This is a genomic window from Streptomyces sp. SAJ15 (assembly GCF_007595705.1).
Classification (GTDB): Bacteria; Actinomycetota; Actinomycetes; order Streptomycetales; family Streptomycetaceae; genus Streptomyces.
The window spans coordinates 342,721-383,320 of record NZ_NISY01000007.1; the positions used below are offsets into that span (position 1 = coordinate 342,721).

Genomic DNA, 40,600 nt, shown 5'->3' on the forward strand with positions numbered 1-40,600 from the left:
GGCGGGAGTACGGCCGCCAACAGGTTCAGCGAGTCGGTGGTCGAGCGGGTGAAGACCACCTGGTCGTCGGCGCGGCAGCGCAGAAAGTCCGCCACCGTCGTGCGACTGTTCTCGAACAGGTCGGTCGACAGCTGCGAGAGATAGCCCGCTCCCCGGTGCACGCTCCCGTAGTACGGCGCGTACGCCGCCACGTCGTCCCACACCCGCCGCAACGCGGGCGCGCTGGCCGCGTAGTCGAGCGCCGCGTACGTGACCTCGCCGCCGGTCACCAGCGGCACGAGCACGTCCTCGCCCAGCACCGGCAGCGGCGCGCAGTCGGGGTCGGCGCAGGCGTCGGCGCCGGGCGCGGCGGCCGAGACCGAGGGGGCGGGGGTGTCGACGCAGGTGCCGACGGTGGCGGTTTCAGGGCATGCGGACATGGCGGTATCTCCCGGCAGGACAGTGCGGAATGGCTCAGAAAACCCGCGCGGGGCGGCCGAACGGGGCCCGGGGCACGGGGTGTCGCCTCAACGCGCGCGACGGCTGTGCCGCGGCGGCGGAGGGGGAAGAGAACGGGCCGTAGGCCCTAGAGCATTCGCTGAATCACGGAAGAGCTCCCTCGACGACCAGGATCCCTGGCGAGGGATCCGCGCTTGCCGCAGACCTCGCTGCCTGCGACCCGGTCATCACCCGGGGCACCCCGCCACGGACGGAGGGTTGCCGGACAGCGGGCCGGGGCCGTAGTCGCTGTCACTCGTGACCTGACCGCAAGTATGCCAAACGATCGCCCTGACGCAACCGCGGTCCGCATCCCGGACGGCCAGTCCGACCGTCGTCGGGCTGGCCGGACGGGATCGCCGGCCGGCGGGCGCACCGCCGACCTACCTCGGCTGAGGACATGGTGGGGTGGCTTTGCACCCCAACGCCCTCGGCCAGGCGGTACTGACCGTACGCCAGCCCGCGGGACCGGGGGCCGTGGGGCCGGGACCTCCGGCCCCCGGAACAGGCTGCCGCGGTCAGCGGGAGGTGGCGAGCACCCAGCGGTCCAGGGCCGCACGCGCGGCGCCGGAGTCGACGGCCTCGGCGGCGCGCTCGATGCCGTCGGCGATCTGCGCGGTGAGCGGCCGGTCGTCGGGCGCCAGGGCGACGAGCGCGGCGGCGGAGTTGAGCAGCACCGCGTCCCGCACCGGGCCGGTCTCGCCCGCCAGCAGTCGGCGGGCGACGTCCGCGTTGTAGGAGGCGTCGGCGCCGCGCAGGGACTCCACCGGCACCAGGTCGATGCCGACGTCGCGGGGGTCGAAGGTCTCCTCGCGCACGGCGCCGTCCCGGACCACCCACACCCGCGAGGTGGCGGTGACGGTCAGCTCGTCGAGGCCGTCGTCGCCGCGGAAGACCAGCGCGGAGGAGCCGCGCTCGGCGAGCACACCGGCGAGGATGGGCGCCATCCGGGCGTCGGCGACGCCGGTGGCCTGGGCCGTCACCCGCGCCGGATTGGTCAGCGGGCCGAGGAAGTTGAAGGTGGTGGGGATGCCCAGCTCACGCCGGGCGGGGGCGACATGCCGCAGCGCGGGGTGGAACTTCACCGCGAAGCAGAAGGTGATCCCGGCCTCCTCGGCCACCTCGGCCACCCGGCGCGGGGTCAGGTCCAGATTGACCCCGAGCTTCTCCAGGACGTCGGAGGAACCGCTGGCGGAGGACGCGGCGCGGTTGCCGTGCTTGACGACCTTGGCGCCGGTGCCCGCGACGACCAGCGCCGACATGGTGGAGATGTTCACCGTCCTGGCGCGGTCGCCGCCGGTGCCCACGATGTCGACGGTGGGGCCGGGCACCTCGATCAGGTTGGCGTGCGCGTACATGGTCTGGACGAGTCCGGACACCTCGGCGACCGTCTCGCCCTTGGCCCGCAGGGCGACCGCGAAGCCGGCGATCTGGGCGTCGGTCGCCTCGCCCCGCATGATCCGGTCCATCGCCCACGCGGTGTCGCCGGCGCTCAGGTCGGCGCCGCTCAGCAGCGAGTTCAGTACGTCCGGCCAGGTGCGGGCCGTCGCGCTGTCGCCGCCTGCCGGGGTCACAACGTTCATGGTCCACACTCCTGGGTGGTCGGTCTCATCCGCGTCGATCCGCGCGGTCCGCGCCGTTGCGCGCGGCGCCACGCCCTTGACGCACCGCGCGCGTACGCGCGGGTGCGCATGCTCAGCCTATCGGCGCCCGGCGACCGTCCGGCGCGTTGCCCGAGGAGCGGACATCCGCGAGGCCCCGCGGCCCCCACGGTCCGGCCCCGCCCTTCTTCACCGGCGAGCGAGCCTCAAAAAAAGGGGCCGAGGGCCCCGGCACCGCCCTCAAGGGGCGGGCCGAGGCCCTCGGCTGTGGCGTCAGCTGGTCCTGCTCGGAGATCAGTGGTGGCCGTGGCCGCTGGTGATCTCGTGGTACTCCTCGGCGGTCGGCTTCGGGATCTGCGACCCCTCGCCGAAGTAGCTCTTGGAGAGCTTCACGCGGAGCTTCTCCGAGCGCTTGATCTTGCGCTTCACGCCGTTCTCGTCGACCTCGGGGCCGAGCTCGAGCGGCTTGGGCTGCTCGTGCGAGGTGAGGGTGTGCAGCTGCTCCTGCGAGAGCGGCTCGTGGACCTCGATGAACTCGCCGTGCGGCAGGCGCTTGATGATGCCGGTCTCGCGACCGTGCAGCACCTTGTCCTTGTCGCGCCGCTGCAGACCCAGGCAGATCCGCTTGGTCGCGATGAAGGCCAGCACCGGGCCGACGAAGAAGCCGATCCGGACGAACCAGGTGATGGCGTTGATCGACAGGTGGAAGTGGGTGGCCCACAGGTCGTTGCCACCACCGACCAGCATCACGAAGTACGCGGTCAGCCAGGCCACACCGAAGGCGGTGCGGTTCGGCCGGTTCCGCGGCCGGTCCAGCAGGTGGTGCTCGCGCTTGTCACCGGTGATCCAGGCCTCGATGAACGGGTAGACGCCCATCGCCAGGAGCACGATCGGGAAGAGCACGATCGGGATGAAAACGCCCAGGACCAGCGTGTGGCCCCACAGGTTGATCTCCCAGCCCGGCATCACACGGACCAGACCCTCGGCGAAGCCCATGTACCAGTCGGGCTGGGCGCCGGTGGAGACCTGGTCGGGTCGGTACGGACCGATGGCCCAGATCGGGTTGATGGTCGCGATCGCGGAGATCACCGCGATGACACCGAAGACCAGGAAGAAGAAGCCGCCCGCCTTGGCCATGTAGACCGGCATGAAGGGCATGCCGACGACGTTCTTCTCGGTCTTGCCCGGGCCCGGCCACTGGGTGTGCTTGTGGTAGAAGACCAGGATCAGGTGGGCGACCACCAGACCGAGCATGATGCCCGGCAGCAGCAGGATGTGCACCGAGTACAGCCGCGGGATCACGTCCATGCCCGGGAACTCGCCGCCGAACACGAACATCGAGATGTACGTGCCGACCAGCGGGATCGACAGGAACACACCCTGGATGAACCGGATACCGGTACCGGACAGCAGGTCGTCCGGGAGCGAGTAGCCGGTGAAGCCGGTGAACATGCCCAGCACCAGCAGCAGGAAGCCGAAGAGCCAGTTGACCTCACGCGGCTTGCGGAAGGCGCCGGTGAAGAACACCCGCATCATGTGCACCAGCATCGCCGCGAGGAAGATCAGCGCGGCCCAGTGGTGGATCTGACGGATCAGCAGACCACCGCGCACCTCGAAGCTGATGTCGAGGGTCGAGGCGAACGCCTCGGACATCCGCACGCCCTGCATCGGCACGTACGGACCGTGGTAGGTGACCTCTTCCATGCTGGGGTGGAAGAACAGCGTCAGGTACACACCCGTGAGGATGATGATGACGAAGCTGTAGAGCGCGACCTCGCCCAGCATGAACGACCAGTGGTCCGGGAAGACCTTGCGCAGCGCGCCCTTGGCCATCTTGTTGGTGCCGAGCCGGCCGTCCGCCCAGTCGGCGAGACGCTCGCCGCGCGGGGCCTTGCCGCCCTCGCGGCGCGTATCGGTTGACGTGCTCATCCGCGCTCCCAGTAGGCCGGGCCGACGGGCTCCGCGAAGTCACCCATGGCCTCGAGGTAGCCCTCTTTGTTCACCGTGATCTGCAGCTGCGGCAGGGCGTGGCCGGCCGGGCCGAAGATCACCCGACCGCCGTCGGCGAGGTCGAAGGTCGACTGGTGGCAGGGGCACAGCACGTGGTGGGTCTGCTGCTCGTACAGGCTGATCGGGCAGCCGACGTGGGTGCAGATCTTGGAGAACGCGACGATGCCGTCGTGCGACCAGTCCAGCTCCTGCTTGTCCTTGATGTTGTCCGGCTGGATCCGGACGATCATCAGGGCCGCCTTGGCGATCTGGACCTGGAAGTCGTGGTCCTCCTCGCTCATGCCCTCGGGCATGGCGAAGGTGAGGGAGCCCACGGCGATGTCCTCGGGACGCAGCGGCTGCATGGTGTTCTGGTTCATCAGCCGCTTGCCCTTGGCCCACTTGGTGTGCCGGAGCTTGTCCTCCGGCATCGGGCCGAGGTCACGCAGCAGCACCAGGCCGGACAGCGGCACCAGCGCGACCGCGCCGAAGAGCGTGTTGCGGGCCAGCTTGCGGCGACCGAAGCCGGACTCCTCGGCGCCGATCCGGAAGTCCTCGTAGGCCTGGGCCCGGACGTCCTCGTCGGCGCTGACCGGGTGCCGGTCCTGCACCATCTCCACGTCGGACATCAGGGTGCGGCTCCAGTGGACCACACCCGCGCCGATGCAGAAGAGCGCGAGGCCCAGCGTGATGCCCAGCGAGAAGTTGAGCGCGCTGACGTGCCCGATCGGCCAGACGTAGACGATCTTGTCGACCGGGAAGGCCACGTAGGAGGCGATGAACGCGACCGTGGAGAGCATCGAGATCACGAACAGCAGCGCGATCGTACGCTCGGTCCGCGCGGCGGCCTTGGCGTCGATGTCCTGGATGCGGTGCTCGTGCGGCGGCATCCCCGGGTCGGCGAACGGGTTGTCGTGGGTCGCTACCGCGCCCTTGCCCTGCTCTTCGGGCAGGTTCTCAGTGTGTGAAGTGTCTTGGCTACTCATGACTTCTTGGCCTTTGCAGTCCGGGCGGCGACCCAGATGGCGAGGACGATCATGGCGGACATGCCGAAGACCCAGGCGAAGAGGCCCTCGCTGACCGGGCCGAGCCCGCCCAGCTCAAGGCCGCCAGGGGTCTCCGTCTCCTCGCTGTTCACCTTCTGGAGGTAAGCGATGATGTCCCGCTTCTCCTTCTCCGGCATGGTGGTGTCCGGGAAGGAGGGCATGTTCTGCGGGCCCGTCTGCATGGCCTCGTAGATGTGCTTCGGAGACACACCGTCGAGCGGCGGCGCGTACTTGCCGTGGGTCAGCGCGCCACCGTTGCCGGTGAAGTTGTGGCACTGAGCGCAGTTGTTACGGAAGAGCACGCCACCGTTGCCGGTGTCGGCACCCGCGGGGTTGTACTGCTCCTTGGTCGGCGTCTCCGGGCCGGGGCCGAGGGAGGCGATGTACGCGGACAGCTGCTCGATCTGCGCGTCCGTGTAGATGTTCTTCTTCTTCGGCACCTGGGCGCCCGGCTGCTGCGCGGGCATACGGCCGGTGCTGACCTGGAAGTCGACGGCGGCGGAGCCCACGCCTACCAGGGACGGGCCGTCGGACGTGCCCTGACCGCCGGTGCCATGGCAGCTTGCGCAGCCGACGGCGTAGAGCTTCTTGCCCTCCTCGATGGCGAGGGACTGGGAAGTGTCATCGGCCTTCGCCTTGTCCGCGGGCGCGAACGCGGCGTACAGCCCCCCAGTGACCGCCAGCGCGAAGAGTAGGACGACGACCGCCGCCAGCGGATGGCGTCGTCGTGCGGAGAGCTTTTTCACGGATTACCCCGGTGTCAGGATCTTCTGCGTCGATGCTTGAGGACGTTGTTCCGGCGCGGGGCTCGACGCGCGAGCCCCTGGGCACCGGATTACTTGATCATGTAGATCGTGGCGAAGAGGCCGATCCAGACGACATCGACGAAGTGCCAGTAATAGGACACGACGATGGCCGCGGTCGCCTGCTCGTGGGTGAACCTCTTGGCCGCGTACGTCCTGCCCAGGACCAGCAGGAAGGCGATGAGTCCGCCCGTCACGTGCAGTCCGTGGAAGCCGGTGGTCAGGTAGAACACCGAACCGTACGGGTCGGACGAGAGCGAGAGGCCCTCGTGCTTGACCAGCTCGGTGTACTCGAAGACCTGGCCGCCGATGAAGATCGCACCCATCACGAAGGTGATCACGAACCACATACGGAGCTTCTTCACGTCACCGCGCTCGGCGGCGAAGACGCCGAGCTGGCAGGTGAGGGAGGAGAGCACCAGGATCGTGGTGTTGGTGGCCGAGAAGGGGAAGTTGAGGGCCGAAGCCATCTCCTTCCAGTGCTCGGAGCCCGTCACCGATCGCAGGGTGAAGTACATCGCGAAGAGGGCCGCGAAGAACATCAGCTCGGAACTGAGCCAGATGATGGTTCCGACGCTGGTGAGGTTCGGCCGGTTGACCGACGGGTGCGCGTGCCCGGTATCTACTGCTGTTGCTGTCGCCACGACCGACATTATGTCGGTCGCTTATCCAGCCCTCACTCCGGGGGGTGCCGTTCGGTGTGTCAACGGCGTGTGCCCTGCCCGAACGGCCCATCGGCGCATGGGCGGGACCCTGCCCGGGCAGATGGCCGAGGAGTAGCATCCGCGCAACGGTTCCGAACCGAAGCCGTGCCCTGAAGGCCGTCTACGAGCTGGAGGAACAATGCAGCCGACCGCCACGGTCCTGGTCTACAGCGATGACGCGACCGTTCGCGAGCAGGTCCGGCTGGCTGCCGGGCGGCGCCCCGCGGCCGATGTGCCGCCGGTGGAGTTCCTGGAGTGCGCCACCCTCCCCGCGGTGCTGGCGGCCCTGGAGGAGGGCGGCGTCGACGCCTGCGTGCTGGACGGGGAGGCGGTTCCGGCGGGCGGCATGGGGGTGTGCCGGCAGATCAAGGACGAGATCTTCCGCTGCCCTCCGGTGCTGCTGCTCATCGGCCGCGCGCAGGACGCCTGGCTGGCCACCTGGAGCCGCGCGGACGCCGCCGTCACCCATCCGGTGGACCCGGTGATCTTCGCCGAGGCGCTGGCCGGCCTGCTGCGCCGGCGGACCACGCTCGGGGCCGCCTGATCCGGACGCCGGGGCGGCCTGATCCGCGTGTCGGGGCGGCCTGATCCGCGTGTCGGGGCGGCCTGATCCGCGCGTCCCCCGTACGGGTGGCCACCGGCCCGTCGTCACACCCCGGGGCGCAGCCTGGCCGTGTCGGCCGGGCCGCCCGCGTCCCGTCCCGCCGCGCCACCGGTCGCCGGGCCCGCCAGGGCGCTGCCCTCGCTCCACTGTTCCCAGGACATGTTCCAGTCGCCGAAGCCATTGTCGAACGGCGTCATGGTGGCGCCGCCGCTGCCCACGACCTTGACGATGTCGCCCACCCGTACGGTGTTGAAGAACCACTCGGCGTCGGCGGTGCTCATACCGGTGCAGCCATGGCTGACGTTGGCCGCTCCCTGGGCGCCCACCGACCAGGGCGCCGCGTGCACGTACTCGCCGCTCCAGGTGACCCGGGTGGCCCAGTAGACCGGCAGGTCGTAGGAGTCGGAGCTGCCCTCGGGGATGCCGATGCTGGTGCCGCGCATCCGTACGAAGGGTTCCTTGGCCAGGACCACCTTGACGCCGTTGCGGGTCGCGAAGCCGGGCTTGCCGGTGGTGATGGGGATGGTGCGGATGGCGACGCCGTCCCGCAGCACGGTCATGTGATGGGTGCCGGCGTCGGCGATGGCCTCCAGACGCGGCCCGGTGTGCAGCGTCAGCGGCTTGGTGGCGGCGCCGTGCAGCTCGCCGCCGACGCGGACACCGGTCAGCGTGGAGCGCACGGTGATGGTGGCGCGGCCGGGCCAGTACTCGCGCGGCCGGTAGTGCAGCGTCCGACCGTCCACCCAGTGCCACAGGCCCTGCACCGCGGGGCGCGACTCCACCTTCAGTCCGCGCTCCACGACGGCCCGCGCGGAGGGGTCCTCCACCTGCCGGCTCAGCCGGGCGGTGATGGGCTGGCCGACCCCGTAGGTGCCCGCCTCCGGGCCGAAGGTCACGCGCAACTGCTTGCCGGCCGGGGCGGTGTCGAAGCCGATCACCCGCCGGCCGGGCCTGCCGTCCTCGTTCTCGGTGCTCACGCGCAGCGTGTAGTGGGCCCCTGCGGCGAGCGGAGCGGTCGAGCGCCATCTGGTGCCGTCGGCGCTCAGTTCGCCGCGTACGTACCGTCCTGCGGCGTCCGTGGCCGTCACATCCGTGATGCGGCTGCCGTCCCCCTTGGCGGTCACTTCCAGGGGCTTGTCCGGATCGGCCTTCCGGTCGCCCCCCACCCCGCTGAAGGAGATCTGTCCCGTGGCGTCGTACGGGGTGGCGGAGAGCGCCTGCCCGGAGGGGCCGCCGCAGGCGGCGCCGCCGGCCGCGACCAGTCCGACCAGCAGCGCGCACCCGGCGCGAAGTGATGCCGTACGCGAACGAGGACGGTGACTCATGGTCACAAAGTATGCAAATCCATCCCTTCTGGCGCGTGGAGTACCGCCGAACGGGCTATCGGGCCGCCGTGGACGGCGACGGAGACGCCGAGGGCTTCGGTCAGCACGAGGGCCCCGGACGGGACGAGGGGTCCGGACGGGACGAGGGGTCCGGAAACGCCGAGGGGCCCGGACACCTGTGAAGGTGTCCGGGCCCCTGGCCCGAGGACGGGTGCCGCGCCGACCGTGGGCCGGCGCGGCCTACGCCCTACTGGTTCGCGTTCTCGCCGCGGTAGTACTCGAAGACCCAGCCGAAGAGACCAATCATGATCATCGGGGCCGAGAAGTAGAGCAGCCACCAGCCGAAGACGACGCCCATGAAGGCGAGCGCGCCACCGACCGCCAGCGACAGCGGCTGCCAGCTGTGCGGGGAGAAGAAGCCCAGCTCACCGGCGTCGTCGGCGACCTCGGCGTCCTTACGGTCCTGCGCCCCGGTGTCCACCCGGCGAGCCGTGAAGGCCAGGTAGTAACCGATCATGATGCAGAGACCGAAGGCCAGGAACAGCGCGGTGGTGCCGGCAGGCTCCTTCGACCAGACGCCGTAGACCACGGCCATCACGAGGACGAAGACGGAGAGCCAGATGAACATCCGGCCTTGGACCTTCACTTGCCGGCCTCCTTGCCGCCCGCGAGGGCCTTGTCATCGTCGCCCGCCCCGAGGTTCTCCAGCTGGTCGAGCGCCGCGATCTCCGGGTGGTGCAGGTCGAACGCCGGGGATTCGGAGCGGATCCGCGGCAGGGTGAGGAAGTTGTGCCGCGGCGGCGGGCAGGAGGTGGCCCACTCGAGCGAACGGCCGTAACCCCACGGGTCGTCGACCTCGATCTTCTTGCCGTACTTGGCGGTCTTCCAGACGTTGTAGAAGAACGGCAGGATCGACAGGCCCAGCAGGAAGGAGCTGACGGTCGAGATCATGTTCAGCGTGGTGAAGCCGTCGGCGGCCAGGTAGTCCGCGTAACGGCGGGCCATGCCCTCGGCGCCCAGCCAGTGCTGCACCAGGAAGGTGCCGTGGAAGCCGATGAACAGCGTCCAGAACGTGATCTTGCCCAGCCGCTCGTCCAGCATCTTCCCGGTGAACTTCGGCCACCAGAAGTGGAAGCCGGCGAACATCGCGAAGACCACGGTTCCGAAGATCACGTAGTGGAAGTGCGCCACCACGAAGTACGAGTCCGAGACGTGGAAGTCCATCGGCGGCGAGGCCAGGATGACACCGGTCAGACCACCGAAGGTGAAGGTGATCAGGAAGCCGACCGCCCACAGCATGGGCGTCTCGAAGCTCAGGCTTCCCTTCCACATCGTGCCGATCCAGTTGAAGAACTTGATACCGGTCGGAACCGCGATCAGGAACGTCATGAAGGAGAAGAACGGCAGCAACACGCCGCCCGTGACGTACATGTGGTGGGCCCACACGGTCACCGACAGACCCGCGATCGAGATGGTCGCCGCGATGAGGCTGATGTAACCGAACATCGGCTTACGCGAGAACACCGGGATGATCTCGGAGATGATGCCGAAGAACGGCAGCGCGATGATGTACACCTCGGGGTGGCCGAAGAACCAGAAGAGGTGCTGCCACAGCAGGGCACCGCCGTTGGCGGCGTCGAAGATGTGGGCGCCGAACTTGCGGTCCGCCTCCAGCGCGAAGAGCGCGGCGGCCAGCACCGGGAAGGCCAGCAGCACCAGCACACCGGTGAGCAGAACCGAGGATGGTGCCGAAGCCCGAGAAGGCCAGACCCATGATCCACATGTCGGCGCCGACGCCCGGCGAGCGGACCGCGTCCGACAGCGGGGAGTAGGCGAACCAGCCGAAGTCGGCCGCACCCTGCGGGGTGAGGAAGCCGCCGACCGCGATCAGCGAGCCGAACAGGTAGAGCCAGTAGGCGAACATGTTCAGCCGCGGGAACGCCACATCGGGCGCGCCGATCTGCAGCGGCATGATCCAGTTCGCGAAACCGGCGAACAGCGGGGTGGCGAACATCAGCAGCATGATCGTGCCATGCATGGTGAACGCCTGGTTGAACTGCTCGTTCGACATGATCTGCGTGCCGGGACGGGCCAGCTCGGCGCGCATGAAGAGCGCCATCACGCCGCCGATGCAGAAGAACGCGAACGACGTGACCAGGTAGAGCGTGCCGATCGTCTTGTGGTCCGTGGTGGTCAGCCACTTGACGACGACATTCCCGGGCTGCTTACGGCGCACCGGCAACTCTTCCTCGTAGGAGGCGGTTGCGTCGGCACCCTGAGATTCGTTGAGGATGCTCACTTTTGCTTGGTCTCCGCGTTCTTGGCGGGTTCCGTCTGCTCGATGCCGGACGGGATGAAGCCGGTCTGGCCCTTCTTCTTCAGGTCCTGGAGGTGCTCGCGGTACTCCTTGGGCGAGACGACCTTGACGTTGAAGAGCATGCGGGAGTGGTCCACGCCGCAGAGTTCGGCGCACTTGCCCATGAAGGTGCCCTCCTTGTTGGGGGTCACCTGGAAGCGGTTGGTGTGGCCCGGGATCACGTCCTGCTTCATCAGGAACGGGATCACCCAGAAGGAGTGGATCACGTCACGCGAGGTCAGGATGAACTCGACGGTCTCGCCCTTGGGCAGCCACAGCGTCGGACCGGGGCTCGGGTTGCCCGGGGTCTTCTCGCCCGGGGTGCCGACCTCGTAGACGCCGTCCACGCCCGCGGGCAGGGTGGCCATCATCCGGTCCGGAATGTTGGAGATGTTCTCCGGCGGGGTGTTCGCCTTGGGGAGCTTCTGGCCCTCCTTGGCTTCCTTGTACGTGTAGCCCGTGGACTTGTTGCCGTCCACGTTCTCCAGGTAGTTGAAGCCCCAGCTCCACTGGAAGCCCACGACGTTGACGACGTGGTCGGGCTTCTTGTCGACCTTGAGGAGCTCGTTCTCATCGCGCGCGGTGAAGTAGAAGAGCACCGAGACGATGATGATCGGGACCACGGTGTACAGCGCCTCGATCGGCATGTTGTACCGGGTCTGCGGAGGAACCTCGACCTTGGTCCGGCTGCGCCGGTGGAAGATGACGCTCCACAGGATCAGGCCCCAGACCAGAACGCCCGTGGCGAGCGCAGCCGCCCACGAGCCCTGCCACAGGGAGAGGATCCGCGGCGCCTCTTCGGTGACGGGGTCGGGCATCCCGAGGTTGGGGAAGTCCTTAGATGTGCAACCGGTGGCGGTCGCCAGGACCATGCCCGCGGCCAGCGCCTGCAGCAGCTTCCGCCGCACCGGGCGCCGCGACGAGCGGTCGGAGCCGTTGGGACTCACGTAGCGCCTTCCCGAGAGTCTCGCCCGCGCGGCCGGCTGCGGCCGTCTCGCTGGTCGGTCGCCGGCCCGGTGCGGGCAGGGGTTTGGATGTTTATGCGGACCAAACCCTACTGGACGCCTTTTAGGGCCGCGCGGGGAGGGTGCCCAACGCGCCGGACCAGTCCCCGAAGGGGTGGAAGCACCGCCTCCGCGGGCGCTCGCGCCACGGACGGCCCAGCGCTGACGGTGCGTCGCCGCGGCCCGCGACGGGGGCAGCGCCGACGATAGCGGACGGCCGGGCACGGCGGGCGGGACGCGCGGAAGGAAGGAGGAGTTAGGTTGCCTACGTGCCCTACTTCGACGCCGCCTCCTCCGCGCCCCTGCACCCGGTCGCCCGCCAGGCGCTGCTCGCCGCCCTCGACGAGGGCTGGGCGGACCCGGCCCGGCTCTACCGCGAGGGGCGCCGGGCCCGGCTGCTGCTGGACGCCGCGCGGGAGACGGCCGCCGAGGCGGTCGGCTGTCGCCCGGACGAGCTCGTCTTCACCCCTTCGGGTACCCGGGCCCTGCACGACGGCATCGCCGGCGCGCTCGCCGGGCGGCGGCGGACCGGCCGCCATCTCGTCGTGTCCGCGGTGGAGCACTCCGCGGTGCTGCACGCCGCCGACGCGCACGAGGCCGCCGGCGGGACCGTGGCCCGGGTGGCGGTGGACCGCGCCGGCCGGGTCGCGCCCGGCACCTTCGCGGCGGCCCTGCGGGACGCCCCCGGGCCGGTGGCGCTCGCCTGTCTCCAGTCCGCCAACCACGAGGTCGGCACGGTGCAGCCGGTGGCCGAGGTCGCCGAGGAGTGCCGGGAGGCGGGCGTCCCGCTGCTCGTGGACGCCGCCCAGTCGCTGGCCTGGGGCCCGGTCGACGCCCCATGGTCGCTGCTGACCGGCAGCGCCCACAAGTGGGGCGGCCCGGCCGGCGTCGGGCTGCTCGCCGTCCGCAAGGGCGTGCGCTTCGCGGCCTTCGGCCCGGCCGACGAGCGCGAGTCCGGGCGCGCGCCCGGCTTCGAGAACCTCCCCGCCATCGTCGCCGCCGCGGCCTCCCTGCGAGCCGTGCGACAGGAGGCCGCCGCCGACGCGGAGCGGCTGCGCGCGCTGGTCGACCGGATCCGGGCCCGCGTGCCCGAGCTGGTGCCCGACGTGGAGATCGTCGGCGACCCCGAGCGGCGCCTGCCCCACCTGGTCACCTTCTCCTGCCTCTACGTCGACGGCGAGGCGGTCCTGCACGAGCTCGACCGCGCGGGATTCTCCGTCTCCTCCGGCTCCTCCTGCACCAGCAGCACCCTCACGCCCAGCCATGTGCTGCGCGCGATGGGCGTGCTCTCCGAGGGCAACATCCGCGTTTCACTGCCGCTGGGCACGGCGGACCAGGACGTCGAGCGGTTCCTGGCGGTGCTGCCGGGAGTGGTCGCGGGGGTGCGGGAGCGGTTGGGCGCGCCCGCGGCTGCGCCTGCGGCGGGCGGGGCCGGGCCGATGGAGGCGCCGGAGGCCGCGGCGGACGAGTTCGTGGTCGATTCGCTCGGCAAGCGGTGCCCGATCCCCGTCATCGAACTGGCCAAGGTGATCGACGACGTGCCGGTCGGCGGTGTGGTGGTCGTCCTCTCCGACGACGACGCCGCCCGCCTCGACATCCCCGCCTGGTGCGCCATGCGCGGCCACGACTATCTCGGTGAGACGGCCGCCGAACGGGGAACGGCGTATCGAGTCCGCCGGGTCTGACCCCTCCCCCGGCGCGCGTGCGCGTGCGCGTGGGCACCCCCTCGGTCCGCCAACCGCTGAGGCGGCTTCGGCACCGCCGGGCCGCCGCGGTCTCGCCTGATCGAGGGAGGCGGGTGTGGCGAGGGGCGGGCCCCCGCGGGCCCGCCCCTCTTGCTTTCGTGTGCCCGGGGTCAGGACAGGCGGGCCTGGACCTCGGCGGCGGCCTCGTGGCCGTACGCCTTGGCGAAGCGGTCCATGAAGTGGCCGCGACGGAGCTCGTACTCCTGGGTGCCCAGGGTCTCGATGACGAGGGTGGCGAGCATGCAGCCGATCTGGGCGGCGCGCTCGAGGGAGAGGTCCCAGGAGAGGCCGGCGAGGAAGCCGGCGCGGAAGGCGTCGCCGACACCGGTCGGGTCGACCTTGGCCTCCTCCTCCGGGCAGCCCACCACGATCGGCTCCTCGCCGACGCGCTCGATCCGCACGCCCTGCGCGCCCAGCGTGGTCACGCGGGTGCCGACCTTGGCCAGGATCTCGTCCTCGGTCCAACCGGTCTTGGCCTCGGTGAGCGCCTTCTCGTACTCGTTGGTGAAGAGGAACCGCGCGCCCTCGATCAGCCGACGGATGTCGTCGCCGTCCATGCGCGCCAGCTGCTGGGAGGGGTCCGCGGCGAAGGGGATGCCCCGGGAGCGGCACTCCTCGGTGTGGCGGACCATGGCCTCCGGGTCGTCCGCGCCGATGAGGACCAGGTCCAGCCCGCCGACGCGGTCGGCGACCGGCTGGAGCTCGATCAGTCGGGCCTCGCTCATCGCGCCGGTGTAGAAGGACGCGATCTGGTTGTGGTCGGTGTCCGTGGTGCAGACGAAGCGCGCGGTGTGCAGCACCTCGGAGATGCGGACGGAGGACGTGTCCACCCCGTGCCGCTCCAGCCAGGCGCGGTACTCGGCGAAGTCGGAGCCGGCGGCGCCGACCATGACCGGGCGCAGACCGAGCACGCCCATGCCGAAACAGATGTTGGGGGCGACGCCGCCGCGGCGGACGTCGAGGGTGTCCACGAGGAAGGACAGGGAGACCGTATGCAGCTGGTCGGCGACCAGCTGATCGGCGAAACGGCCGGGGAAGGTCATCAGGTGGTCGGTGGCGATGGAGCCGGTGACTGCGATACGCACGGCGTGTCTGCTCCTGTGGGCTACGGAAAAAAGGGACGCTCTACGCTACCGGGTCCCAGGCCCCGCGTTCGAATGGCCGAAACTACCTGATAGTAGATCTTTTCCCCCGGGGATACCGTGCATACGGTGCCACTCAAGGGCCCACGTCGGCGTGGGTCCCCCAGACCGGGAGTCGAGATGCCCAAGCGAGCCACCCCCGCCCCGCCCTCGATCGCCGCCGAGCCGGAGTCGTTGGACCAGCTGCGAGGCGACTGTGCGCGGATGGCTCCGCACTGGCGGAACGCCGTGCGGCGGTCCCCGGCGCCGCCCGTCGCCCTGTCCCGGATCCGCGGGGTGACGGTGCCCTCGAAGTCCGCGCATCTGCTGGACGGTATGTCCGAATACGGCGACTGACCACCCGTCCGCGCGCCGGACGCCCGAGGCCCGTCGAGACACCACGGGAACCGCACGCTCCTTCGCACCGTCCCACCGGCGTCCCCCTTGCGGGGGACAGAGCCGTACACATTCAGCGGAGTGCGAAGGAGCGGAACGGTGAGCACCAGCACCGAGGACACCCCGGAGACCCCGGAGACCCCCGATTCCCCCGACGGCGCCAGCTCGAAGCCGCGCCGGCGCTCGCCGCTGGTCATCGCCTCGGTGGCGGCGGCGGTGCTGCTCGCCGGGGGCGGCGGGGCGTACTGGGCGTCGACCGCGGGCGGCGACGACGATTCCGACGACCGGGGGGCGTCGCGGGGGGACTCCCCGAAGCCGCTGCCGCTCGACGGGTTCGCCCCCGGGGAGCGGCCCCCGAACGGGGGCGAGCAGGCGAAGCCGGGCATCGCGGTCGGCGAGCCCAACCCGTACGGCGTCGTCTTCCGGGCCCGGGGCGAGCTTCCCCGAGGGCCCGAGACCGCGCCGGTCTATCTGCCCTCGGGCAAGGTCACCAAGGAGGAGGTGGCGCGGCTGGCGAAGGCGCTGGACGTGCCGGGCGCCCCGCGCTCCGATCACGGGGTGTGGCGGGTCGGGGGCACCCCGGACGCCTCGGGCCCGGAGCTCGAGGTGAGCCAGAAGGGGGCGGGCGCCTGGTCGTACTCCCGCTACGGCTCGCCCGGCGACTCCTCCTGCCTCGGCCAGAGCAGCTGCCCCTCCTACCGTGGCGGTGACAAGAAGACCGACTCCGGGGACGCCGGCGGCGAGGACGAGCCGGTGTCCGAGGAGCGGGCCAGGAAGGCGGCCGAGCCGGTGCTGGAGGCGCTGGAGCTGGACGACGCCCGGATCGACGCGGGCGAGGTCCACGGCGCTCTCAGGGTGGTGAACGCCGACCCGGTGCTGGGTGGACTGCCCACCCACAACTGGCGGACCAGCCTGGAGGTGGCCGCGGACGGCCAGTTGGCGGCCGCCCGCGGGCTGCTGGCGCCGCTGGACAAGGGTGACGACTACCCGCTGGTGGACGCCTCGGAGGCGCTGGAGCAGCTCAACAAGGCCCGCTGGGGAGGCCACGTCCCGGGCGAGATCGGCGACTGCGCGACCGCGGTGCCCGCGGACAAGGACGGCACGACCGGAAAGGGCGACAAGGCCGACAAGAGCACCACGGACGACGACAAGGGCGGGGAGGGCGGCCAGGAGGGCGTCGCGCCCTGCGAGCCCGCGCCGGGCGGCAAGCCGGAGACGGCGCGCGTCGACAAGGCGACGGTGGGGCTGTCGGCGCAGTCCGTGGCCGGGCGGCCGGCTCTGGTGCCCTCGTGGCTGTTCACCGTGGAGTCCCCGGGCGCGCACGGCCAGAAGCGGTCCATGGTCTACGGCCAGCCGGCCGTCGAGCCCGCGTTCCTCACCTCGCCCCGCGGCGGCACCGACGAGGCGCGCGACCCCCGTGGCTCGGAGCCGGGGGCGCCGGGGCACTCCCCGTCCCGTGAGCCGGGGGCGGATGTGTCGCCGCGGGTCAACGCCTACGACGTCGACGGCAAGAAGCTCACCCTGCGCTTCTGGGGCGGGGTCTGCACCCGCTACTCGGCGTCCGCGGACGAGGCGTCCGGGCAGGTGAAGGTGGAGATCATCGGCAAGCCGACGCACCCGGGCCGTCCCTGCATCACACTCGCGGAGGAGGCCGAGGTGACGGTCGAGCTCGACCGGGCGCTGGGCGACCGCAAGGTGGTCGACGCCTCGAACGGCAAGGCGGTCCCGCGCGACTAGCCGCGGCCCGTGGGCGCGATACGGCCTGTGACGCTCGTTACGCCGCGTGGCGCTCGTACGGCGCCACGCGGCGCGCATACGGCGATGGCGGTGGTCCCGGTCGGGACCACCGCCATCGCCGCTGTCCTACGGCTCCGCGACGCGGCCGGCTCGCCGATACGCGGGTACGCCGGGCTTAGCTGAAGGAGTCGCCGCAGGCGCAGGAGCCCGTGGCGTTCGGGTTGTCGATCGTGAAGCCCTGCTTCTCGATGGTGTCCACGAAGTCGATGGAGGCACCGCCCAGGTACGGGGCGCTCATCCGGTCGGTGACGACCTTCACACCGCCGAAGTCCTTGACCACGTCGCCGTCGAGCGAACGCTCGTCGAAGAAGAGCTGGTAGCGCAGGCCGGAGCAGCCGCCGGGCTGGACGGCGACGCGCAGCGCGAGGTCCTCACGGCCTTCCTGCTCCAGCAGGCTCTTGACCTTCGACGCGGCGGCGTCGGTCAGGATGATGCCCTCGGCATTGGTGGTCTCGTCCTGAACGGTCATCTGCTTCTCTCCCGGGTTGTACGGACTGCTTGCCGTCGGCTCCAACCGGCGGCGCCCCGGATTCATTCCGGGAACGGCGATTTTCTCTCGCCATTCATGCTCGCACATCGCCGGGCGACCAGGAATGCGCCGCAGGAATGCGTCACATCGACGCGATGGCCATCGTCAAAGTGACACGAAGCAGTTATGATAGATAGCGTCATTTTGACGACAACCCTGGAAAGCCAACCCAGGGCCCTCCCAGCAGACGAAGAAAGAAGGGTGCGTGTCGTGACCACCGCCCAATCCCTGGATGTGCAGCCGACGCCGCTCGCCCTGCTCCTCCTGGGCCGCGAGGCCGACCCCCGCAGCGAGCGCGGCGTGGAGTGCCCCGGCGACCTGCCGGCGGCCTCCGACCCGGACCTGGTGGAGCGGGCCCGCGCGGCCAAGGCCAAGCTCGGCGAGAAGGTCTTCGTCCTCGGCCACCACTACCAGCGCGACGAGGTGATCGAGTTCGCCGACGTCACCGGCGACTCCTTCAAGCTCGCCCGCGACGCGGCCGCCCGGCCGGACGCCGAGTACATCGTCTTCTGCGGTGTGCACTTCATGGCCGAGTCGGCCGACATCCTGACCGGCGACCGCCAGCAGGTGATCCTCCCCGACCTGGCCGCCGGCTGCTCCATGGCCGACATGGCCACGGCCGAGCAGGTCGCCGAGTGCTGGGACGTGCTCACCGAGGCGGGCGTGGCGGAGGTCACCGTCCCCGTCTCGTACATGAACTCCTCGGCCGACATCAAGGCGTTCACCGGCAAGCACGGCGGCACCATCTGCACCTCCTCCAACGCCAAGCGGGCCCTGGACTGGGCCTTCGAGCAGGGCGAGAAGGTGCTGTTCCTGCCCGACCAGCACCTGGGGCGCAACACCGCGGTCCGCGACATGGGCATGTCCCTCGACGACTGCGTGGTCTACAACCCGCACAAGCCCAACGGCGGGCTCACCGCCGAGCAGCTGCGCGACGCCAAGATGATCCTGTGGCGCGGGCACTGCTCCGTGCACGGCCGCTTCTCCCTGGACTCCGTGAACGAGGTCCGCGAGCGCATCCCCGGCGTCAACGTGCTGGTGCACCCGGAGTGCAAGCACGAGGTCGTCGCGGCGGCGGACTACGTCGGCTCCACGGAGTACATCATCAAGACCCTGGAGGCGGCCCCCGCCGGCTCCAAGTGGGCGATCGGCACCGAGCTCAACCTCGTCCGCCGGCTGGCGAACCGATTCGCCGACCAGGGCAAGGAGATCGTCTTCCTCGACCGCACGGTCTGCTTCTGCTCCACCATGAACCGCATCGACCTGCCGCACCTGGTCTGGGCGCTGGAGTCGCTCGCCGCGGGCAAGGTGGTCAACCGGATCGAGGTCGACCGCGAGACGGAGAGCTTCGCCAAGCTCGCCCTGGAGCGGATGCTCGCCCTGCCGTAGGCAGCGTGGCCCCGCCGCGGCGGGAACACCACGGAGACGGAGCCCGGGCCCGACGTCCCCCTCGGGGGAGCGGGTCCGGGCTCCGGCGCGTACGGGGCGGGCCGCCGCGCCCACGGGGGCGGGTGCGTCCAGGGCCGGGCGGGCCGGGCCCTGGACGCACCTCAGCCGTTGCGGGGGTGGACCAGGCCGGTCTCGTACGAGATCACGACCAGCTGGGCGCGGTCACGGGCGCCGAGCTTGGCCATGGCCCGGTTCACATGGGTCTTGACGGTGAGCGGGCTCACCTGGAGACGCTCGGCGATCTCATCATTGGAGAGCCCGCCGGCGACCTGCACCAGGACCTCGCGTTCACGACCGGTGAGGGCGTCGAGCCGGGCCGCGTCGTACTCGCCGGGCTCGTCGGCGCCCCCGCCCTGGGCGAGGAAGCGGGCGATCAGGCCCTTGGTCGCGGCGGGCGACAGCAGCGCCTCCCCGCCCACGACGACCCGGATCGCGGCGAGCAGCTCCTCCGGCTCGGCGCCCTTGCCGAGGAACCCGCTGGCCCCGGCGCGCAGCGACTCCACGACGTACTCGTCGACCTCGAAGGTCGTCAGCATGATCACCCGTACCCCGGACAGCTGGGGATCCTCGGTGATCATGCGGGTGGCGGCGAGGCCGTCCAGCCCGGGCATCCGGATGTCCATCAGCACCACGTCGACGGCCTCCGCGCGGGCGAGGGCCACCGCCTCCGCGCCGTCCGACGCCTCGCCCACGACCTCCATATCGGGTTCGGAGTCGACCAGTATGCGGAACGCGCTCCGCAACAGCGCCTGGTCATCGGCGAGCACCACCCGGATCGTCATCTGTCGTCCCCTCCCGTACGGGTCTGCAGGGGAAGTCTGGCCCTTACCCGGAAGCCGCCCTCCGGCCGGGGTCCCGCTTCGCAGTCGCCGCGCAGCGCCGCGACCCGCTCCCGCATGCCGAGCAGCCCGTGCCCACCGCCGCTCTCGTCGCCGTCCTCGGCCGGACGACCGGGCCCGTCGTCGACGACCGTCACCTCCAGCGCCCCCCGCTCACGCACGATCCGCACCTCGGCCCGCGCCTCCGCGCCGGCGTGCTTGTGCACATTGGTGAGCGCCTCCTGCACCACGCGGTAGGCGGTCAGATCCACGCTCTTGGGCAGCGCGCCGGGGCCGTCCGCCGGGACCATCGCGACGTCGACCGGCAGCCCCGCCCGCACGAACCCGTCGACAAGCTGGTCCAACACCCCCAGGCCGGGAGCCGGCTCGGTCGGCGCCGCCGGGTCGCCGTGCTGGCGCAACAGGCCCACCGTGGCCCGCAGCTCGTCCAGCGCCGACCGGCTCGCCTCCCGCACATGCGCCAGGGCCTCCTTGGCCTGGTCCGGGCGGCTGTCCATGACATGCGAGGCGACACCCGCCTGCACGTTGACCAGCGCGATGTGATGGGCGACCACGTCGTGCAGCTCGCGGGCGATACGCAGCCGCTCCTCCGCGACCCGACGACGGGCCTCCTGCTCGCGGCTCTGCTCGGCGCGCACCGCGCGCTCCTCGATGGCGGCCACGAAGGCGCGACGACTGCGCACCGCGTCCCCGACGGCGGCGGCCATGCCGGTCCAGCCGAAGATCCCGAGGTTCTCCTGCGCGTACCAGGGGCGGACACCGAAGACGATGCCGGCCCCCGTGATGACGACCACGGTGAGGACGCCGATCCGCCAGGTGGTGGGGCGGTCGGTGCGGGAGGCGACGGTGTACAGCGCCACGACCACGCTGAGCGCTATGGCCAGCCGCGGCGGCCCGTGCTCGCCCCCGCTGCTGATGATCTCCGTGAGCGTCATGGCACAGGTGAACGCCAGCACGGTGCGCGGCAACCGGCCGCGTAGCACCAGGGAGGCCGAGGCCAGGCCGGTGAGCAACACGAAGAGCGGCCCGAGGGGGGTGTGCGGAGAGTGCGGGTTGGTCACCGAACCGATCAGGATCAGTACGAAGACACCCAGGGCCAGCGTGGTGTCCAGCGCCAGCGGGTGTTCGCACAGCCAGCGGCGCGGCCGAGCCAGGCCCGGTCCTACGGCGAGGGGAGTCACGGCAACCTATTCTGGGGGCTCGGGCTCGCCCCCTGCTTCGAAGCTCGGTTCGCCTCCGGGCGCCTTGAGCGACTGCCGACGGTCGACCGTGCTCGACCGCTCGTACCTCGCGGCCTCCGCGCGCTCTCCCTTTCGGCAGCCGCGCGCCCTTCGGTTCACTCGCCGGTGGGACGGAGTCAGGTGTCCGGGAGCGAGGGAAGCGGGTGGGGAGTCGCCGTTTCAGCCCGGGATGAGGCCGTCGTCGCGGAGCATCGACTTGACCTCCTCAAGAGTGGCCTCGGGTGCCGGCAGAATGAGCTCGGAGGGTTCCAGGGAGTCGTCGGGGAGCGGCTCGCCCAGGGTGCGCACGGCCTCCAGAAGGGCGTCGAAGGTGCGCCGGAAGCCGGACTCGTCGCCGTTCTCCAGCTCTGCGAGAAGCTCGTCGTCGAGCACGTTCAGCCCGCTCAGATGGCTGTCGTCCAGCCGCACCTGCCCCTCCCCCATGATCCTTACGATCACGACGGCCTCCTTGAGAGATCTCGCGCGGTGGCGAGGGGCCGGTTCCGTCCGCCGCCGGTGGGTCTCCCGCCGGCCGGCCCCGTCACTGCTTGTCGAAGCGGTGCTGTCCCTGTGCCTGCTGCTGGTTCTCGCCCTGCGCGCCGCCCTCAATAGCCTGCGGTGCGCTGCCGCCGCCCGCCAGTTCGGCCTTCATCCGCTGGAGCTCCAGCTCCACGTCGGCGCCGCCGGAGATCCGCTCCAGCTCGGCGGTGATGTCGTCCTTGGCCATGCCGGTCGGGTCGTCGAGGGCGCCGGAGGCCATCAGCTCGTCGAGCGCGCCGGCCCGGGCCTGCATCTGGGCGGTCTTGTCCTCGGCGCGCTGGATGGCGAGGCCGACGTCGCCCATCTCCTCGGAGATGCCGGAGAACGCCTCGCCGATGCGGGTCTGCGCCTGGGCGGCGGTGTAGGTGGCCTTGATGGTCTCCTTCTTGGTGCGGAAGGCGTCGACCTTGGCCTGAAGGCGCTGCGAGGCGAGGGTCAGCTTCTCCTCCTCGCCCTGGAGCGTCTGGTGCTGCACCTCCAGGTCGCTGACCTGCTGCTGGAGGGCGGCGCGGCGGGAGAGCGCCTCACGCGCCAGGTCCTCCCGGCCCAGCGCCAGCGCCTTGCGGCCCTGGTCCTCCAGCTGGGCGGACTTGCTGCGCAGTTGGTTGAGCTGGAGCTCCAGGCGCTTGCGGGAGGTCGCCACGTCGGCGACACCACGGCGGACCTTCTGCAGCAGTTCCAGCTGCTTCTGGTAGGAGTAGTCAAGGGTCTCGCGCGGATCCTCGGCCCGGTCCAGGGCCTTGTTGGCCTTCGCGCGGAAGATCATCCCCATACGCTTCATGACACCGCTCATGGGCCTCGCGCGCCCCCTTCTGACGGACTTGAGACTCCGGCACACCTGACAGACCCAGCGTACGGGCCCTCCTTCCATTACCGCACTGTTCGCGCCCCCTCGGGCTCCTCCTGCAGAACGATCGGGCGCCGGGCGCCTCCGGCGCAGGGAGTAGGTGGCGACCGGGGTGGTGCGCCGTTGCCGGATCGTTCCCGCAGAGGCTGGGGTCCACACCCGGAACCCCGTACCCTTGGGTGTTGTGTTCCGAAGCCGTTCCAAGGATGAGCAGGCCGCGCCCAAGATGACCGCGGACCAGCCGCAGCAGCCCCGTGACCCGCAGGCGCCCAAGGGCCGCCCGACCCCCAAGCGCAGCGACGCCCAGTCGCAGCGCCGCAGCCTGGCGAAGACGCCGGTCACCCGCAAGGAGGCGGCGAAGCGAGCGCGCGAGGCCCGCCGGGCCGACCTGGTCAAGCAGCGCGAGGCGCTGGCCGGCGGCGACGAGCGGTACCTGCCGCTGCGCGACCGCGGCCCGATCCGCAAGTTCGCGCGCGACTTCGTGGACTCGCGCTTCGTGATCGCCGAGTTCTTCCTGCCGCTCGCGGTGGTCATCCTCGTGCTGAGCATGATCCGCGCGGGCGCGATGCAGAGCTATGTGCTGCTGCTGTGGATGCTGGTCATCCTGATGATCGTGGTCAACTCCTTCGTCCTCGCCTTCCAGCTGAAGCGCCAGCTCAAGCAGCGCTTCCCGGGTGAGAACCTGCGCGGCGCGGTGCCGTACGCCCTGATGCGTACGCTCCAGATGCGTCGCCTGCGGCTGCCCAAGCCGCAGGTCAAGCGCGGGGAACGACCCTGAGCGAGCAGCAGCCGTCGGATTTCGCCTCAGGCGTGCAGGGCTGGCTGAACGGCCTGTCCGGCCTGCGGAACACGGTGCGCCAGGAGCTGGTCGCCCGCCAGCTCGACGAGCAGATCGCCGCCCGCTATCCGGTGGGGCGGCGACTGCGCGTGCTGGACGTGGGCCTCGGCCAGGGCACCCAGGCGCTTCGCCTGGCCCGCGCGGGCCACGAGGTCACCGGGCTGGAGTCCGATCCGCGGATGCTGGAGACCGTACGGTCGACGCTGGCCGGTGAGCCGGCGGGCATCCAGGAGCGGATGCGGCTGATCGAGGGCGACGGCCGGGACACCGGTGCGCACTTCGCACCCGGCGCCTTCGACCTGGTGCTCTGCCACGGCGTGCTGATGTACGTGCCGGAGCCGGGGGCCATGCTGGCCGGGCTGGCCCGGGTGCTGGCGCCCGGCGGCCTGCTGTCGCTGCTGGTGCGGAACGCCGACGCGCTGGCCATGCGGCCGGGGCTGTCCGGGGACTGGGAGACGGCGCTGGCCGCCTTCGACTCCGCCACCTACACCAACCGGATCGGGCTGCGGGTGCGCGCCGACCGGCTCGCCGAGCTGACCACCACCCTGACCGGGGTCGGGGCGCCGCTGGACGCCTGGTACGGCGTGCGGGTCTTCACCGACCTGGCGCCCGACGGCGCGCCGGAGCCGGAGCCGGCGGAGTTCGAGCGGCTGCTGGCCGCCGAGGACCGGGCCGGGCGCACCGACCCGTACCGCGCGGTGGCGGCGCTGCTGCACCTGTGCGGCGTGCGCGGCGGCTGACGGGGACTCTCTCGGTACGTCTCTTCCGGGGGTGTGAATCGGGGGCGCCTCCGTGCCCCCGCACCCCGGCACTTCGGCACTCCCGCACCCCGGCGCCCCGGTTCGGTGAGCCTCTTCGTGGTGTGGCTCAGGTCGACGCCCCGGGTTCGGCGTCCTGTTCGGCGTGAGCTCCGATTCCCTTCCCCCGAACCCGCCCTCCGGCGCCGACGACGACGCGCCGGGTCCGAGACTCTCCGCGCGCGAGACCTGGCGGGTGCTGTACGAGCACATACGCCCACACCGCCCGGTCATCGCCCTGGGCGCGCTGCTCTCCCTCGTCGGCTCGGCGTGCGCGCTGTCCCAGCCGATCGCCACCAAGACACTGGTGGACCGGCTGGGCGACGACGAGCCCATCGCGGGCATCCTGCTGGTCCTCAGCGCGCTGGTGCTGCTCGGCACGGCGATCGAGGCGGTGGCCCAGTACGTCCTGGAGCGTGCCGCCGAGTCGGTGGTGTTCACCGCCCGGCGCCGGCTGACCGGACGGCTGTTGCGGCTGCGGGTCTCGGAGGCCGACCGGATCCCGCCCGGCGATCTGATGTCCCGCGTCACCTCGGACACCACGCTGCTGCGCGCGGTGACCACGCAGGCGATGGTCGCGGGGGTCACCGGGGCGCTGACCGTGGTCGCCACCATCGTGATGATGGGGGTGCTGGACCCGGTGCTGCTGGGCGTCACGATCGGCGTGATGGTGCTGATCGGCGGCGCGACGGCGCTGGTGATGCCGAAGATCTCGCGCGCCACCCAGCGGTCGCAGGAGGCGGTGGGCGAGATCTCCACCGTTCTGGAGCGGGCCTTCGGGGCGTTCCGCACCATCAAGGCGTCGGGCGCGGAGCGGCGCGAGACCGAGACGGTGTGGAACGCGACGCGGAAGGCGTGGCGGCACGGGGTGCAGGCCGCCAAGTGGCAGTCCCTGGCCGCCTCCTCGGTCGGGCTCTCGGTCCAGGTCTCCTTTCTCGCGGTGCTCGGCATCGGCGGCGCCCGGGTGGCCTCCGAGGCGATCGAGGTCTCCACCCTCATCGCCTTCCTGCTGCTCCTCTTCTATCTGATCGAGCCGGTGTCCCAGCTGGTCTCCTCCGCCACCCAGTACCAGGAGGGCGCGGCGGCGATCGCGCGCATCACGGAAGCGGAGCGTCTGGAGACCGAACCGGAGGCGGAGCCGCGGGAGGCCGCCGCGGAGGGTGGGCGGCAGGACCCGGCGACGGCCGGGGAGCCGGCGGTCGGGGACGGGCCCGCCGCGGTCGCCTTCGAGGACGTCACCTTCCGCTACCGCGAGGAGCTGCCACCGGTGCACCAGGGGGTGAGCTTCACCGTGCCCAGCGGCGGCATGACCGCCTTCGTCGGCCCGTCCGGGGCGGGCAAGAGCACCGTCTTCGGCCTCATCGAGCGGTTCTACGACGCGACCGGCGGCCGAGTGTCGCTGGACGGGCGGGATGTGCGCGACTGGCCGCTGGCCGAGCTCCGGGCGGCGATCGGCTACGTCGAGCAGGACGCCCCCGTACTGGCCGGGACGCTACGCGAGAACCTGGTCTTCGCCGCCCCCGACGCCACCGACGAGGACATCCGCGAGGTGCTGGTCCGCACCCGGCTCGACACCCTGGTGGAGCGGCTGCCGGAGGGGCTGGACACCCGGGTCGGCCACCGCGGCAGCCGGCTCTCCGGCGGCGAGCGCCAGCGGGTGGCCATCGCCCGCGCCCTGCTGCGGCGCCCCCGGCTGCTGCTCCTGGACGAGGCCACCTCGCAGCTCGACGCCGTCAACGAGCTCGCGCTGCGCGACACGGTCGCCGAGGCCGCCCGGCACACCACCGTGCTCGTCGTCGCCCACCGGCTCTCCACGGTGCTGCTCGCCGACCGCATCGTCGTCATGGAGGCGGGACGGGTGCGGGCCGTGGGCACCCACGCCGAGCTGGTCGCGGCGGACCCGCTCTACGGGGAGCTGGCGGCCACGCAGTTCCTGGCCACGGCGACCGGCTGAGGCACGGCGGGGACCCGTACGGACGTCAGCCGTGGCCGGTCCCGCCCGCGGCGGGAAGACTGCGAGTCATGAAGACTCCCGCGAGCCGCAGGCTGCCGCCGCCCGCCACGCTGTCGCTGTGCTGCGCGGCGCTCCTGGTGGCCTGTAGCGCGGGCGGCACGGAGACGGCGGAGCGTTCGCGGGCGCCGGCGCCGGCACCGAAGGTGTCGGCGCGGGCCACGGCCCCGCCCGACGACCCGCGCAAGGGGTACGCGGACGCGGTGGCGGCCGTGCTGCCGTCCGTCGTGCAGATCACCGCCGGTGACAGCCTCGGCTCCGGGGTGGTCTACGACGCCCGGGGGCACATCGTCACCAACGCCCATGTGGTCGGCGACGCCGAGGACTTCGAGGTCACCCTGGCCACCGGCAAGAACCCCCACAAGGCGTCGCTGGTCTCCAGCTATCCGGCGCAGGACCTCGCGGTGATCAAGCTCGACGAGGTGCCGGGCGGGCTGAAGCCCGCCGTCTTCGGCGACTCGTCGAAGATCGAGGTGGGGCACATCGTGCTGGCGATGGGCAGCCCGCTGGGCCTGTCCAGCAGCGTCACCCAGGGCATCGTCTCGGCGGTGGGACGCACCGTCAGCGAGCCCCGTGAGGGCGGCGGCACCGGCGCCACCATCAGCAACCTGATCCAGACCTCCGCGCCCATCAACCCCGGCAACAGCGGCGGCGCGCTGGTCAGCCTCGCCAACGAGGTGGTCGGCATCCCCACGCTCGCCGCCACCGACCCGGAGCTCGGCGACGCGGCGGCCGGCATCGGCTTCGCCATCCCCTCCGCCACCGTAACCGACATCGCCGACCAGATCATCGAGGACGGCGAGGTCACCTCCTCGGGCAAGGCGGCGCTCGGCATCACCGGGCGCACCGTGCTCGGCGACGACTACCGGCCGACCGGGGTGGCCGTGGTCTCCGTCGCCGACGACGGGGCCGCCGCGCGGGCCGGCCTGAAGTCGGGGGACATCGTCACCGCCGTCGGCGACACCCGGATCACCACCATGCTGTCCCTGATCGAGGCGCTGGCCGCGCACCGACCCGACGACCGGACCACGGTGACCTACGAGCGGAACGGCGCCCCGAACACGGCGCGGGTCACCCTCGGCGAGCTGTGAGCGCCGCGTGCCCGGCTACTGCTCCGCGTGCCCCGCTACTGCTCCGCGTGCAGGCTCATCGGGCCGTAGATCTCGGTGCCGTCCTCGAAGAGCCACACCTGCTCGACCCCGCCCTCCAGCAGTTCCTTCCACACCTGGCCGATCCACGACTCGGCGTCCCCCTGGGTGCTGAACTCCTCCGGCTCCACCGCCGGCTCCGTACGGGTCCCGTCGGCCTTCTCGAACCGCCACGTCCACGCCATCTGCGCCGCCTCCTCGTCCCGTCCTGCTCTCGTCACACTCCTGCCCCGCAGCGTAGTGGCGCGCCACCGGATTCGGGACGAGACGTCGTAGGACTCCGTACGGGGTGGCCCCGCGCGCCTGACATGGCACGACGCGAGACGATCGGGGCGTGGAACTGACTCTCCTGGGCACCGGGGCCCCCGACGGGCTGCCGCGCCACGGCTGCCCCTGCGCGGCCTGCGCCACCGCCATCGGCGACGAGGCGCGCGCCGCGACCGCCGTCCTCGTCGACGGCGCGCTCCTGCTCGATCTCACCCCCGGCCCGGCCTTCGCCGCCGCGCGGGCCGGGCTCTCCCTCGCCGGCGTCCGGCAGGTGCTGCTGTCGCACCCGCACGGCGGCCCGGCGCTGGAGTACCCGGCGGGGCTCCCGGTGCCCGGCCGGGTACCGGACGGCCGGGAGCTGGTCCTCATCAGCGGGCACCGGATACGCGCGCTCGCGGTGGACGCGCCCGGCACCGGCTACGAGGTCACCGGGCTCGACGGCGACCGGCTGCTGTACCTGCCGCCCGGCGCGGCGGCGTCCGGGCTGCCCGAGCGGCCCGAGCCGTACGCCCTGGTGCTGCTGGACGTCCTGGGCCGGCCCGACGCGCTGGCCCGGCTGCGCGCGGCCGGTGCCGTCGGCCCCACCACCGACGTGGTCGCCGTGCACCTGGACCACGATGTGCCGCCGGGCCCCGAGCTGCACCGCCGACTGGCCGCGGCCGGCGCCCGCGCGGTGCCCGACGGCCAGACGCTGGTCGTCGGCGACTACCACGCCGTGCCCGACCTGCCGCGCCGCACGCTGGTGCTGGGCGGGGCCCGCTCCGGAAAGTCCCTGGAGGCCGAGCGGCGCCTGGACTCCTTCCCCGACGTGGTCTACGTCGCCACCGGGGGCACCCGCGACGGCGACACGGAGTGGGCCGCCCGCGTCGCCCTGCACCGGGAGCGCCGCCCCGTCAGCTGGCGCACCGTCGAGAGCTGCGACCTGGTGCCGCTGCTCGCCGCCGACGGGCCGCCGCTGCTCGTCGACTGTCTGGCGCTGTGGCTGACCGACGCGATGGACAGGGTCGACGCCTGGTCCGACGATGCCTGGGCCGACGGCGGCGAACGGGCGCTGCGGGAGCGGGTGGCGGAGCTCGTGGCCGCGGTGCGCGACACCCGCCGCTCCGTCGTGGCCGTCAGCAACGAGGTGGGGTCCGGCGTGGTGCCCGCCACGGCGGCGGGGCGCCGCTTCCGGGACGAGCTGGGGCGGCTGAACGCGGCGTTCGCGGCGGAGTGCGAGCAGGTCCTCCTGGTCGTGGCCGGTCAGGCGCTCCCCCTGCGCGGCTGACCCGCGGCCGTGGGACGTCGACCGGCCGGTCGACGTCCCGGGCTGTCGGCCGCCCGGCCTGTCAGCGCCCCGTCGGTCGACTTCTCGTCCTGTCGACATCCACAGCCCGGTCCACGTCCCGGCCGGTCGGCGACCCAGCCCGGTCCCTCTCCCCGCCGGTCGGCGGCCCAGCCGGCCGGCCTCCCGTGACCTGCCCGTCGTGGATGTCGCCCGATAGGGTGCCTCACGTGAACAGCGGCCTGAATCTCGATGACTTCGTCGACCTGATCGAGCGCCCCGACGGCACCATCCGGCGTGACGCCGAGGAACGCCGGGAGCGGCTCGTCGTGCCCTCCGGATCACTGGGGCGGCTGGACGAACTCGGCGAGTGGCTCAGCGCCGCCCAGGGCGGTGTGCCCGCCCGGCCCATCGAACAGCCGCGGGTGGTGCTCTTCGCGGGCGACCACGGGGTGGCGGAGCTGGGCGTCTCGGCCCGTCCGGCCGGCTCCGCGCACCGGCTGGTGCGCGCCGTGCTGGACGGCGAGAGCCCCGTCGCCATCCTGGCCCGGCGCTTCGGCGCCCCCGTCCGCGTCGTCGACATGGCGCTGGACTGCGACCCGGCCGAGCTCCCCGAGGAGGTCACCCGGCACCGGGTGCGGCGCGGCTCGGGCCGGATCGACGTCGAGGACGCGCTGACGGCGGAGGAGGCCGAGCAGGCGTTCCGCACCGGCATGGCGATCGCCGACGAGGAGGCCGACGGCGGCACGGACCTGCTGGTGCTGGGCGACCTGAGCGTGGGCGGCACCACCGCGGCCGGTGTCCTCATCGCGGCGCTGTGCGGCACCGACGCCTCGGTGGTGACCGGCCGCGGTGGCGGGGGCATCGACGACCTGGCCTGGATGCGCAAGTGCGCGGCGATCCGGGACGCGCTGCGGCGGGCGCGGCCGGTCCTGGGAGACCAGCTGGAGCTGCTGGCGACCTGCGGCGGCGCGGACCTCGCGGCGATCACCGGATTCCTGCTGCAGAGCGCGGTGCGCCGCACCCCGGTGATCCTGGACGGGGTCGTCTCGGCGGCCGCCGCCCTGGTGGCGCAGCGGGTCGCGTTCCGGGCCCCGGACTGGTGGCTGGCCGGACAGACGAGTGGTGAGCCGGCCCAGGCGAAGGCGCTGGACCGGATCGCGCTCAACCCTCTGCTCGACCACGGCGTCACAGTGGGCGAGGGGACGGGGGCGCTGCTGGCCCTGCCGATGGTGCAGGCGGCCGCGGCCCTGTCGGCGGAGCTGCCCGAGCGCGCCTAGCGCTCAGGCTGGTTCCGGCGGACTTCCTGGTCACGGCGCGGCGGGTCGGCACCGCGGACGGTGCGGCCCGCCGCCCCCGTGCGGCTCCGCGCGGTCACCGGCCCACCGCCCCCGTGCGGCTCCGCGCGGTCACCGGCCCGCCGCGCTCCGGGCCGTGGTGTGCGCACCGCGCGGCAATTTGCCCGATTTACTGGCAAACGCTCCCTCGCCATAAGATCGCTTTTCATGGGAGACGTCCGCTTGAGCCCACATGTGAGTTCGAAGGATGAGGGCCACACCTGGCCGCGGCGCGGTGCCGCGTTCGCCGTCTGGTACCTGCGTGTCGTCACGTTCGTCAACCTGCTCGGGGCGGTGTGGGTGTCGTTCGGCAACGACATCCGCCGCCACAACATGGACGAGTACTTCACGCCGTACCTGCTGACCGCGGGCTTCTTCTCCGGAGCGCTCTCCCTCTTCCTGGCCGTCACCATGCGCCGCCGCAAGCGCGCCGCGTGGATCCTCAACCTGGTGCTGGCGACGCTGCTGCTGGCGGTGATCGTGCTGGCGATGGGGTGGTCGGAGTACCGGCGGCACATCCAGAACTGGATCTCCCTGCTCCTCACCGCGTTGTTCGTGGTCGCGCTGCTGGCGGGCCGGCGGGAGTTCTACGCGAAGGGTGACCGCTCGAACCCGAGGCTGGCGGCGGCGGTGGCGGCCGGCGGGCTGCTGGTCGGCTCGCTGCTGGCGGCCGGCCTGGTGACGGTCACCAACACCGCACCGGACGACGAGCGCTCCACCTTCCTGGAGCGCTGGCACTACGGCGTGCTGCGGATGGTCTCGCTGGCCGCGGACGACACCCGCTTCGAGGGCATCAGCACGCCCGGCTGGGTCAACGTCACCATCAACGTGATGAGCACGGCGCTGATGGTGCTGGTGCTGTACGCGGCCTTCCGCGCCCGCCGCGCCGTCGACCCGATCACCGGGGAGGACGAGGCCCGGCTGCGCGAGCTGCTGGACCGCTGGGGCGACCGCGACTCGCTCGGCTACTTCGCGCTGCGCCACGACAAGTCCGTGCTGTGGTCCCCCTCGGGCAAGTCCGCCATCACCTACCGCGTGGTCGGCGGCGTCTCGCTCGCCTCCGGCGACCCCATCGGCGACCCGGAGGCATGGCCGGGCGCCATCGAACCCTGGCTGGCCGAGGCCCGTGAGCACGGCTGGATCCCGGCCGTGATGGGCGCGGGCGAGGAGGCCGGCATGGTCTACGCCCGGCACGGGATGGACGCGCTGGAGCTGGGCGACGAGGCGATCGTCGACACCGACGAGTTCACCCTGGAGGGCCGCGCGATGCGCACCGTCCGCCAGGCGTACAACCGGGTCAAGCGGGCCGGCTACACGGTCCGCGTCCGCCGCCACGAGGACATCCCCGAGGAGGAGATGGCGGAGCTGCTGCGGCTGGCGGACGACTGGCGGGACGGCGAGACCGAGCGCGGCTTCTCCATGGCGCTGGGCCGTCTCGGCGACCCGCGCGACGGCCGCTGCGCGATGCTCACCTGCGCGGACGCCGAGGGACGGCCGCGCGCGCTGCTGAGCTTCGCGCCCTGGGGCGCCAAGGGCCTGTCGCTGGACCTGATGCGGCGTGACCGCGACTCCGACAACGGGCTGATGGAGTTCATGGTGCTGGAGCTGATCCAGCGCTCGCGCGAGGTCGGCGTCGACCAGATCTCGCTCAACTTCGCGATGTTCCGCTCCGTCTTCGAGCGCGGCTCCCGGCTGGGCGCCGGCCCGGTGCTGCGGCTGTGGCGCTCCCTGCTGAGCTTCTTCTCCCGCTGGTGGCAGATCGAGTCGCTGTACCGCGCCAACGCCAAGTACCGCCCCATCTGGGAACCGCGCTATCTGCTCTTCGAGAAGAGCACCGACCTGCCGCGCATCGCCATCGCCGCCGCCCGCGCGGAGGGCTTCCTGGAGGCGCCCGGACTCCCGAAGTGGCTCAACCGCAAGCACCTGGAGCGCGCCGCCGACTCGGCCGACCCCCGACAGCAGGCGTCCCGGACGACGCGGTCGAGGCCGTGAAGCCCACCGCGCGGTGCGCGGCCCACCGCGCGGTCGCTGGCGGGCAAGGAGCACGTGGCCGCCGGCGCCGCGGTGCGGGGGGTGTGCGCCGTGGGCGAGGCGTGGCGACGGCGCGTCGAGACCCGCCGGGCCGCGTCCGCGCCCGCGCGGCCCGCGTCCGGCTACGGGAGCGCGAGCAGCCGCGCGGACGCCGACGACGCGGTCCCGGCCCGCACCGCCCACCCACCCGCTCGGGGGCCCGCCGCCGCCCGGTCGCCCAGCGGGCGTCCCGGCGCTGAGCGTCCGCCGTGACGGCCCCGTACCCCGGGCGGCGCCCGTGACCGCGCGGCCGGCGGCGACCGCGGGCCATGCACTGGCCGCCGGGTGTGGTCAGCCGAAGCCGCCCACCCAGTCGCCCAGCTTGCGTCGCACCGCGGTCCAGCGGGCGTCGTGGCGGTCGGCGCGGACCCGCGCCGTGGCGCGGGCACGGGGGCGGTGGCGGTAGAAGCGGCGGGCCCAGGGCGATTCGGGGCGGGCCAGGCGGACGGCGCCGAACAGGGCGATCGGGGGGACCAGCACGCCGATCACCGCCATGCGCAGCTTGCCCTTGGTGAGGGCGAGCAGCGCGACGAGGAAGTTGAGGGCCACGTTGAGCGCCACGGTGAGGCGGTCCTGCTGCTCGGCGTCGGACAGGTCGTTGACGCCGAACGGCAGGAACCCGCTGAGCAGCAGCAGGACCATGGCCGCGGTGACCACCACGATCTCCACGCTCTTGCGGCCCTGTTCGGTCCAGTAGACGTCGTGCAGATGCAGGATCAGCGCGAACTCGTCCAGGACCAGCCCCGCGCCGACCCCGAAGAGCACCGCTGAGAGGTAGGCGCCCAGGCCGTGGTCCCCGCTGGCGACGGCGCCGAAGCCGCCGCCGATGGTGAGCAGGACGCCGGGCACGACGTGGTGGATGTGCAGCCCGCCCGGGGTGACGTTGCGGAACGGCCCCTTCCCGGCCTTGATCATCCGCGTGATCACCCGGGTGACCACGAAGGAGACGATGAACGCGGTCAGCGCGAGGAACAGCGGCAGCTTGCCGGGCTCGACGATGTTCCGGTACCACCAGTTGCCCACGTCGCGACTCCCAGGACCGCCCTACCGCCTCCCAGCCTGCGCGATAGCCTGCCGCGCGATGGACACCACGCCGCAGCAGTCGCCCGCACGCCCGCCCGAGCCGCCGCGCGTGCCGCGCGCGCCCTGGGCCGACGGGGCGCGCTTCGCCTTCGGCACGCTGACCGTGCTTCCGGTGCGGGTCGCGCGCTGGGACCGGGGCGCGGCGCACACGGGCATGCTGTGCGCTCCGCTGACCGGGTTGGTCGTGGGGCTCTTCGCGGCCGCGCTCGGCGGCGTGCTGATGCTGTGTGGCTCCGGCCCGCTGCTCGCGGCGGTGGCCACGGTCGCCGTGCCCGCCGCGCTCACCCGCGGGCTGCACCTGGACGGGCTCGCGGACACCGCGGACGGGCTGGGCAGCGGCAAGCCGGCGGAGGACGCGCTGCGCATCATGAAGCAGTCGGACATCGGCCCGTTCGGCGTCATCACCCTGCTGCTCGTGCTGCTCGCCCAGGTCGCGGCCGGGTACGAGCTGTACGCGGACCACTGGGCGCTCGGCGCCGCAGCGGCCGCCGTCGCGGGCACCGCCGCCCGCTGCGCGCTGACGCTGGCCGCCCGGTCCGGGGTGCCCGCCGCGCGTCCCGAGGGGCTGGGCGCCGCCGTCGCCGGTGCCGTGCCCGTCCGGTCCGCCGCGGTCGCCGTCACGCTGGTCGTCGCCGGCTGCGCCGGCTGCGGCGCCCTGTTCGGCCCGTACGCGGCCGTGCGGTTCGCGTGCGCCGCGCTCGCCGCGCTCGCCGCCGCCGAACTCCTGCTCCGCCACTGCCGCCGTCGCTTCGGCGGCGTCACCGGCGACGTCTTCGGGGCGCTCGCCGAGGCCGCCGCGACCACGGCCCTCATCGTCCTCACCTTCGGCACCTGACCGCACCTGACCGCACCTGACCGCACCTGACCGCACGTGACGGCACCTGACGGTCCCTCCGGCCGCCCGTCCGGCCACCATTTCGCCGCGGGCCACTCCCCGGCCGCCCCGACCGACCTTCCCGGCCGGCGCTCCCGGCCGCCGTCGCACGCCCGCGGTGTTCACCGCTCCGCCGAATCGAACACCCCTCCCGGGTACGTCACTTGACGCCGCGGCGACGGCGCGCACCGCGGCGGCGCGAACCGGAGGGGACGGGTCCGGCGTATCCGGCGTCTTTCCCGAGCGGACAACCGCCCTTCGCGTTGTGGACAACGCCTGGCCGCCCACCGCCACCGACCCGGTAAGGGGTTAGGCTCACAACGGCCCATAAAGCCACGCCACCGCGGAAGCGGAACCGCGCGGCTGACTCACCCATCGGCCGAGGAACCAAGGGAAGAGGGACCCCACCACCGTGACTGCACTCACTCTCAGCACCTCCTCCGCGGCGACCCTGCGCGCAGACGCCGTCGTCATCGGCGTGGCGAAGGGAGCCAAGGGCCCCGTTGTCGCCCCCGGCGCCGAGGCCGTGGACTCCGCGTTCGACGGCAAGCTGGCCGGCGTTCTGGAGACCCTCGGCGCGAGCGGCGCCGAGGGCGAGGTGACCAAGCTGCCGGCCCCGGCCGGCTTCAAGGCCCCGGTCGTGGTCGCGGTCGGTCTCGGCGACGTGCCGACCCGGGAGGACGGCGCCGACGGGAGGTACGACGCCGAGGCGCTGCGCCGCGCGGCCGGCGCCGCCGCTCGTGCGCTGGCCGGCGCCAAGAAGGGCGCCTTCGCGCTGCCGCTGGCGGACGCGGAGGACGCCGCCGCCGTCGCCGAGGGCGCGCTGCTGGGCGCGTACGCGTTCACCACGCACCGCAGCAACGGGGGCGACAGGAAGAAGGCCAACGGCGCGCCGCTCGCCGAGGTCACCCTGCTCGGCGCCAAGCCGCGCGACAAGGCGTTCAAGGCCGCCGCCGAGCGTGCCGGCACGCTGGCCGCCGAGGTCAACCGGGCCCGTGACCTGATCAACACCGCCCCCAACGTGCTGGACCCGAAGGCGTTCGCCGCCGAGGCCCAGGCCGCCGCCAAGGAGCACGGCCTGAAGGTCGAGGTGCTCGACGAGAAGGCGCTGAAGAAGGGCGGCTACGGCGGCATCCTCGGCGTCGGCCAGGGCTCGGAGGCCCCGCCGCGCCTGGTGAAGATCGCCTACACCCACCCCAAGGCGGCCAAGACGCTCGCCCTGGTCGGCAAGGGCATCACCTACGACTCGGGCGGCATCTCCCTCAAGCCGGCCGGCCACAACGAGACGATGAAGTGCGACATGAGCGGCGCCGCCGCGGTGTTCGCCGCCGTCGTCGCCGCCGCCCGGCTGGGCCTCGCGGTCAATGTGACCGGCTGGCTGGCGCTCGCCGAGAACATGCCGTCCGGCTCCGCCACCCGCCCCGGCGACGTCCTCACCATGTACAGCGGCAAGACCGTGGAGGTGCTGAACACCGACGCCGAGGGCCGGCTGGTGCTCGCCGACGCGCTCACCCGCGCCTCGGAGGAGCGGCCGGACGCGATCGTGGACGTCGCCACCCTGACCGGCGCGATGGTGCTCGCCCTGGGCAACCGCACCTTCGGGATCATGGCCAACGACGACGCCTTCCGCGCCGCGATCCACGAGATCGCCGAGGAGGTCGGCGAGCAGGCGTGGCCGATGCCGCTCCCCGCCGAGCTGCGCAAGGGCATGGACTCGCCGGTGGCGGACATCGCCAACATGGGCGAGCGGATGGGCGGCGGTCTGGTGGCCGGCCTGTTCCTGAAGGAGTTCATCGGCGAGGGGATCACCTGGGCCCACCTGGACATCGCGGGCCCGGCCTTCAACGAGTCCGGCCCCTTCGGCTACACCCCCAAGGGCGGCACCGGCTCGGCCGTGCGCACCCTGGTCCGGCTGGCCGAGCGCACCGCCGCGGGCGACCTGGGCTGACGGCTCCGACGCGGTCCCGGGCCCGCGCGCCCGGGACCGCGTCGGACCCCGCTGGAATGTCCGGGGTCACCACCGCGTTACCGCACCCACGACTGATTTCGCCCTCAACGAAATCCGTCGTGACCCCCACCTCGGTAATACGCATGAGTAACCCCCGCGCGCCCCGCGACGGATGTCTCACACCACGGGCCCCGCGTCCCGCCGCCCGCCAACAAGTGCGAAGATGTTGTCCCGGCAGGACAGGGCCCCCCAGGGCCGAAGCAATCAGCGGCCGAACCACAGCCGCCGCCCGGTCACCGACGACCGGCCCCGGCGCACCCATGCATGGAGGACGTGACGTGGCGAACGACGCCAGCACCGTTTTCGACCTAGTGATCCTCGGTGGCGGAAGCGGTGGTTACGCCGCCGCGCTGCGAGGTGCTCAGCTGGGCCTGGACGTCGCACTGATCGAGAAGAACAAGCTCGGCGGCACCTGCCTGCACAACGGCTGCATCCCCACGAAGGCCCTGCTGCACGCCGGCGAGGTCGCCGACCAGGCGCGCGAGGCCGATCAGTTCGGTGTCAAGGCCACCTTCGAGGGCATCGACATCAACGCCGTCCACAAGTACAAGGACGACGTGATCGCGGGCCTCTACAAGGGCCTGCAGGGCCTGGTCGCCTCCCGCAAGGTGACCTACATCGAGGGTGAGGGCCGGCTGTCCTCCCCCACCTCCGTCGACGTGAACGGCCAGCGCATCCAGGGCCGCCACATCCTGCTGGCGACCGGCTCCGTGCCGAAGTCGCTGCCGGGCCTGGAGATCGACGGCAACCGCATCATCTCCTCCGACCACGCGCTGACGCTGGACCGGGTCCCGAAGTCCGCGATCATCCTGGGCGGCGGCGTCATCGGCGTCGAGTTCGCCTCCGCGTGGAAGTCCTTCGGCACCGACGTCACCATCGTCGAGGGCCTGAAGCACCTGGTCCCGGTCGAGGACGAGAACAGCTCGAAGCTTCTTGAGCGCGCCTTCCGCAAGCGCGGCATCAAGTTCAACCTGGGCACCTTCTTCGAGAAGGCCGAGTACACCGCCGACGGCGTCCAGGTGACGCTGGCCGACGGCAAGACCTTCGAGGCCGAGGTGCTGCTCGTCGCCATCGGCCGCGGCCCGGTCTCCCAGGGCCTGGGCTACGAGGAGGCCGGGGTCGCCATGGACCGCGGCTACGTCCTGGTCGACGAGTACATGCGCACCAACGTGCCGACCATCTCGGCCGTCGGTGACCTCGTCCCGACCCTCCAGCTCGCGCACGTCGGCTTCGCCGAGGGCATCCTGGTGGCGGAGCGGCTGGCCGGTCTGAAGACCGTGCCGATCGACTACGACGGCGTGCCGCGCGTCACCTACTGCCACCCCGAGGTCGCCTCGGTCGGCATCACCGAGGCCAAGGCCAAGGAGCTGTACGGCGCCGACAAGGTCGTCGCCCTCAAGTACAACCTGGCCGGCAACGGCAAGAGCAAGATCCTCAAGACCGCGGGCGAGATCAAGCTCGTGCAGGTCCGCGACGGCGCCGTCGTCGGCGTCCACATGGTCGGCGACCGTATGGGCGAGCAGGTCGGCGAGGCGCAGCTGATCTACAACTGGGAGGCGCTGCCCGCCGAGGTCGCGCAGCTCATCCACGCGCACCCGACGCAGAACGAGGCGCTCGGCGAGGCGCACCTGGCCCTGGCCGGCAAGCCGCTGCACTCCCACGACTAATCAGTCCGGGCGCGAACCATCCGCACAGATCGTTAGGAGCAACCGAAACCATGGCGGTTTCCGTAACCCTGCCGGCGCTCGGCGAGAGCGTCACCGAGGGCACCGTCACCCGCTGGCTGAAGGCCGAGGGCGAGCGTGTCGAGGCCGACGAGCCGCTGCTTGAGGTCTCGACCGACAAGGTCGACACCGAGATCCCGGCGCCCGCGTCGGGCATCCTCACCTCCATCAAGGTGGCCGAGGACGAGACGGTCGAGGTCGGCGCCGAGCTGGCGCTGATCGACGACGGCAGCGGCGCCCCCGCCGAGGCCCCGGCCCCGGCCGCGGCCGAGGCCGCTGCCACGGTCGTCGAGGCTCCGGCCCCGGCCGCGCAGCCCGAGCCCACCCCGGCCCCGGCCGCCGAGGCCCCGGCCCCCGCCGCCGCCGGCGGTGCCGCCGGCACCGACGTGGTGCTGCCGGCGCTCGGCGAGAGCGTCACCGAGGGCACCGTGACCCGCTGGCTCAAGGAGGTCGGCGAGTCCGTCGAGGCCGACGAGCCGCTGCTCGAGGTCTCCACCGACAAGGTCGACACCGAGATCCCGGCCCCGGTCGCCGGTGTCCTGCTGGAGATCGTGGTCGGCGAGGACGAGAGCGCCGAGGTCGGCGCCAAGCTCGCCGTGATCGGCGCCGCGGGTGCCGCTCCGGCCGCCGCGCCGGCTCCGGCCGCCCCGGCCCCGGCCGCGCAGCCCGAGCCCACCCCGGCTCCGGCCCCGGTCGCCGAGGCCCCGGTCCCGGCTCCGGCCGCCCCCGCGCCGGCTCCGGCCCCGGCCGCCCCGGCCCCGCAGGCCGCCGCTCCGGCTCCGGCCGCGCCGGCCCCGGTCACCCCGGCCCCGGCCGCCGGTGGCGAGGGCGCGTACGTCACCCCGCTGGTGCGCAAGCTCGCCGCCGAGAGCGGCGTGGACCTGGGCTCCGTCCAGGGCAGCGGCGTCGGCGGTCGCATCCGCAAGCAGGACGTCATCGCCGCCGCGGAGGCCGCCAAGGCCGCCGCGCAGGCTCCGGCTCCGGCCGCCGCCCCGGCCGCCGCGCCGAAGGCCGCCGCGGCCGAGGTGTCGCCGCTGCGCGGCCAGACCGTCAAGATGACCCGGATGCGCAAGGTCATCGGCGACAACATGATGAAGGCCCTGCACGGCCAGGCCCAGCTGACCAGCGTGGTCGAGGTGGACATCACCAAGGTCATGAAGCTGCGCGGCAAGGCCAAGGAGTCGTTCCTGGCCCGTGAGGGCGTCAAGCTGTCCCCGATGCCTTTCTTCGTCAAGGCGGCGGCCCAGGCGCTGAAGGCCCACCCGGTCATCAACGCCCGGATCAACGAGGACGAGGGCACCATCACGTACTTCGACTCGGAGAACATCGGCATCGCCGTGGACTCCGAGAAGGGTCTGATGACGCCGGTCATCAAGGGCGCGGGCAACCTCAACCTGGCCGGCATCGCCAAGGCGACCGCCGACCTGGCGGGCAAGGTCCGGGCCAGCAAGATCACCCCGGACGAGCTCTCCGGCGCGACCTTCACGATCAGCAACACCGGCTCGCGCGGTGCGCTGTTCGACACGGTCATCGTGCCGCCGAACCAGGTCGCGATCCTGGGCATCGGCGCCACCGTCAAGCGCCCGGTGGTCGTCGAGACCGAGGAGGGCACGGTCATCGCCGTCCGCGACATGACCTACCTGTCCCTCTCCTACGACCACCGTCTGGTGGACGGCGCCGACGCCGCCCGCTACCTGACGGCGGTCAAGGCGATCCTGGAGGCGGGCGAGTTCGAGGTCGAGCTCGGCCTGTAAGGGCGCGCCTGCGGGCCCCGCGCCTGTAAGCCACTCCACAGCACGGCGGTGCCCCGTCCGGAACTCTCCGGGCGGGGCACCGCCGTATTGTCTAGGCATCGCCTGTTCGCCGAAGGAGCCTTCATGACCGTCCCCGCCGTCCATTCGCTGCGCGAACAGATCCGCGAGCACATCGTGGAGGGCATCGTCAGCGGGCGCTGGAAGCCGGGCGAGCGGATCGTGGAGCGACGGATCGCCACCGAACTGGAGGTCAGCCAGACCCCCGTGCGGGAGGCGCTGCGCGAGCTGGAGGCGCTGCGGCTGATCGAGTCGGCCCCCAACAAGGGCGTGCGGGTGCGCAATCTGACCGCCTCCGACCTGGACGAGATCTACCCGGTGCGGGCGGGGCTGGAGCAGATCGCGGCGGAGCTGGCGGCGCCCCGACTGGCCGCGGACGTCTCCGTGCTGGAGCCGTCGGTGGCGGCGCTCTACGAGGCGGACCGCAAGGCCGACGGCGAGGCCCAGGTGCGGCACACCGTCGCCTTCCACCGCGAGCTGGTGCGCGCGGCCGGGAACAGCGTGCTGCTGCACACCTGGGAGGGGCTGGGCATCGAGGTGTTCACGGCGCTGTCGATCCGCTGGCTGGGCACCCGTCAGCAGTCGTACGCGGAGGAGCACGAGGCGCTCGTGGAGGCGTTCCGCAGGCGCGATCCGCGGATCGGGCAGTTGGTGAAGGAACACGTGCTGGGCTGCGCCCCGCGCGCGTAGTCCCGCCCTCCCTCCCTCCCTCTCAACGGGGCCGCCTCCCCGGACCCCGCCGCGAGGGGCGGAGCCCCTCCCACCCCGGGCTCCACCCCGGGCTCCACCCCGGTCCCGCGCCGAACCGCGGGACCCCCGACCCCGGGACTCCGCCCCGGGCCCCGCACCCCACGGTCGGCTCGGCACCGCCGGACACCGTCACGGGGGTTGCGCGCCGTCGCGGCGGGATGACTGCCCCTGAGATCCGGGGCTCCCCGGCACCCCCGCCCGAAGGGGGCGCCGCGCCCCACGGTCG

General features: G+C 72.2%; 35 protein-coding genes, 1 pseudogene and 1 riboswitch (1 of these 37 cut by a window edge). Of the genes and pseudogenes, 18 read left to right on the top strand and 18 right to left on the bottom strand.

Annotated elements, in window-relative coordinates; all coding sequences use genetic code 11:
* The 6 genes from CD790_RS20640 to CD790_RS20665 all read right to left on the bottom strand — a co-directional run.
* Positions 1 to 419: the beginning of an aminotransferase class V-fold PLP-dependent enzyme gene (locus CD790_RS20640; protein ID WP_144384759.1), read on the bottom strand. Its footprint begins 1,024 nt before the window's first position; the window shows 419 of its 1,443 coding nt (coding positions 1-419); its start codon is at positions 417 to 419; its stop codon lies off the left edge, out of view.
* A 204-nt stretch (positions 420 to 623) separates the two neighbouring features.
* Positions 624 to 741: riboswitch (SAM riboswitch) on the bottom strand.
* A gap of 254 nt (positions 742 to 995) precedes the next feature.
* Positions 996 to 2,060 carry an anthranilate phosphoribosyltransferase gene (trpD, locus tag CD790_RS20645; RefSeq protein ID WP_144384760.1) on the bottom strand — a complete coding sequence of 355 codons (1,065 nt, stop codon included), beginning with the start codon at positions 2,058 to 2,060 and terminating at the stop codon, positions 996 to 998.
* A gap of 312 nt (positions 2,061 to 2,372) precedes the next feature.
* Positions 2,373 to 4,007 carry a cytochrome bc complex cytochrome b subunit gene (locus tag CD790_RS20650; protein WP_144384761.1) on the bottom strand — a complete coding sequence of 545 codons (1,635 nt, stop codon included), beginning with the start codon at positions 4,005 to 4,007 and terminating at the stop codon, positions 2,373 to 2,375.
* Positions 4,004 to 5,053 carry a ubiquinol-cytochrome c reductase iron-sulfur subunit gene (locus CD790_RS20655; protein ID WP_144384762.1) on the bottom strand — a complete coding sequence of 350 codons (1,050 nt, stop codon included), beginning with the start codon at positions 5,051 to 5,053 and terminating at the stop codon, positions 4,004 to 4,006. The genes CD790_RS20650 and CD790_RS20655 overlap by 4 nt, the downstream gene beginning before the upstream one ends.
* The gene (locus CD790_RS20660; protein WP_144384763.1) at positions 5,050 to 5,859 is read right to left on the bottom strand and encodes a c-type cytochrome; all 810 of its coding nucleotides are present in this window, start codon (positions 5,857 to 5,859) and stop codon (positions 5,050 to 5,052) included. The genes CD790_RS20655 and CD790_RS20660 overlap by 4 nt, the downstream gene beginning before the upstream one ends.
* A gap of 89 nt (positions 5,860 to 5,948) precedes the next feature.
* The gene (locus CD790_RS20665; protein ID WP_144384764.1) at positions 5,949 to 6,569 is read right to left on the bottom strand and encodes a heme-copper oxidase subunit III; all 621 of its coding nucleotides are present in this window, start codon (positions 6,567 to 6,569) and stop codon (positions 5,949 to 5,951) included.
* A gap of 190 nt (positions 6,570 to 6,759) precedes the next feature.
* Here CD790_RS20665 and CD790_RS20670 point away from each other — a divergent pair, with 190 nt between their 5' ends.
* Positions 6,760 to 7,164 carry a hypothetical protein gene (locus tag CD790_RS20670; protein ID WP_144384765.1) on the top strand — a complete coding sequence of 135 codons (405 nt, stop codon included), beginning with the start codon at positions 6,760 to 6,762 and terminating at the stop codon, positions 7,162 to 7,164.
* Between the two features lie 104 nt (positions 7,165 to 7,268).
* Here the strand turns inward: CD790_RS20670 and CD790_RS20675 are convergent, their stop codons facing one another.
* Positions 7,269 to 8,549 (bottom strand): Ig-like domain-containing protein, encoded by a 1,281-nt coding sequence (locus CD790_RS20675; RefSeq protein WP_144384766.1) that lies wholly within the window; start codon positions 8,547 to 8,549, stop codon positions 7,269 to 7,271.
* Between the two features lie 11 nt (positions 8,550 to 8,560).
* Between CD790_RS20675 and CD790_RS34735 the strand changes: the two genes are divergently transcribed.
* Complete coding sequence (locus CD790_RS34735) at positions 8,561 to 8,731, top strand: hypothetical protein (RefSeq protein ID WP_186319143.1); 171 nt, start codon at positions 8,561 to 8,563, stop codon at positions 8,729 to 8,731.
* A gap of 65 nt (positions 8,732 to 8,796) precedes the next feature.
* Here the strand turns inward: CD790_RS34735 and CD790_RS20680 are convergent, their stop codons facing one another.
* From CD790_RS20680 to coxB, 3 genes and pseudogenes are all read right to left on the bottom strand, one after another.
* Complete coding sequence (locus CD790_RS20680) at positions 8,797 to 9,195, bottom strand: cytochrome c oxidase subunit 4 (protein ID WP_144384767.1); 399 nt, start codon at positions 9,193 to 9,195, stop codon at positions 8,797 to 8,799.
* Positions 9,192 to 10,848 (bottom strand): annotated as a pseudogene (locus CD790_RS20685) (cbb3-type cytochrome c oxidase subunit I). Before CD790_RS20685 ends, CD790_RS20680 begins: the two are co-directional and overlap by 4 nt.
* Positions 10,845 to 11,852, bottom strand: a complete 1,008-nt coding sequence (gene coxB, locus CD790_RS20690) for a cytochrome c oxidase subunit II (protein ID WP_144384768.1) — start codon at positions 11,850 to 11,852, stop codon at positions 10,845 to 10,847. Before coxB ends, CD790_RS20685 begins: the two are co-directional and overlap by 4 nt.
* A 326-nt stretch (positions 11,853 to 12,178) precedes the next feature.
* On the opposite strand from coxB, the gene CD790_RS20695 reads away from it, so the two are divergent.
* On the top strand, positions 12,179 to 13,594 hold the full coding sequence (locus CD790_RS20695) for a cysteine desulfurase/sulfurtransferase TusA family protein (RefSeq protein ID WP_144384769.1): 1,416 nt from the start codon (positions 12,179 to 12,181) through the stop codon (positions 13,592 to 13,594).
* 170 nt (positions 13,595 to 13,764) lie between these two features.
* Here CD790_RS20695 and CD790_RS20700 read toward each other — a convergent pair whose 3' ends face one another.
* A complete protein-coding gene (locus tag CD790_RS20700) occupies positions 13,765 to 14,739 on the bottom strand; it encodes a carbohydrate kinase family protein (protein ID WP_144384770.1) in 975 nt (324 codons plus the stop codon).
* Positions 14,740 to 14,916: 177 nt separating this feature from the next.
* Between CD790_RS20700 and CD790_RS20705 the strand changes: the two genes are divergently transcribed.
* Together CD790_RS20705 and CD790_RS20710 are read left to right on the top strand one after the other, a co-directional pair.
* Positions 14,917 to 15,132, top strand: a complete 216-nt coding sequence (locus CD790_RS20705; RefSeq protein WP_144384771.1) for a hypothetical protein — start codon at positions 14,917 to 14,919, stop codon at positions 15,130 to 15,132.
* Between the two features lie 138 nt (positions 15,133 to 15,270).
* A complete protein-coding gene (locus CD790_RS20710) occupies positions 15,271 to 16,908 on the top strand; it encodes a hypothetical protein (RefSeq protein ID WP_144384772.1) in 1,638 nt (545 codons plus the stop codon).
* Positions 16,909 to 17,083: 175 nt separating this feature from the next.
* Here CD790_RS20710 and erpA read toward each other — a convergent pair whose 3' ends face one another.
* A complete protein-coding gene (erpA, locus tag CD790_RS20715; protein ID WP_144384773.1) occupies positions 17,084 to 17,437 on the bottom strand; it encodes an iron-sulfur cluster insertion protein ErpA in 354 nt (117 codons plus the stop codon).
* A gap of 270 nt (positions 17,438 to 17,707) precedes the next feature.
* Between erpA and nadA the strand changes: the two genes are divergently transcribed.
* Positions 17,708 to 18,886, top strand: a complete 1,179-nt coding sequence (gene nadA / locus CD790_RS20720; RefSeq protein ID WP_144384774.1) for a quinolinate synthase NadA — start codon at positions 17,708 to 17,710, stop codon at positions 18,884 to 18,886.
* Positions 18,887 to 19,047: 161 nt separating this feature from the next.
* On the opposite strand, the gene CD790_RS20725 is transcribed toward nadA, so the two are convergent.
* From CD790_RS20725 to CD790_RS20740, 4 genes are all read right to left on the bottom strand, one after another.
* Positions 19,048 to 19,728 carry a response regulator transcription factor gene (locus CD790_RS20725; RefSeq protein ID WP_144384775.1) on the bottom strand — a complete coding sequence of 227 codons (681 nt, stop codon included), beginning with the start codon at positions 19,726 to 19,728 and terminating at the stop codon, positions 19,048 to 19,050.
* Positions 19,725 to 20,966 (bottom strand): sensor histidine kinase, encoded by a 1,242-nt coding sequence (locus tag CD790_RS20730; protein ID WP_144384776.1) that lies wholly within the window; start codon positions 20,964 to 20,966, stop codon positions 19,725 to 19,727. The genes CD790_RS20725 and CD790_RS20730 overlap by 4 nt, the downstream gene beginning before the upstream one ends.
* Positions 20,967 to 21,185: 219 nt before the next feature.
* The gene (locus CD790_RS20735; protein WP_144384777.1) at positions 21,186 to 21,464 is read right to left on the bottom strand and encodes a PspA-associated protein PspAA; all 279 of its coding nucleotides are present in this window, start codon (positions 21,462 to 21,464) and stop codon (positions 21,186 to 21,188) included.
* An 82-nt stretch (positions 21,465 to 21,546) separates the two neighbouring features.
* Positions 21,547 to 22,338: a PspA/IM30 family protein gene (locus CD790_RS20740; RefSeq protein WP_144384778.1), complete on the bottom strand. Its 792-nt coding sequence runs from the start codon at positions 22,336 to 22,338 to the stop codon at positions 21,547 to 21,549.
* Positions 22,339 to 22,576: 238 nt separating this feature from the next.
* On the opposite strand from CD790_RS20740, the gene CD790_RS20745 reads away from it, so the two are divergent.
* From CD790_RS20745 to CD790_RS20760, 4 genes are all read left to right on the top strand, one after another.
* The gene (locus tag CD790_RS20745; protein ID WP_144384779.1) at positions 22,577 to 23,170 is read left to right on the top strand and encodes a DUF3043 domain-containing protein; all 594 of its coding nucleotides are present in this window, start codon (positions 22,577 to 22,579) and stop codon (positions 23,168 to 23,170) included.
* 32 nt (positions 23,171 to 23,202) lie between these two features.
* On the top strand, positions 23,203 to 23,970 hold the full coding sequence (locus tag CD790_RS20750; protein WP_260867728.1) for a bifunctional 2-polyprenyl-6-hydroxyphenol methylase/3-demethylubiquinol 3-O-methyltransferase UbiG: 768 nt from the start codon (positions 23,203 to 23,205) through the stop codon (positions 23,968 to 23,970).
* 163 nt (positions 23,971 to 24,133) lie between these two features.
* Complete coding sequence (locus tag CD790_RS20755; protein ID WP_399217923.1) at positions 24,134 to 25,981, top strand: ABC transporter ATP-binding protein; 1,848 nt, start codon at positions 24,134 to 24,136, stop codon at positions 25,979 to 25,981.
* 68 nt (positions 25,982 to 26,049) lie between these two features.
* Positions 26,050 to 27,129: a S1C family serine protease gene (locus CD790_RS20760; RefSeq protein ID WP_144384781.1), complete on the top strand. Its 1,080-nt coding sequence runs from the start codon at positions 26,050 to 26,052 to the stop codon at positions 27,127 to 27,129.
* 35 nt (positions 27,130 to 27,164) lie between these two features.
* Here the strand turns inward: CD790_RS20760 and CD790_RS20765 are convergent, their stop codons facing one another.
* Entirely contained in the window at positions 27,165 to 27,371 is a 207-nt protein-coding gene (locus CD790_RS20765) for a hypothetical protein (RefSeq protein ID WP_144384831.1), read from the bottom strand.
* Positions 27,372 to 27,520: 149 nt separating this feature from the next.
* On the opposite strand from CD790_RS20765, the gene CD790_RS20770 reads away from it, so the two are divergent.
* The 3 genes from CD790_RS20770 to CD790_RS20780 all read left to right on the top strand — a co-directional run bounded on the left by CD790_RS20770 (position 27,521) and on the right by CD790_RS20780 (position 32,046).
* Entirely contained in the window at positions 27,521 to 28,720 is a 1,200-nt protein-coding gene (locus tag CD790_RS20770) for a bifunctional adenosylcobinamide kinase/adenosylcobinamide-phosphate guanylyltransferase (protein WP_186319144.1), read from the top strand.
* 203 nt (positions 28,721 to 28,923) lie between these two features.
* Positions 28,924 to 29,997: a nicotinate-nucleotide--dimethylbenzimidazole phosphoribosyltransferase gene (gene cobT, locus CD790_RS20775; protein ID WP_144384782.1), complete on the top strand. Its 1,074-nt coding sequence runs from the start codon at positions 28,924 to 28,926 to the stop codon at positions 29,995 to 29,997.
* Between the two features lie 225 nt (positions 29,998 to 30,222).
* Complete coding sequence (locus CD790_RS20780) at positions 30,223 to 32,046, top strand: phosphatidylglycerol lysyltransferase domain-containing protein (RefSeq protein WP_144384783.1); 1,824 nt, start codon at positions 30,223 to 30,225, stop codon at positions 32,044 to 32,046.
* Between the two features lie 369 nt (positions 32,047 to 32,415).
* Here CD790_RS20780 and CD790_RS20790 read toward each other — a convergent pair whose 3' ends face one another.
* Positions 32,416 to 33,147: a hypothetical protein gene (locus tag CD790_RS20790; protein WP_260867729.1), complete on the bottom strand. Its 732-nt coding sequence runs from the start codon at positions 33,145 to 33,147 to the stop codon at positions 32,416 to 32,418.
* A gap of 58 nt (positions 33,148 to 33,205) precedes the next feature.
* Between CD790_RS20790 and CD790_RS20795 the strand changes: the two genes are divergently transcribed.
* From CD790_RS20795 to CD790_RS20815, 5 genes are all read left to right on the top strand, one after another.
* Entirely contained in the window at positions 33,206 to 34,042 is an 837-nt protein-coding gene (locus CD790_RS20795; RefSeq protein ID WP_260867730.1) for an adenosylcobinamide-GDP ribazoletransferase, read from the top strand.
* A 451-nt stretch (positions 34,043 to 34,493) separates the two neighbouring features.
* Positions 34,494 to 36,029: a leucyl aminopeptidase gene (locus CD790_RS20800; RefSeq protein ID WP_144384786.1), complete on the top strand. Its 1,536-nt coding sequence runs from the start codon at positions 34,494 to 34,496 to the stop codon at positions 36,027 to 36,029.
* Between the two features lie 338 nt (positions 36,030 to 36,367).
* On the top strand, positions 36,368 to 37,756 hold the full coding sequence (gene lpdA, locus CD790_RS20805; RefSeq protein ID WP_186319145.1) for a dihydrolipoyl dehydrogenase: 1,389 nt from the start codon (positions 36,368 to 36,370) through the stop codon (positions 37,754 to 37,756).
* A 50-nt stretch (positions 37,757 to 37,806) separates the two neighbouring features.
* The gene (gene sucB, locus CD790_RS20810) at positions 37,807 to 39,567 is read left to right on the top strand and encodes a 2-oxoglutarate dehydrogenase, E2 component, dihydrolipoamide succinyltransferase (RefSeq protein ID WP_144384788.1); all 1,761 of its coding nucleotides are present in this window, start codon (positions 37,807 to 37,809) and stop codon (positions 39,565 to 39,567) included.
* A 123-nt stretch (positions 39,568 to 39,690) separates the two neighbouring features.
* On the top strand, positions 39,691 to 40,314 hold the full coding sequence (locus tag CD790_RS20815; protein ID WP_144384789.1) for a GntR family transcriptional regulator: 624 nt from the start codon (positions 39,691 to 39,693) through the stop codon (positions 40,312 to 40,314).
* The last annotated feature ends 286 nt before the right edge of the window (positions 40,315 to 40,600 follow it).

Coding starts and splice junctions, on each gene's coding strand:
- erpA (WP_144384773.1), bottom strand. CDS start 17,437: ATGACCGTTCAGGACGAGACCACCAATGCCGAGGGCATCATCCTGACC.
- CD790_RS20655 (WP_144384762.1), bottom strand. CDS start 5,053: ATGAGTAGCCAAGACACTTCACACACTGAGAACCTGCCCGAAGAGCAG.
- CD790_RS20705 (WP_144384771.1), top strand. CDS start 14,917: ATGCCCAAGCGAGCCACCCCCGCCCCGCCCTCGATCGCCGCCGAGCCG.
- CD790_RS20760 (WP_144384781.1), top strand. CDS start 26,050: ATGAAGACTCCCGCGAGCCGCAGGCTGCCGCCGCCCGCCACGCTGTCG.
- CD790_RS20740 (WP_144384778.1), bottom strand. CDS start 22,338: ATGAGCGGTGTCATGAAGCGTATGGGGATGATCTTCCGCGCGAAGGCC.
- sucB (WP_144384788.1), top strand. CDS start 37,807: ATGGCGGTTTCCGTAACCCTGCCGGCGCTCGGCGAGAGCGTCACCGAG.
- CD790_RS20725 (WP_144384775.1), bottom strand. CDS start 19,728: ATGACGATCCGGGTGGTGCTCGCCGATGACCAGGCGCTGTTGCGGAGC.
- CD790_RS34735 (WP_186319143.1), top strand. CDS start 8,561: ATGCAAATCCATCCCTTCTGGCGCGTGGAGTACCGCCGAACGGGCTAT.
- CD790_RS20650 (WP_144384761.1), bottom strand. CDS start 4,007: ATGAGCACGTCAACCGATACGCGCCGCGAGGGCGGCAAGGCCCCGCGC.
- CD790_RS20665 (WP_144384764.1), bottom strand. CDS start 6,569: ATGTCGGTCGTGGCGACAGCAACAGCAGTAGATACCGGGCACGCGCAC.
- CD790_RS20780 (WP_144384783.1), top strand. CDS start 30,223: ATGGGAGACGTCCGCTTGAGCCCACATGTGAGTTCGAAGGATGAGGGC.
- CD790_RS20795 (WP_260867730.1), top strand. CDS start 33,206: ATGGACACCACGCCGCAGCAGTCGCCCGCACGCCCGCCCGAGCCGCCG.
- CD790_RS20815 (WP_144384789.1), top strand. CDS start 39,691: ATGACCGTCCCCGCCGTCCATTCGCTGCGCGAACAGATCCGCGAGCAC.
- cobT (WP_144384782.1), top strand. CDS start 28,924: ATGTCGCCCGATAGGGTGCCTCACGTGAACAGCGGCCTGAATCTCGAT.
- CD790_RS20670 (WP_144384765.1), top strand. CDS start 6,760: ATGCAGCCGACCGCCACGGTCCTGGTCTACAGCGATGACGCGACCGTT.
- CD790_RS20765 (WP_144384831.1), bottom strand. CDS start 27,371: ATGGCGTGGACGTGGCGGTTCGAGAAGGCCGACGGGACCCGTACGGAG.
- CD790_RS20675 (WP_144384766.1), bottom strand. CDS start 8,549: ATGAGTCACCGTCCTCGTTCGCGTACGGCATCACTTCGCGCCGGGTGC.
- trpD (WP_144384760.1), bottom strand. CDS start 2,060: ATGAACGTTGTGACCCCGGCAGGCGGCGACAGCGCGACGGCCCGCACC.